Here is a 57,671-nt window from a genome sequence, read left to right on the forward strand (position 1 = left end):
ATTTCCTCTACCATGGTTCCATACATAGTCACCAAAAGATTTTTTACCTAGCATGATAACACCAGGGTCATTTATTGTAAAGTTTGGATTTAAGCCATTTTCTAAAGCTGCCATTGAGGTTACCATCTTAAATGAAGAACCTGGCTGGAATTCCCCTTGTGTAACCAAGTTTAAAAGTGGACTTCCTGCTAGTAAGTCATTTGGATTCTTTGGCTGAAGTGCTTTATAATCTTCTGTAGAAATACCTTTTGCAAATTTATTTGGGTCATAATTAGGATAGCTTGAAGAAGCTAGTACTTCTCCATTTTTTACATCAATAGCTATAAGGGCTGCTGATTGTGCTTTTCCTGCATATGCACTAATTGGTTTATCACCAAATTTACTTTTAAAAGTACCACCTTTAGAAGCAACTTCTATTATCTGTTTTAATGCATTATCTGAGACTTCTTGCAAATCTTTGTCCAAAGTAAGATATACAGTATCTCCTGATTTAGGCTTTTTAGATTCAATTTCTTTACTTATTCTTCCTAATGCATCAACCTTAACCATTTTATAACCATCAGTTCCTCTTAGCCTGCTTTCATTACTTTTCTCTACTCCTGCAAGACCTACCATATCTCCAGTTTCATAACCTTTTTGAAGATATGATTCTATTTGAGTTGATGGCATTTTCCCTACATATCCTAACATATGTGAACCTAAAGTTCCATTAGGATAATATCTTACTGGTTCGACTGCTATTGAAACACCAACAAGGTCCATAGCACGCTCTTCAATTTGTGCAATTGTAGTTTCTCCTACATCTTTTGCAATGGTTACTGGATTATACTGAGAATATCCTTTTGATTTTATCAAATCTCTTACAATCATTATTTTTCTAGCATCTTCATCGCTTAGGCTTTTATCAATATCTAATGCCTCACTATTTCTTACTTTTTCAAACGCTTCTTTAGCATTCAGCTTGGTCTCTTTTATCTTATAACTAGCCAGCCAATCTCTCTTATCTCTTTCTGCTGTAAACATCCATTTACTAACTAAAATAGGTGGATAATATCCATTTTCATTCAGTTTTGCCTGTAATTTTGTTGCATCCAATCTTTTATCTTCTTGAGACAATATTCCAGCTGATATAAGTTTATCTACTAAGTAATAAAAACTTTCTTTAGCATTATAATCGTTTGGAATACCATTTTCTGATTTATACTCTCTAATATCTCTGTCATATGTATAATAGTATTTTCCATTCTCTACGTATATCGGAAACTCATCTACATATTCTTCACCATTTTTTTCAAGCAAATTTATAAGCTTTAATGATATTTCATTTGCTCTTGAACGCTTATTTGCATCTTTTTTATTAATATCGTTACCTGAAACCTGAACAGTAAATAAGTTTTTATTTCCTGCTAACAATCTTCCATATCTATCTTTTATTTCTCCTCTTGGAGCTTCTATTGCCAACTTCTTATATGTTTTATTTTCAGCTAACTCATTGTAATATTCATATTTGAATGTAGTCATGTAGATTATTTTTACTAAAATAGCTAAAAATACCACACTTATGACTATTTTAATTATTTTTAGTCTATCAACTTGTTTATTTTCTTCCATGAACTCACCAACTAATCTTCTTTAAGTTTTAAAACTGCTCTTTTAGATAAGCGATATATTACTAAACCAATTAAACTATTCACTATTGGTGCTACTAGTAGACCTTTTATAAAAAGTGTTGATATGCTATAGCTTTGATAGATTATACTAGATGTACCTATATTGACAATTGAATCAATTAAACTTCCTATAAAAATCAAAACGAAAGTAATAATATAGCTACCTTTATATAGCTGGTCTCTCATGTGTCCGATTGCATATGCAATAACAAACAAAACTAACGCATTTACACCAAAAATTCCACCAACGGTTATGTCTTTAATAAGCCCTATTATAGCCGCTATAATTCCACCCTCTAGTTCATCTAAATAAAGAGAGATTATAGTAACATATATAAGAACTAGATTAAAGCTTATGCCAAAAATATCTATATAATTTGTTATACTATTTTCTATAGTCATAAGCACAATCCCCAACAGACAAAGTAAAACTTTTTTCATTGTTTTTATCCCCTTTATCCTATATTTCTTGGTTCTATGACTACAACGTCATCTATATTCTTAAAATCAACATAAGGTTTTACAACTACATATTTTAGTGACTTATCTTTATCATCAACTACTTTTTCAACTTCACCGATTGGTATCCCCTCTGGGAAGAATCCAAGACCTGATGTTGTTATTATGTCTCCTTGAATCACATTGTATGATGAGTCAAACATATAACCTTGTAAATATCCTTTACTATTATAACTATCTTTATTATCTAAAGTAGTATTTTGAGTAATTGTTCCTTTGGCATTAGCATCCTTTGCTAGTTTAAAACTTACAGATGCCTTAGAATCCAATAGTGAAATTGCCTTGCTATAATTGTTTGAAACTTCATAAACTACACCGACTAATCCACTACCATTCATAACTATACTTTCTTTTTTTACACCTGAATTTTTTCCTGCACCTATGACAAAACTCTCATACCAGTTTCCATCATTTTTACTGACAACACTTGTAGAAATACTTGTTGCTTTATATTTTTCCTCTACAAAGTTAAGTGTCTTTTTTAACTCTTCTAACGATTCTGTTTTATCTAATTTGGCATTTAAAGCTATCATATTCTTTTTAAGTTTTTCATTTTCTGCTTCTAAATTTTTTACCTTTTTAGAATTTTCTTTGAAATTTGATATGTCTTTAAATCCATTTTTGATAAAAGAAAATCCATCATTTATTCCTTTTCCTACACTTGTAATAGCATCTGATGCTACTCCTAAATTTACTGGGCTACCACTAGAAAACTTACCAATTGATATACCCACAATTCCAATTAAAGTGATAGCAACTACGCCCGTTGCTATCACTTTAACATTAATCCTTTTTTTCTCATTTTTATTCTTGTCAAATCTCAAGGCCATCACCAACTTCTAATTTTTAGCATTCATCATTAATACTTTTTCAAAGATTTCTTGGTCTTCAACAGATTTTCCTGTTCCAAGTGCAACACAATCAAGAGGTGTTTCTGCTATTTGCACAGACATTCCAGTTTCTTGTGTAATAAGTTTATCAAGACCTCTAAGCAAAGCTCCTCCTCCTGTTAGCATTATTCCGTTTTCCATTATATCTGATGCTAATTCTGGTGGAGTTTTTTCTAGTGTAGATTTTATAGCATCTACTATTGAACTTACAGGTTCTTTTAAAGCTTCTCTAACTTCTGTAGAACAGATTTCTATTGTCTTAGGTAGCCCTGAAATTAAATCTCTACCTCTTATTTGCATGTTTATTTCTTCATCATCTTTAAATGTAGAACCTATGTTAATCTTAACATTTTCAGCAGTTCTCTCACCTATCATAAGATTGTATTCTTTTTTTACATAGGCAACTATAGACTCATCAAACTCGTCTCCACCAATTCTTATAGATTTAGCAGTAACGATTCCTCCTAAAGATATTACAGCTATTTCTGAAGTACCTCCACCAATATCAACTACCATATTACCTTCTGGTTCTTCAACTTTTAATCCTGCTCCTATAGCTGCTGCCATTGGCTCTTCTATAAGGAATGCATCTTTAGCTCCTGCTTGTCTTGCAGCTTCTTCTATAGCTCTCTTTTCTACTTCTGTAACTCCAAAAGGAACACATATAGCTATTCTTGGACTTACAACACCTTTTTTGTCAGCTGCTTTTTGTATGAAATAACTAATCATTGATTGAGTTATATCAAAATCTGCTATTACACCATCTTTCATTGGTCTTATAGCTACTATATTTCCTGGTGTTCTACCTATCATTTTTTTAGCTTCTTCACCTACTGCTAAAACTTCCTTACTGTCATCTCTTATTGCGACAACTGATGGTTCTCTAACAACAATACCTTGTCCTTTTATGTAAACTAATGTATTTGCAGTCCCTAAATCTATTCCCATATCCTTTGTCATCTTATTAAAACTAAAAAAACCTTTTTTCTCTTTCTTTTTTTCCTTAGCCATGATTTTACTCCTTCCTACTATTAAGAATCATGTTAAAAACATTCTCCTACTATTTTATCACATATAAAGTCAAATTATCATATTTTCTTTAAAGCTAAAGTATAATCCATCTCCAATAATTATATGGTCAATTATTTCTATTCCAATTATTTCTCCACATTTAACAAGTCTTGATGTGATATTCTTATCTTCGCTTGATGGTTCCACACTTCCTGAAGGGTGATTATGCATTACTATTATTTTACTTGCACTTCTCCTTATAGCTTCTTTAAAAACCTCTCTAGGATGGACTAATGACGAACTTAAAGTCCCTACAGATATATCTACATCAGATATTATCTCATTTTTTGTGTTTAAAAGAACCGCTTTAAAAACCTCTTTTTTTAAATACCTCAGGCTGTCCATATAATATTTATGTATATCCCAAGGATTTTTTATTTTATACTTCATAGGTTTAAAACTGGCTATTCTAGAGCCTAGTTCTAAAGCTGCTTTAATTTGAGTTGCTTTTGATAACCCAATTCCATCTATATTACACAGCTCCTCTATTGTCATATCTTCTAAATGTCTAATACCCTGAATATCTCTATTTATTATATAGTTGGCTAACTCAATAGCATTTTTGTTTTTATTGCCAGTTCTTAAAAGTATAGCCAACAATTCAGTATTTGATAAGCTCTTTACTCCTTCAGCAAGCATCTTTTCTCTGGGTCTTTCCTCTGGTGCCATTTCTTTTACCTTAATGGTTGAATTAAATGACCTTTTCAGATAAATCACACTCCGTAAAAAAGATTTATATTAAAATGTTTTTTTAATAAGTCACCTAACTTTGAAATCGGAAGACCAACTATATTAAAATAGTCTCCTTTAATTTCTTCAACTAGCAAAGCCCCATAGCCTTGTATGCCATAAGCTCCTGCTTTGTCAAATGACTCTTTAGTTCTCAGATAATCCTCAATATCCTGTTCTGATAACGTTTTAAATTTCACATTGCTGATTACATAATCAATTACTTTCTTATCTTCGCACAAGTTTATTAAGCTAATACCTGTTATGACTTGATGCTCTCTTCCAGATAGTCTTTTTAGCATATTTCTTGCACAAGACTCATCTTTAGGTTTTCCTAAAATAGCATTGTCTAAAACAACAACTGTATCAGCTCCAATAACAACATCTTCATTATGTTCAGATGCTACAGACATGCTTTTTTCAAAAGCCAATCTCATAACTAAATGTTTTGGTGCTTCGCCTTCCAATATAATCTCATCAATTTCACTTTTAATTATATCAAATATTACATTTGTATTCTCTAGAATTTCTTTCCTTCTTGGAGAGGCTGATGCCAAGATTATATTCATTTATTCACCTCGTTTGTACGTAATTTGTACCTATTTAGTCTATCACTATATTGTAAAAAATTCAACAGAAATGTCGAACCTTTTTTGTTACACTATTGTTATATTTATTACCAATAGAATAAATATACATAAAATAGAGGTATGGAAATTATTCCATACCTCTGTTTTATGTACTCATTAGAGATATGGAAATTATTCCATATCCTTATTTTGTCCATATTACAAAATTTTAATAGCTTTCTTTGGACATTTTTCCATACATAAATGGCATCCTACACATTTATCAGCATCTACCTTATGTTTTTCTTTTAATTCTCCTTCTATTGCATCAAACTTACATTGTTTTTTGCATACTGTACATCCAACGCAAAGTTCTTGGTCAATAGTAACTTTCTTTTTCTTAGTTATATCACCTGATATTACTTTTGTAGGGCATTTTGCTACACATTCCATACAGCCTACACACTTGCTAGGGTCTATCTTAGCTATTTTATTTTCAAATACTATAGCATCAAATTTACAAGCTTTCACACACATTCCACAACCAATGCATCCAGCAGTACATTTTTCCTTAACAGCTTTACCAAATTCCTTGCTGTTACATTCTACAACTACTTCTTGGCTTTCTGGCTTTGTGATTATTATACCCTTAGGGCAAACTTCTTTACATTTTCCACAATTTACACATTTCTCTTCATCTATTACTGCTACTCCATCAACTATAGAGATAGCATCAAATTTACAAGCAGCCTTACATGTTCCAAGACCTAAGCATCCAAATTTACACATTTTAGCTCCTGAATTTAAAACATTTGCTGCTCTACAATCTGATATTCCTTCGTACTCATATTTATCTTTTGCACTTGAGCAAGTTCCTTTACAAATAACTTTTGCTACTTGTTTTTCACCTGCTTCAGCACTTACTCCCATTATTTCTCCTACTTTTGCACCAACATCTGCTCCACCTACAGGGCAGCCATTAACTGGTGCTTTTCCTTCAACTATTGCACTTGCAAGACCTCCACAACCTGGAAATCCACAACCACCACAGTTAGCTCCTGGAAGTACTCCTAGTATAGCTTCCACTCTCTCGTCTACTTCTACAGCAAACTTTTTAGATGCGAAATCTAGCACTATCCCGAAGATTAAGCCCATAACTCCTAAAACTAATACAGCTGTAAGTATCACTATTTTCACCCCTCTTTTTTATAGCTTTATAAGTCCTGTAAATCCTAAGAAAGCTATTGACATTAAACTTGCTGATATAAGTGTTATAGGGAAACCTTTAAACGCTTCTGGTATATCAGCTAATTCTAGTCTTTCTCTTATACCTGCGAATATTACTATTGCTAAAGTAAATCCAGCTCCAGCTCCAAATCCGTTTATTATTGTTTCTACTAAGTTATAACTTTTTTGAACATTAACTAGAGCTATACCAAGAACTGCACAGTTTGTAGTTATAAGAGGTAAATAAACTCCTAATGCTTGATATAAAGATGGACTCATCTTTTGAATTACCATTTCAACGAACTGAACTATAGAAGCTATAACTAATATGAAAGCTATTGTTTGTAAAAATTCAGTTCCAGTTTTCACTAATAAAATCTGTATAAAATAAGTTATAATTGAAGCTAAAGTTAAAACGAATGTAACTGCAACTCCCATCCCCACTGCTGTATCAACTTTCTTAGAAACTCCTAAGAAAGGACATATACCTAAGAACTGAGATGTTATAACGTTATTAACAAGAACGATACTTAAAAATAAAAGTATTAAATTCATTTATTACACCTCCACTACGCTTTTTTACTTCTTAATTTATTAAATCCTGCAAATAAGAATCCTAATGTTAAGAATGCACCTGGTGGTAATATAAATATTAATACTGGTTGGAAAGATGCTCCAAATAGAGTCAATCCAAATAAACTACCATTTCCAAGTAATTCTCTTACTGCACCTATTATTGTAAGAGCAACAGTAAATCCAAGACCTTGACCTACACCATCAACAATTGAAGCTAGTGGACCAGTTTTAAAAGCAAAACTTTCTGCACGAGCTAGTATTAAACAGTTAACAACTATTAATGGTATATATATACCAAGAGCCTTATCAAGAGCAGGAACATATGCTTTTAAAACCATTCCTACTATTGTAACAAATGTAGCTATAATTACTACAAATATAGGTATTCTTATCTTATCTGGTGTGATTTTTCTTAGTAATGATATAACTAAATTTGCACATATTAAAACTGCTGCTGTTGAAAGACCCATACCGATTCCATTTATTGCTGAAGTTGTAACGGCTAGTGTTGGACACATACCTATAACTTGCACAAATGTTGGGTTCTCATCTATTAGCCCATTTTTAAATACTTTAGCTAAATTCATAATTAACCCTCCTTATTTATTAAGAGCACTATTGAAAACATCTATAGCCGCATTTACTCCTGTAGTAACTGCTGTAGACGTAATAGTTGCACCTGATATTGCTAGTATTTGATTGTCTGCTGTTGTATTACCTTTTGCTACTTCAAGAGGTTCAGCAGTTTTTCCTTTGTATTGACCTTTAAACGCATCATCTTTAGCTTTTGCTCCAAGTCCTGCTGTCTCTGTCATATTCCCAATATCAACACCTGTAACTTGACCTTCAGATGATATACCTACCATAACTTCAATTTCTCCACCATAACCACTTGGTTTAGCTTTTAAAGTATATCCCACTACTTCAGAACCATCAAGACCTTCATATACCTCAGCTATAAGTCCATCTCCAAGGTTTTTATAAGTACTTTCTTCCATTTCTTTGAACTCTTTTGCTTCTGGAAGTACTGCTTTTCTAAGTTCATTATTTGCTTGTATATTTCTTTGTTCTATTACTGGAGCTGTAACTTGATTTGTAGCTCCAAGTGCTAATGCGGCTATAGCACTTATAGCAAGTAAAGTCCCACCTAGTCTTACAATACTATTCATTATTTAGCCACCTCCCCAAACACTCTATTTCTAACAAACTTATCTATAAGTGGAGCAAGACAGTTTACTAGTAGTATTGAGTAAGATACACCTTCTGGATATCCACCATACATTCTTATAACAGTTGTTATAAGACCAGCTAATACAGCGTATATTATTTGACCTTTCTTAGTCATAGGCGAAGTTGTATAATCCGTAAGCATGAAGAATCCACCTAACATAAGACCTCCAGCAAACAATTGATATATTGCGAAATTTATATTAAATCCACCTAAAAGGAATGTTAATATAAATACAGTTGCTATGTAAAATACTGGTATAACATAATTTATTATGCCTTTATACATTAGGTATACTCCACCTAATAATAATAATATTGCTGATGTTTCACCTATACATCCACCAATATTACCAATCATCATATCAGCGAGACTAATTCCATTGCTAGAAAGGTCTGCTAATCCTGCTGCTCCATTTTTCAAAAAGCTCAATGGAGTTGCTGTACTAACTGCATCTAAGTTTTTACCTATCCAGTTAACACCTGGTTGAGTCCAAGCAGTCATTGCAACTGGGAATGATGCTAATAAAAATGCTCTTGCAGCAAGTGCTGGATTGACAAAGTTACATCCAATTCCACCAAATACCATTTTAACTACTAATATTGCAAATATTCCTCCTACTAGACACATCCACCAAGGAAGTGATGCAGGTACGTTAAATGCCAATAATAATCCTGTTACAACAGCTGAAAAATCTCCTATAGTACTTTTTTGCTTCATAAATTTTTGATATAAAAATTCAGTACCTACTGTACCAAGTATACAAAAAAACATAGCACTCAAAGCATTAAGTCTAAAGAAGTATACTCCTGCTACTGCTGCTGGAAGGAGTGCTATAATAACTTGTTTCATTATATATGAAGTATCTTCATTACTTCTCACATGAGGAGAAGATGATACTATCAACTTATTTTCCATCGTTTTTCCCCCTTAACTTTCTTTATTTCTGAGCAGCTTGCTTTCTTCTCTTTGCTCCTATTTCTCTCTTTGCTGATCTTATAGATTGAAGTAATGGTCTTCTTGCTGGACAAATAAATGAACAAGACCCACATTCTATACAATCCATTGCTCTATGATATTCAGCTGTGTCATAATCATCTTTTAAAGAATATGCACTTATATAAAGTGGTTGTAAGAATGATGGACATACATCTGTACATCTTCCACATCTTAAACAGTTTTGAATATCTGGAGTACGTGATTCTTCCTCATCCAAACATAAAATTCCTGAAGAACCTTTATTAGTTGCTATTTCAGTAGTATATTGAGCTATACCCATCATAGGTCCACCCATTATAACTTTACCAACCTTCTTATCGTCTTTAAATCCACCACATTGTTCTATTATTTCTGAAACCAATGTCCCAACTTTTGTTATTAGGTTTTTAGGTTCTTTGATACAACTACCTGTTATTGTAGTAATTCTTTCTACCAAAGGCATACCTGTTTTAATAGATTTAGCTATTTGAGCTGCTGTGGCAACGTTGTCAACAACTGCCCCTGCTGCTATTGGTAATCCACCAGATGGAACTTCTTTACCTGTACACGCATAAATAAGTTGTTTTTCTGCTCCTTGTGGATATTTCACTTGAAGACCAACAACTTCGATTTCACTATAATCTTTAGCTACATTTTGAATTGCTTCTATAGCATCTGGTTTATTTGTTTCAATTCCTATAAATCCTTTTTTAACATCTAATACCTTCATTAGCGCTCTTAAACCAAACACAACATCTTCTGGATTTTCAAGCATTAATCTGTGGTCTGCAGTTAAATATGGTTCACACTCTGCTCCATTTAATATAACTACTTCTGCTTTACTATCTGGTGGAGGAGATACTTTTACATGGTTAGGGAATGTAGCTCCACCCATACCTACTATTCCTGCCTCTTTTATAATACCTACTATATCTTCTTTACTCAAATCCTCTAACTGACCTTTTGGTTGAACACTTTCATGTAATTCTTCCTTAAAGTCGTTTTCGATAACTACACATTGAGCTGAACCACCTGGTACTTCATGTTGTTCAATAGCAATAACTTTTCCTGATACTGAAGAATGAACGTTACATGAAACGAAACCTTGTTGCTCACCTATTTTTTGCCCAAACTTTACTTCATCACCAACTTCAACGATAGGTTTAGCTGGTGCCCCTATATGTTGTTGAAGAGGAATGTAAACTATCTTTGGAGCTTGAGCTTTTTCAAGTGCCTTTGTGTTAGAGTACTCTTTTCTATATGGAGGATGTATCCCTCCCTTAAAAGTTAAGAGTTTCATTGTTTTACCCCCTTATCTATAAAAAAACATTTTTTCTGCCTTCTATAAGTATACTATATATATTAAAAAATCTTAACAATTGTTAAAAAAATATCCCTATTTTTATAATTTATTTTATAAATCAATACCTTTATATTAAGTCAAAATGAGGAAAAGGATTGCTTAATTAAACAATCCTTTTCATATAGCTTTCTAAAGTCTAAATTTTCTGTATTTTATTTTATAGAATTTATAAACAGAGAGTACTCTTGCATAGATGATAAAAGTAGACTTTTACTCACACTATATTTTTCTTCATTTGCAGCTTTTGAAGCTGTATCAATTTTTTCGTTTACATTCTTTACATAATCAATCAAATTATCTTTAAATAAACGCATTTCAGAATAGTCAATCTTTTCAGCTTCTTTTGATATATTTTGTGATATTGCCTTTCTATTTGTCAAAATAGTATTATATTTTTTCATATCCACATTATTTTCATCATTTGACCAAAAACTTGATTCTTCTTTAAAGTTTGTTATTAATTTATTTAATTCATTAGATATACTCTCTATATAAGCGTAATTACTTGTGTATTCTAGAGATAACATAGGTGCATCTAGGTGTGACAAAAATGCATCTGGAAATACCTTTCTTACATTGTTTATGTGCTTTCTGACCTCATTTTCATCAAATGAAGAATATGTCTGTATTTTTTTTACACCATCCTTCTCCATAACTGAAAAAGGTATATCACTGCTGACTAATGATGTCTGTATTTTTTTCAAGTCATCATTATTATCTATTGCTGCAACTTGAATAGTATACATGTCCCATCCCTCTATAGTAGCTAATTTTACTTCTTCTGCTTCTTTAGTATTATTTACTGTTTTTTCTGGATTAGTTTCTTCTTTACCTTCTGAATTGGTTTGTGATTTAGATTTCTTTCCGTTTTTTATTGAATTTAATTCATCAGATATATCTTTATAAGTTATATCTGATGAATGATTTAGAAATGGTATTTTAGCTGATACATATTCAAGTACCTTGCTATCTTTTATTTTTGTATAAGAATAATAACCAATCAGACACAAGCAAGCAATAGTTATAACATACTTACGTAAATCAATTTTATGTCTATTATTATTAAATCCTCTGTATATCGTTTTTCTTCTATTCATTAGTTTGTCCCCCCCAAAATTATATTATTAATAAAGTATATTTTTAAGAGTCACAATTTATGAATAGAAATAATTATTTATTCTAATTTTTTAATAAGAAATTATATTCGTTAAGTAAGTCTTCTTGCTCCAAGTAATACTTTGGACCAATATGAACTAGTTAAATTATCCACTTTTACCTTATTAGGATTGGTCTGAGTACCACTACAATGGATAAACTTACTATTACCTACATATATACCTACATGATTAGTTGCTCCATCTCCATCAGTATCAAAGTAAACTAAATCTCCTGGAGCATAATTTCCCATAGAAACTGCGCTTCCAGACTTAGCTTGCTCTCTAGAAACCCTTGGAATAGAAACACCTACAGAATTTTTGAAAACATACTGTGTAAATCCAGAGCAGTCAAATTTATCAGGGCCTGATGCTCCCCATTGATATGGAATTCCAATAAGAGTATATGCAAAGTCTACTATTGTTGAACCTTTTGCTGTAGATTTATCTGAATTTCCATTAAATGACGAATTAGAATTACTGTTAGACTGAGAATTCTGATTAGGTGATGAACTAGGATTTTCTTTTGCACCTTCACTAGTCTCAGAAATATAACTAGCACTTACCCATCCAGTTGTCCCATTTGATAACTTTACTTTATACCATCCACTACTCTTAGCTTTTAATTCAACAATATCTCCAGCATTTAATTTTCCTATTATAGAATAGCTTGTCCCAGGTCCACTTCTTACATTTAAACTTACAGTAGATGTAACTTTACCATTTTTACCTTCTATTGATTCTTCACTAGATGGCTTTTTATCAGAATTATTAGTACTATTTGAATTAGAACTGTTTGAATTAGAATTATTTGTCCCAACATCTTCTGACGTTTTTGAGATATATTGGCTACTAGCCCATCCAGTAACTCCATTTGATAATTTTATTTTATACCATCCATTACTTTGTTCTAATAATTTTACTACATCTCCATTATTTGCCTTACCAACTAATGAATAGTTAGTGCCTGCGCCACTTCTTATATTCAATCTCGAACTTACATTAACCTTACCATTGCCACTTATAGTTGTACCACTTGAAGTTGAATTGCTTTGGTTTGATGTACTTTCAGATGAACCACTAGTCGATATGTATTTTGCACTTCCCCATCCAACAACAGAATTTGATACCCTTACCTTATACCATCCATTAGATTTTTCTAAAATCTCTACAGCCTTTCCTTTGTATAATTTTGCTACTTTGTCACAGTCAGCACTTGGCCCACTTCTTATATTCAAAGCGCTTGCCGTTACTACTCCTTTTTCAAGAGCACTTGCATTTATGGAACTAACTGATACTGCTACTGCTCCAATTCCTAAAGCTGCTATAGCTTTCTTCACTACTATCACTCCCCCCAACAAATTTTTATAAACATAAAGTCATAACATTATTATCCATTTTTAGTACCTATAATTTAATGATAACTTATAATATAATTAATTGTAAAGAAATTATAAATATTTCCTTAAAATTAATAATTTTTAGGAAGTATTTCAATCCAATAATTATCTGGGTCTGCTATAAAATAAATTCCCATATTTTCATTTTCGAAACATATACAGTCCAAATCTTTATGAAGTTTTTTTGCCTTATCAAATTCATCAACTTCTAAAGCCAAATGGAATTCATTATCTCCTAAATTATATACTCCATCCCAATCTCTAAGCCAAGTTAATTCTAATGTATGGCTAGTAATACCATCCCCTAAATAAACTAATATAAAACTACCATCTTCTGCCTCTTTACGCTTTACTTCTTTCAACCCTAAAGCTTTATTATAAAAATTCAGACTTTTTTCTAAGTCAGTAACATTGAAATTGTTATGGCAAAAATTAAACTTCATTTTGAAATCACCCTCCAATTTTTATTTTTTTTATATTATATCATTATTATAAATTTATTTAAATCACATTAAGTTAAAAATTTGAATAATGCTGTGTAATTCATAAATAGTAGTAAATTATTTAAGATAATATGTCAAAAAAAGAATAAGTTCTATCGAATCTACAGAAGAATTATAATCAAGTTATACTTAATCATGTAAATTGATAGAACTTACTATTTAAAATTTTTATAATAATTACCTTACCTCATTCAATTCTAACTAAACAGATTAAAATCTTAATTCTTAATCTTTTCTTTAATAATATAGTTTATCACTTTTTTTCTAATGTCTTCAGCATTATAATCATCTTCTACTTGTATATCCAAAAGTTTTGCTATAGACTTCATATCTTCCCTAGTTTTTGACCTATAACTTGCTATTAATTCATCTTTTATCTTTTCAGGTTCTAAAAGATATTCTTCATCTCCTCTTTTAAAAGCAACATACTTTTGAGCATATGAACTTCTATTATAGTATATATATCTTGATATTTTTCTTAAAATCTGATTATATGAAAGTCTCTTGTTAATATCAAGCTTTAAGTACTCTGAAAAAGCAAATAGCTCTTTTTTTGATTTAAATAAAGTTTCCTTCTTTATAGTTCTTGATATCGAATTTACACTTTCTTGATATGCACACTTTTTCAACATTTTTAAATATACTCTATTAAGACCAATACTTTGATTAAATTTTTTTATGTTATTATTGATAATCTTATCTAAATTGCCCTCAAAGTATTTTTTTGCTCCTTTTTGTGATACATAACTCTCAAGTTCTTTGTGGGCCATATCAAGTATCATTTTTTTTAAATCCTCTTTATATCCCCTAGATTCCATGATACTCCCTCCCTTAACTATTTATAGTATATTCAAAATAATTAAGAAATGTGAGTAATCACGAAAATTTTTTATTTTTTATGTATATATTAATTTAAAAGGGGAGATAATAGTAATGTAAAATCAAACATACTCAATCTCCCCCATTTTTAGACCTCTATTACTCCCCCAATAGAGGTCTTTTTTTAGTTTATTATTTTCTATTCAATTCCTTTTAGTTCAAATCCTAATTCTGCAATTACTTCTTTTAATTTTTCAGTTGATACATCATCTTTCATATCTACAGATGCACATTTGTTTTCTAAATCTACATCTAAAACTTCAACACCATCTATATCTTCTGTTAATGCAGTTTTAAGATGATTTACACAATGACCACAACTCATACCTTCTACTAATAGTTTCTTTTTCATTTAATTACCTCCTTATACCCTATAAGGGTATTTTATCATATAGTTTTGACTTTTTAAATACTAATTAATCATTTAATTTGATTCACTAGATTTTATATCTAGATTAGATATTCCCTCATATACATCAAAATCATTTGGAGTAATTTTACCTTTTAATCTACTATTACTTACAATATAGTTATTTCTGATAGCCAAACTTATAAATGTTGCGTTATTTTTTACATATGTCTGTACATCTTTGTATGCTTTCTTTGTTTCAATTTCAGATGTAGAACTTGTAAGTGTAGACATATATCCATTTAAGCTATCATCAGTATATCCACTACTTGCTATAATGCTACTTGCATCTGGTATACTTGATAGTTTCCATCCAACCAATGCTAAATCGTAGTTTTTAGAATTAAGAGCATTTTCCATGTCTTTATCTGATAACTGATTTATTGTATTGTTTATTCCTATAGCTTTTAAGTTCTCACTTATTATGTTTGCAGTTTTTAATCTTTCACTATTATCTCTATTTACTATAATTTTTAAATTCATTTCAGAAAGTCTTTTCTTTACTTCTTCTTTTTCTCTATTTTTTTTATCTTCAGCTTCCTTTTTAACTCTTTCTTCTTCCTCTTTTTTAGCTTTTGCTTCTTCTTCAGGAGTAAGTTTCTTTGTATTCTTTTTAGTTACTTTTTTTTGTTTTTTATCTACTTTATTATCATTTTGATTTACTGAATTTATATTTGCATATTCTACTTTATTAAGATACTCTATTGCTTTATCTTTATTAAATTCTAAAGCTTTCATTTCACTATCATAGTATTTTGATTTTGAATTAAGTGGAAAATTAACTGGAGTAGCATCATCCATATATCCTTCACTAATAATTCTATCTTTATTTATAGAATGTGCAATTGCTTTTCTGAAATTAACATCTTTGAAAAAAGGATTATTATAATTAAATACTATACATTCATAATCTCTACCTTGATATTTTGTTATATTAAATTCTTTCTCTTGAAACTTACTCAAATCATTCAATGTAACATTAGTTATATCACTATCAAGAGCCATAACCATAGATGTTCTTGCATCTTCATTAGGAACCATACCTACTTTTATATTCTTCATTGTCTTTGGAACTTCTTCATAATACTCTTTATTTACAGATAAAATCATTCCTTCTCTTTCTGTATATGATTCTATTTTATATTTCCCATTTCCTATCATATTATTATTTTTGTCATTTGCATCTTTTGAATCTAAATGACTTTGAGATACTATTGGAAAAATTAAACTATCAATAGAGAAAGCATATCTAGCTTTAAATTTTATCGTAAAATCTTTGTCGGATTTAATATTCACTGAAGCTATGTTTTTAGTAAATTCATTGTATGGACTATCTGCACTTTTTTGAATTAAGCCAATAGTATAATTTACATCATTTGAGGTAACAGCTTTTCCATCATGCCACTTTGCATCTTTTAACTTTATATCTATACTCATTCCATCTTGAGCTATATTATACTCTTTAACTAGTTGAGGAGTTACATTATAGTTCTCATCTATAGTAAATAAACCATCATAAACTAAATTCATTATATAACCAACAGACTTATCAGTATTCGTTATAGGATTTATAGTTTTGGGAGTTACCATTGTTAAGTTTATATACTTAGCATCTATAGAACTTTGACTTTTTAAACTTGAATCACTACTACTTTGTTTTGTTTTAGTATTACTACACCCAGCTACCATAAGAGTTATAGCTAAAACAACTGTTAAGACTTTTATTCTCTTCATTAGTTTTTTCCTTTCTTGCCATATATCTTATTATAATGTTTATAATTATTTTTCACTTTTTCTACATACTTTGAAGTTTGTTCAAAAGGTATGTCATGTAGATTTTCTCCATCTTTACTATATTCATTATTTTCTAACCACTTTTTCACATTACCTGAACCACCATTATATGCAGCTATTACTAAGTCTAATTTACCAAATTCCTTGTATAATTTATTTAAGTACCAACAACCAAGTCTTATATTAGTCTCTGGGTCAAAGATATCAACATTTTTCAACTTTAGTTCATCTGCTCCCCAATCCCTAGTTATGTCTAATAGTTGCATTAAACCCTTTGCTTCTTTTTTTGAAACAGCAGAACTATTAAACTTACTTTCAGCTTTTATAACACTGTAAACTATATTTTCATCTAAATTAAATTCCTTAGAATATTTTTCTACATATTCTGAATATTTTTTTGGATATAAAAATTTATGTATTACTTTGCTTTCCATTAATAGTGTTCCAAATAAGATTATAAAAATAGATAGAATCAATACTTTCTTACTATTCACGCCAATTCTCCTTCATGTACTCAATAAATTTGTGTGCTTTACTTTCTAATTCAGTTATTGTTCCCGAATTATCTATTATATAATCACCATATTTGGATTTTTCTTCCTGACTCATTTGTGAATTTATCCTACTAATTGCTTCTTGTTCACTACAATTATCTCTATTCTTTATTCTGTTAATTTGCACTTCTTGTTTACAAGTAACTACTAATAGCTTGTCAACCATCTCTAGAAATCCACTCTCTACCAATATAGCCGCATCCAAAATCACTATACTTTCGCCTTTTTTTCTTACTTCATCTATTTCACTCATTATTTTTTCTCTTATTCGTGGATGAGTCAAATTATTTAGCTCTCTAAGTTTTTCTTCATCGTTAAAAACGATTCTTCCAAGAGCTTTTCTATTTAATGTTTCATCATCATTTTTTACATTTTGCCCAAAACAATCAAATACTTTTTTTAATAGTATCTTATCTTCAAATATTTTTCTAGATATAATATCTGCATCCACTATAGAAATATTAAGGTTTCTGAATATATTTGATAGGCTGCTTTTTCCACAGCCTATTCCTCCTGTAAGTCCTAATATCAACATAAAATCACCTACTTTGTCTCATACCAAGAACTACCGACATTTAAATCTACATCTAAGTGAACATCCATACTTACAGCATTTTCCATTTCCTCTTTTACTATCTTCTTAACTATCTCTATTTCATCATCAATTGCTTCAACTATCAATTCATCGTGAACTTGTAGTATAAGTTTTGATTTTAAATTATTATCTTCCAATTTTTTATGAACATTTATCATTGCAATTTTTATTATATCTGCTGCACTTCCTTGTATTGGTGCATTCATCGCAAATCTTTTTCCTCTGTTTCTCTCCATAAAATTACTTGATTTTATTTCTGGTATATATCTTCTTCTGTTTAAAATTGTTACAGCATATCCATCTTCACTAGCCTTTTCTATTGTCATATCCATAAATTCTTTTATTTTATGGTATTTAGCAAAATAACTTTCAATGTACTCTTTTGCTTTTGGCACAGGTATATTTAAATCATCAGCCAATCCAAAATCACTTTTACCATATATAATCCCAAAGTTTACTGCTTTAGCTGCACCTCTCAGTTCACTAGTGACATTTTCCATAGGAACATTGAAAACTTGTGAAGCTGTCTTAGTATGAATGTCTTCATTGTGTTTAAATGCTTCTATCATATTTTCATCTTGGCTCATATGTGCAAGAACTCTAAGTTCTACCTGTGAATAATCGGCATCAACCAACTTACAATTATCATCCGCAATGAACACTTTTCTTATTTTTCTACCCATTTCCATTTTTATAGGTATATTTTGAAGATTTGGTTCTGTAGATGAAATTCTTCCTGTAGTTGTTATTGTTTGATTAAATGATGAATGAATCCTATTACTCTCTGGATTTATTATATTTAAAAGTCCTTCAACATAAGTAGAGTTTAGCTTTACTATTTGTCTATACTCAGTTATCTTATCTATTATTGGATGTTTATCCCTTAATTTTTCTAAAACATCTGCATTAGTAGAGTATCCAGTCTTAGTTTTTTTGATTATTGGAAGCTCTAATTTTTCAAATAATATGACACCTAGTTGTTTTGGTGAATTTATATTGAATGGCTCTCCAGATAATTCATAGATTTCCTTTTCTAATGTAGCTATTATTTCTTTAAACTCAACGCTCAATTCATCCAGGATACTTTTATCTACTTTTATGCCTTCATACTCCATATGCCCTAAAACTTCTACTAAAGGCATCTCTACATGATAAAAAAGACCATCCATACTCATATCTATTAGACTTCTTTCCATCATAGGCACTGTTTCTTTTACTGTGCATATTATTTGACCCATGTACTCAGCTAAATCCTCAAATTCTAAATCCTCATAGTTTTTAGATTTAACTCCTTTGCCTAATAACTCTTCTTTTGATTTAACCTTTTTTGATAAGTACTTCATAGCTATTGCACCACAATCATATGAAGTAGATGAAGTTGAATCTATTAAATACTCAGCTATTGTTATATCAAAATACATATTTTCCAAGTTTATATTATATGGTTTTAGAGATATATAATCATCTTTTAAATTATATCCATATTTTTTAATTTCGTTATTTGAAAGTATACTATCTAATTTTGTTATTTCATCTGAATCTATATAATATATTTTTTCTCCATCTACACTTATAAAAATATATATTATATTTTTTTCAAGTATATTACCTTGTCCTCTAACAGTTTTTAAAATAACTTGTCCTTTTTCCTTCACTTCATCTATAAATTTGTCTATCTCTTTCAATTTTAATATTTCTATTTTTTCTTCTACTTGCTCTGTATCATTTGAATCAACTAAATCAACCAATCTTGATAAGAGACTTGTAAATCCAAAATATCTAAATTTATCTAAAAGCTCATCTTTATCGTAATCACCAAAAATCATACTGTCTAAATTTACTTCTATTGGTACATCTCTTATAATAGTTGCTAGTCTTTTACTTTGAATAGCAAGTTCTTTATTTTCTTCTATTTTCTTTTTTACACTACCTTTAAGCTTCTCTGTATTATCTATTAAGTTCTCTATACTAGAGAACTCCTTTATAAGTTTTATACCTGTTTTTTCACCTATTCCAGGTACTCCAGGTATATTATCTGACTTATCTCCCATAAGACCTTTTAAATCTATAAACTGTGTTGGAGTCATCTCGTACTTTTCAATCACAGAATTAAAGTTGTATTCTTCTACTTCTCCAACTCCTTTTTTTGTTATAAGAGTAGTTGTATTATCTGAAGCAAGCTGAATAGCATCTTTATCTCCAGTTACTATGTATACCTTATATCCATTTTCTTCTGCCTTTTTAGAAACAGTCCCTATAATATCATCTGCTTCATAACCATCTATTTCTAATCTATTTATTTTAAATTTATCTAAAAGATCTTTTAATGGCTGTAATTGCTCTGCCAATTCATCTGGCATTCCCTTTCTTCCAGCCTTATATTCTTTATATTCTAGATGTCTAAATGTAGGTGCTTTCCTGTCAAAAGCTACACTTATATGTGTTGGTTTATATATATCAATCATTTTAAATAGCATTGTTGTAAAACCATATATAGCATTGGTCTTTAGACCTTCTTTATTATTCATTTCTGGAAGAGCATAAAAAGCCCTATTTATTATTGAATTTCCATCTATTATAATTAATTTTTTTTCCAAATTATATCACTCCTAAAAATTATCTATTTTTCTAACATATATATTATATACCAATATACTGTTATTTAATATTCCCATAATAATAATAGTATATTAAAATTAAATATGTTGCAAACAATATATTTTTTTGCTATAATAATATACATGACATGCCCGAGTGGTGGAATTGGTAGACGCAGTGGACTCAAAATCCACCGGACTAATACTCCGTGCCGGTTCGAGTCCGGCCTCGGGCACCATTAAGAACTCCTAAAGCTATTTATTCAATAGATTAGGGGCTTTTTTATTTTTTGACATCATAATTTTATATTGATACTTATTGAATTTTAAATTACTTTATTAACCAAAATACATTAATATATTAAATAGTTTTAAAATAATCTAGTATGTTTCTTTAACTATAGAAATAAAATCACAAAGATTCTTAGAAAGCCACTTATCTTTATGGTAGATTAATTGTGAATAAATATTATAGTTGGTATTAAATGGAACCTTAATCAACTCATGTTTTTCTAATTCCTTCTCCACTGCAAGCTCTGGAAGAAGACACAATCCAAGTCCACTAAGTACTGTTTGTTTAATTACCTGAATGCTTCCAGTTTCAAGAACTATTTTAGGTACTATAGATAATTCAGACAGCTCTTTTTCAAACAAACTTCTATAACAACAACTCTTTCCTGTCAAAATGAATGGAATATTTTGAAAGTCCTGAATATACACCTTTTCTTTTAAGGCTACATCACTTTCTGGAACTGATAATACACAAATAGGCTCCTCATTTTTTAATACAGAAATAGCAGATTTATCATTTATAGGTAAATCAAGTATAAATGCTATATCAATAGTATTATCTGCAAGTAAAGGAACAAAATCAGAAGAATCTAGAGTTTTTATAAAAAGGTCAACATCTGGATATTTCTCTTTATATATTTTTATAATCTCAGGTAACTTAAAAATACAAATAGATTCTGATGCTCCAATAACAATACGCCCATAATTATCTTTCTCTTTATACATTTTTTCTATATCTGATGATAATAAAAGCATCTTTTCAGCATATGGAAGCAACTTCTCACCTTCTCTAGTCAATGCTACACTTTTTCCTATACGCTCAAAGAGACGTACATCCAATTCTTTTTCTAATTGTTGTATATGAGCTGTAATATTTGATTGTGCATAGTTCAAATATTCAGCAGTTTTAGTAAAATTTTTAATTTTACTAAGTATTAAAAATGTATTCAAATGTTTTAATTCCATATCTATTCCTCCATATTATCTAAATATGAGATTGATACAATCAAATCAATCTATTTCACAAATAATAAGTTTGATGTTAACATACAGGTATAGTAAAAGTCAAACAAAATAAAATTTAAAGGAGACTCTAATGTTATCAAAAACTAATATAATTGAAGAAGTAAATAATATTGAACAACTGTATGTATACAAAAAATTAGGAAAGGTAAATAATAACATATTAAGTGTTGTACAAGTAGCAAACAGAAGTCTAGATTTTCATGTTCATGAAAAATCAGACGAATTGTTTTATGTAATAGAAGGAAAATTTAATTTAGAAACTTTAGAGGGGTTGACAGAAGTTAAAGAAGGAGAATTTATCATTGTTCCTCAAAATACAATACATAGACCAGTAGTTAAAAAACTTACAAAATTTCTAATGATTGAATTAGAAGGAACTCTTAATAAAGAAAATAGTGGTGATTTATACGAAGATTAATCTATTTTATAATATCTAAAAGTCATTCATAAGTAAGTATACTATAGTAATTATCTTTAAAACATATAGAGTTCCATATAAAAAAGCCACAATACATAATACTTGTGGCTTTAAGAATTTATACAATTATATAAATTCATCTCCTAATATAAACTTTAAAGCTAATTTACTTTTATATAATTTTATACTTAGTATTATAACCTTTTATCTAATTTATTATATACAACAACCCCACAAATAAATTGAAATAAAATAAGCAATCCAAGAACAATTAAAACCCACTTACTTATTATCATTACAGAGAATACTCTCAATACAGAAACAATAACTATAAGAATTACGAAAATATAAGACATGATTTGGTTAGTAATTCGTCCAGATTTATCACGTAACATAATTCTTCTTTCATCATTCATCTCTATTCTTTGATTCTCTAGCCTTTCTTCATATTCTACAGATTTTTCTGGCTTACTCCAATATATATATTGAAAAATCATACATACCCCAGGCCCTAAAGCAGCTCCAGATAATCCCCAAATTAAAGCCTCAAATGAAAACTCTGTAAATATAGCCAATAAAACAAGTAGAATTCCACAAACAAAATATCCAATTCCAATGTATAATCTGCTCTTTTTCATTTTTACTCCTCCTCATAAATAAATATTTCTTCAATATTCATATCAAAATATCTTGCTATCTTAAAAGCTAATATGATAGAAGGATTATATCTACCATTTTCTAATGAACCTATAGTTTGTCTTGATACTTGCAAGGCAGATGCTAGTTCTTCTTGTCTTATACCTCTCTTTTTTCTTATTTCTTCTAATCTATTTTTCACCTTTTTCTCCTTTAATATCTCATTAATGTAAAGTCTACTTTCCATAATTATACAACTATTTTTCTCTTATGTAAAGTTTACTTTCCATTTATTCAAAAAAATTAACAGACCTTTTTAAGTCTGCAATTTTAAAATATTATGTTATTAATTAACTTTAATGTTGTTTCCTAATTGGAATCCAAACTTCTGTAGTATAATTAGGAGCATTGACATTACCATTAGGATAAAGTTCAATATCTGGCAAATTAGCATATGCATATCCAGAGCTTGGTAACCATTCAGTAATAATTCTTTTTTGTAATTCTTGTATTGCCAAAGCATTTGGCATTGGAGATACACATTCAAATACTGCCCATGTACCTGATGGTATATAGTATTCATATGTATTTTCTAATACAGACTTATCTGTTGGAGCAGCAATATAGTAATCTAAATTTTTACCATTAGTACATACACTAACTCCTAGCAATCCTTGAGGCTCGTTATTTATCAATTCTGAAAGTTTATCAATTGTTCCATTTTTTATGGATTTAGCCCACAACTTAGGAACTTTATCAAAACACTCTTCTACAATCATATTCATACTTTCTTTTATACCAACAATACGAAATCCTTTCTTTTCTACAATACGATATTGCATTTCTACATTCCCTTTTACATAAATACTCAGTGTCATCTTAGGATATGCTTTTAAAACAACTCCCTTTGCCCTAGCTGCCGACGGAGAAATGCCATGTATATTTTGAAAAGCTCTATTAAAAGATGTTGGTGAATCATAACCATATTTCTCTGATAGTTCTAAAATTTTAATGTTACTATTCTGTAGTTCAAATGCCGCTTTAGTCATACGTCTTCGTCTAATATATTCAGATAATGGTACATCTGCAATATATGAAAACATTCGTTGAAAATGAAAGGTTGAACAACATGCGATTTTTGCTGCTTCTGCATAATCTACTCCCCTTTCAAGATTATCTTCAATATAAGTAATAGCTTGATTTAATTTATTTATCCATTCCATTTGATATTACCTCCAAGCAAATTATACAATCTAATAAAATAATATACCTCTCTATTCATGCACAAAATTGTAAGCATTTAAATTCACAGGTATTTTTTTATTCATAGCTATAATGAATAAAAAAGTTGTATTACACAATAAAAAAGTTCAATAACATTATATTATAGAATGTTATTGAACTTTTTATAAAAATTAATTTAAGTGTAGTTAAATTAAGTATTAAATTATCTTATATATTACAGTATCCAACTATTTTATAATCTTCTGGTACTTTGTAATCTTTGTCTGGAGTACCTAAATTCCACTTCAATTCAAACATAGTTGCACTTATTATTGTTGCAAAGTAAAGCATAACAATACCCACATCTATTTTTTCTTCATATAGACTAGTATGACCATCTTTTCTAACAGCTAAAACTACAACTCCTCCATCAACTATAAATCTCCATGGCTGTCTGTTTAGTGTAGATGGTGCTAATCTTGCATAGTGGAATGCCTCAAGAAGTGCTCTTTCTTCTAATACTTCTATACTTGCATCATTTCCCCATTCATCCATGTAAACTACATCTTCTACACCAAGTCTAGAAGAACCATTGTCTAATACAACTTGCATATCAGATTTTGAATAATTTTCGCCAGTCTTTGTAGCGTTTAGTACTTTAGTATTACTTACATTTTCGCCATATCCAATTGCTATAATTCCTGTTACTTCTTTATCTGAATCAATTCCAAGTTTCTCTCTTACTTTTTTGCCATCTTCAAAAGTAACCCAACAAGAGCCTATTCCAAGTTCTGTCACTTTAAAGATTATACTTTCTCCTATGTATCCTGAATTTTCAATATAGTTATCTTTTACATCAGATAATATGATAATATAACTTGGAGCATCTATCATATTTCCCTTATATCCTGCCACTTTATCTAAATTGTCAAAAACTTCATTTCTATTCATAATTCTTATGTCAACATCTATTTCTGGAACTAGTTTCTTGCAAGATTCTGAGTATTTCTTAATGTCACTAAGATATTCCTCTTTAATATCTGTGTTCTTGTACTCTCTAACAGACTTTCTATTTAATATGATTGTTTTATAATTCATAATTTTATCCTCCCCAAACTAGTATATTATTAATTATATACCCATTAATATGATATTTTACTCATTTACTTAACAAATAATAATTACAATTTTGTAATCATTATTTATTAATAATATTCCACTTTTACATTAATAATGACCAGTTGCGCAAAATCCATTGCCAACCTTCAAATAAACACATATTATAAAGGTAATATAAAATAAACAAACAAATCTTAACAAAAAATTAAACTTTTTTTACACGAAAGAAGGCTTCCCGTTGCCTTCTTTATTTTTGCAAAAAATAAGCTGTTCCTAAAATGATTTCACATTTTGAAACAGCCAAGTTATTTTATAATGACAACTATAATTTGAGGATGTGAGGGAGAGTTGTCATTATAAATTTAGGGTAATTATATTATGTTTTAAGCTAGTTCTTTCTATATTTATATAATACATTTTATATGTGAATTTTATATGAGATTTGTATAAATGATATATGAAATTACGTATATTTATTATATTAAATCTTATTATTGCATTTTCCACAACAATACTCATATGTCTCCACATTATTTGGAATATTTACAAATACAAATTCTTTACAGTTCTCACAATACTTCAATATAGATATAGTTCCACAAGTGTAACATTCAAATGTCACACAATCCTCATTTTCCTCTACTATCTCAAACTTTTTACTGTGTTCACCACACTCTGGGCACTTGTGATTATTTACATTCATAAATACTCCTCCTTATTAATATAGTTAAAAACATGTCAGAAACTTAATTATTGTGTTCTATATTACTTAGTATATATTCTATAATAAATCATATTCTAATATAATAAAACAAATTAAATAAAAAAAAACCATAAATTTAAAATTTATGGATTAATTCTTGTAATGATAACTCTATTTGAGGATGTGAGGGAGGGTTATCATTACAATAGGGTATTATATTATGGTTTTTAAGCTAGTCTTTCTATACTCTATATAATACATATGCTATATGAATTTTATATGATTTTTACATAAATATTTTATGAAATTTAAATTTTTTAGTCATTTTAAAATTTGTAAAAAGTTCTCTAAAAATCCATAACATCATAAATAACCAGCATTTAAGTAAAAAATCATAAAAAAATTTATCCAATAATTTTAACAAGTTATATCACCTCATTATAATTATTGACATAAAATTAAATAAACAGTCTATAAAACTCTTATAAAATATACTTTTAGTACTTATTGATACACAATCTCTAATTTATCAATCTTATCTTGCATCTCTAAGAAAATCTCTTCAACCGAATTGTTAAATATATTACCTAAATAGATTCTTTTATCTTTTTGAAGTGAATAAGATTTTACACTACCATCAGAAGAAATGTACAAATGACTCCATTCTGCACCATATTTTGAAAATCTTTCTTTTGTATCTTTAAATCTCATATCTTCTATCTTTATTGCTTTTCCCCTATCCTCTCTTACTACTGTATGCCCTCTTTTTATCAGACTAGTTATTTTTATATCTTCTTTTAATCTAACATGTGCATTATCATTCTTTGAATATACTTTCCAGATTACTTTATGACGATAATCATCTAATTCTTTTATCAATCCTCTATCAATAGTAAAGCTCTCCTTAGTTACCACAATCAAATCAAAATAGTCTAGCATATATTGAAATATTTCTCTCATATTTTTATTTTTTAAAATATCTTCCCCAATAACTTCTATAAATCTACAACCCTTTTCATGCATACACTTTAATAAACTTATGATTTCAGAAAAATATTTACTTGTACTATTGTCACCATCCATCTCTATCGTAAAATATAAAGGAGTAAGATATACTTTATTTCCTGTTATCTCAAAAACACTTGATAATGGTTGTACTTCATCTTCAAAAGTTAAATATACGTTCTCATAAAACCTAAAGAATTCTATAACATTTTCTTTCATATTAAGTATATTTCTATATCTGTTGGATAATATATTTATTACATCTTCAGTGGTGTTTTTCCCATCACATTCTGCCAATACGACAATTTGATTCCAAGTTAAGCTATCCACATTTCCTATGCTTTTTTCATATCCATTTTCTTCATCATAAATTGGTCCAATTATAAGGTTCTCCTTTGGCCACATATGAACCCTGGTTCCATCTTTTAGTTTTGGATATTTATTTCTTACAGATTCATAAAATCTACTTATATCACACATGATTCTTCTATCCCCCCATATTTTAAACATTCTATGCTAAAAATAGCACTTTATTTTTATTAATTCAACATTTATTCAAAATTGGTCATCGTACATGTTTAACTGGATTTAACATCAACTTTATCTATATGTTATTGATGCTTATATACAAATTCTTATTCATTAGATTTCAACATAATTTTGACTATTTCTGGTTTACAATTAAGTCTAATTAGAACTTTTGAGCCTCCCAAGCCTTTATTTAAAATCATAGTACTATTATCTTTTTCATATTTGCCCCAGTCATACTTAGGAAAAAATTCTCTATTTGGAGATAATACACCTCCAATAAAAGGTATCCTTATTATGCCACCATGAACATGTCCAGCTAAAATTAAATCTGCTCCCCATTTTGCATATTTTTCAAAGAAAAATGGTGTATGAGCTAAAAGTATATTATACTCATTTTCATTTATCTTACCTAAATTATCCTCTATAAAATTGTCACTTAATTCTAACTTTTTATTATTGCCAAAAAAATATGGATAGCACTCTAATGGTATAATTAAACCATATAAATTAAGATGACTATCTCCTCTATCGATTCTTACAGACTCATTTTCCATGTTTATTATTTTTTTTGAATATAACTTTTTAAAATAGTCTTTATATAAATGCTTGTACTTTTTTATCAAAGATTTTTGTTCATGATTTCCAATTATATGATATACTTCATATTTTTCTACTAGATTGTCTATTAAATCTAGTGCAACTTGAAAATTTTTATTTTCTCCATCAACTAAATCTCCTGTTATAAACACAGCATCTGGATTTAAGGAATCAATTTTATCTATCAATACCTTATTATTTTTTTTATCAAACACCTTATTATGTAAATCACTTACTTGAACTATTTTAAAATCATCAAACTCTTTTGGAATTTTTTCATTAAAAATAGTATATTCTGTCGTTTCTATATGCTGAGTTTCATATTTATACAGAATATACAATACCACTAATACTAATACTGTCAATAAAACCTTTATAATCATATTATCTTCCTCTTTATTCTATTTTGTTAATATTATTATAATGCTTTTATGTTTTTTTTTAAACAGTAACATTAATACATATATATTTTTTCCAATATTATAAAAACAAGTCATCCTTTTCTAAAATTATAATTTATTTTAGAAAAGGATAACTATAAAATTATCTATAAACTTCTATATTATGAAATATAGTTTTTCCTTTATTTAAATTTTTATATATATGCTCTAAGGTTCCATCAAATCTAATAGAATGTCCAGACTCCAAAATATAAGTTTTTCCATCAACATTAAGGTCAAGTTTTCCTTCTATTACAAGTACATACTCTTCTAAAACATGACTGTGTGTAGACGAAACATGAGTACAATTCTCTTCAAGTTCAATTATGAAGAGTTCAAACCTCCTCTGAGGGCTGAAAGGATATATTGGATATAACTTCATATTCCCTTTCTGTTCAATAATAGGTTCTACCTCTTCTTTTTTTATGACTTCATAAGTATTTGTGTTTTCACTTAATAGTGTTGTAAAATTTATTTTAAATCCAGATGAAATTTTCCATAAGGTAGATACTGTTGGGCTAGATTCCCCTCTCTCAATTTGACCAAGCATTGCTTTACTGACACCTGTCATCTTTGAAGCTTTATCTAAACTTATGCCCATTTCTTGTCTTAATAACCTTAAATTTTCTCCCACATTAGGAAATTTATTATCCATGTTAAAATCCTCCTGATAGCTTATTTGTATTCTATGATTTTTACTCCTGTAAGTTCTACTATCTCTTTTAATTTTAACATATGATTATTACAAATTTCATCAAATTCATATATATAATCCTCAAGACCTAATGCCTTATATTTATCAATTCCAAATTTATGATATGGAAGTAATTCCATCTTTCCTTTTGGAACATTTTGTTTTACAAATAATGCAGTATTTCTTATATTTTCTTCACTATCATTAACTCCACAAATAATTGGAACTCTTATAACCATAGATTTATTTAGCTTTGAAAGCTTACATATATTCTCCAATATAATTTTATTACTTACTCCTGTGTATTCCTTGTGAACATTGTCATCCATCGATTTTATATCTACAAAAATATGGTCTATTTTCTCAAATACATCATTCACTTTATTCCAATCAAAGTATCCACAAGTTTCAATTGCTATGTTTATACCTTTATTATAAAATACATCCACTAATTCTCTTAAAAAATCAATTTGAAGTGTTGGCTCTCCTCCAGAAAAAGTTACTCCTCCATTAGACTCAAAGAAAAATATAAAATCTTTTTCAACTTCCTTTATAATTTCTTCAACTGTCATTTCTTCAGTCATTATACAGATAGCATCTTTAAGGCATACCTTGACACATTCTCCACATAAATTACACTTACTATTTATTTGAGCTCTATCAAATAGTGAGCTTATATTTTGAGGACAAACATCTATACATCTATTACAAGATATACATTTATCTTTCATGACGCCTAACTTGACTATATTACTCCAAGAGTCTGGATTAGAACACCACTTACACTTTAATTTACATCCTTCTAAAAATATAGTAGTTCTTATACCATCTCCATCATTTACTGAAAAATGTTGCACTTTTACAACTCTGCCTTTTTTACTCATAATATACCTCGTAATTAAAATTTACTATGTGCATTTCTAGCTATTATAGCATCTTGCATTTCTCTTGATAAATTAACAAATTGAGTGCTATATCCAGCAACTCTCACTAGTAAATCTTTATATTCTTCTGGATTTTCTTGAGCCTTTAATAGAATATCGTTTGATATTGTATTAAATTGTACATGGAATCCTCCTAGAGCAAAGTATGATTTTACCATAGATGATAGATTTCTAAGTCCTCTTTCTGTTTCCACTAAATCTTGATTCAGTCTTAAGTTTAAAAGAGTTCCACCAGTATGAACATCATGATTTATTTTTGATGCAGATTTCATAGCTGCTAGAGGACTTGTTGTGTCAGTCCCAACGAATGGAGAAACACCTTCTGTCAAAGGTTTTGTTGCTTTTCTTCCACATGGAGTTGCACCTACAATTTTTCCAGTTGGCACATAGTTTGATATTCCCATAAATGCACTATTAAATTTTGAACCAAATATATCTTTATATTTTCTAGTTTCTGTATAATAAAAATCAGAAACTTCAATTGCTAATGAATCTACATAATCATTATCATTTCCATACTTAGGAACATCAAGTGCAAGTTTTCTTAAATCTTCATAACCTTCCCAATCATTGTTTAGTGCTTTTGTTAACTCTTCTAGTGTAGTAACTTTATCTTCAAATACTAATTTTTTTATGGCTGCTAGTGAGTTTGAAACCACTCCTAGCCCTATACCAGTTAATACAGGCCCTATATTATATTTTGCTCCACCTTTACTTAAATCAGTACCTTTATCTAAACAGCCATCTACACAAGTAGACAAAAATGGTCTTGGTACCATTTCTTTATGAATTTGTTGTGCAACAGTAGTTCCTATAACAGAATTTTTGATAAGGTATGCTAATTGCTTTAAAAACTCATCTTTAAGTTCTTCAAAAGAAGTAAATTCTGTGATACTCTTTGCATCTAACCCCATTGTTTCTCCAGTTAATCTACTTTTACCTTCATTCATGGCATATTCTAAAGCTGCTGCAAAGTTTATATTTACTGCTGAAGTCCATTGCCCTGTTTTTCTAAAATGAGGAACTACACAACCACAATTACTCCAGTCTCTTGCATCTTCTGCATCATATCCATCTTGTAATAACATTTGTGCTCCTGCACTATCACTGTGTATAGCAGGGAAACCAGTCCCTTGTTTTACTAGTTTTGCAACTGCCATAACGAAATCATCTGGTGCTCCTTGGCTTATTCTAACACTTAAACCTGGCTGATGAGTTTTTACACTTTCTGTAGCCTTTAAACACATATATGAAATAGCATTTGTTCCATCAGTACCATTTCTCTTTTTGCCACCAACAGTAAGATTTTGGAATTGATTATATCCTGCAAAATAATTGGCTGTATTTGCTGATATAGTCCATACCCATTCTGACAACTTAATCCAAAGAGCTTCTATTAACTCCTGAGCTTCTGATTCAGTTATCTTACCTTCTTTAGCATCATTTTCATAATGTGGATACATATATTGGTCAAATCTACCTAAATTTAATGCTAGAGGATTTTCTGATAAAACACCACCTAGTTGTACAAACCATACAAATTGTATTGCTTCATAAAAACTAGTTGGAGGATTTGCTGGTACATTCATACATATTTCTGCTATTTTTAAAAGTTCTGCTTTTCTTTTTTCATCTGTTTCAGATTCACTCATTTCTTTTGCAAGATTTGAATATCTATTTGCCAGTGTCATAATAGCCTCTGCTACTATAGAAACAGATTTGTAGAAATCTATTTTTTCAATATTTTCTGAAATTGATATATCTAATTCTGCTATTTTTTTATCTGCATCTTCTTTAATTCCTTTGTATCCTTTTACAAATAGTATATCTTGATAATCTGGTGTTACCTCACCAACTGCCTGTCTCCACTTAGAGTCATTGTCTATTATACCTGTATCTACCAATATCTTAGCTGTATCTTCTGGGATTCTTGCTAAAAAAACTTCTTCCAAAGATTTTCCCTTCCAATATGGGAATATTTCTTTTCTTATAAATTCTATTTGTTCTTTTGATATTACATATGGGTCTTGAGTTCTTTCGTCAAAAGTATCCATTTCTTTATCTACCCATTGCCAAGAAAATTCTGGTGTCAATATACCTGTTCTTCTAAACTTACCTGCTGTCCCAACAATTAATTCATTTTCAAATATTTTTATAGGAAGTCCTTTACATGTCTCTAAAAAAGCTTTAGCTCTTCTTATACATATAGCTTCTCCCTCAGTTTTTTTATGTGATTCTGTAAAAATTCTAGCCCTTTCACAACATATCATAGGCTTAGAATTAATGTATTCTTGTCTAAATTCTTCTATTCTATTAGTTTGACTCATTTAAAATCCCCCTTTAGATAAATATCTATTATCTTTTTGTATGTTATAACATACTTTAATTATATTATACTGTCCTTTTACATAAAATGGAAGCACAAATAATTTATATATAATCTATTTCTATCTTGTTATGAATTTTTATAGTAAAATAATATGCTAATGATTTGAAATATAAAATTTGTATAGTCCAACTAGTAACTTAATCGTCCCAACTGTCAGTATCTTGATTTAATGGTATGTATATATTCAGCATGAACTTATCCTTATTATTTTCAAATAATAGTTCTCCATTATATTTTTGCAAAGACGATTTAATACTCTGAATTCCTATTCCATGCATAAATTTATCCATTTTATCTGTCAATAATATACTTCTATTTATAGTAATAGAATTTATCTTACTATTTTCACATTTAAGTACAAAAAATGACTTCGTTATAGTTCCTTTAATTTTGATATATTTATTACTATTTTCATCCATGATTTTATCACATGCTTCTATAGCATTATCTAAAATATTAGAAAAAATGCTTGAGACATCTATAGGCTTCATAAAATTTATTTTTGAAAAATTTATGCAACAATTAAATTTAATTCCCTTTTTTGCACATATTTCGCTCTTTTCGTTAATTATAATGTCTAGTATCATATTTCCTGTATTATAAATATATTTAAATGATTTAATTTCATCTTTTAAATTACTCACATATTCATCTATTTCTTCACTATTATTTTTGAGATTCTCTACACAATAAATATGATTATTTATATCATGGTAAAGCTTCCTAACCTTCATATGGGATTCTTGAATGGCCAAATAATATGCATATTGCATCTCTAACTTATTTTTTATTAATTCATTTTGAGATTTTAATCTATTTTCTTTTATTATTTCTTTAAATACTAGTATAAGAAGTATACTACTAGCTCCTATTAACTTTGGATTCACAAAATTATCAAAATAGTATCCTTCCGAATGTAATGACCCAAACCGTTCTAACTTTTTTAATATATAATTTGTAAATACATTAGTTGTATTAGCTAATAAAGCAAATAATAAATATACATAATTTCTCTTATCCTGAGTAATTGATTTTATATACTTTCTAAAAAAATAAAATACCATGTGTATAAGAATCATTATTAAGTTACTATATATATGAATTTTTATATAATCTAGTTGAGATGCTAATAAATATTCCTTAGACGATATGAGATTACCTGTAATCACAAAAAATAGTACCCTATACACAACATCGTTTAAACATTCATAATATACACTAAATAAATAAAAGAAAACAGTATACTTAATAATACTTATCTTGTAAAAATAATTATAATATACTCCCCATACAACAAATGCTACAATAGGAAATAAATAGTTTATATTATTAGAATATTTTCCTTCATTCAATAATCTAGTTACTTGGAGCATAGTATAAATTAAGAACAACAGAATACAGAATATTATTTTTTCATTTTTTTTATGCTCTTCTTTGTAAGTTAATACATCTTTCATTATAGTAAATCTTATAAATATAGATAAAATTAATAATAGCTCAGTCATGAAATTTAACATATTGTATCACCAAGAAATCTCAAAAACGTCTCCTTAACCTCTTTATACCTATATCTACTAATAGGTACTTCCTCACCACTTTCCAATATTGCAATATTATACTTTATATTTTCAACATGGCTTAAATTTACTATAAAACTTTTATGGCATCTTATAAATCTAGATAGATTTAATTCTTTTTCTATTTTGTTTAAGCTATATCTTATATAAAAATTTTTATTTATAGTGTGTATTAGCATCTCTTTTTTTTGAACTTCTATATATTTAATTTCATTTAAATAAATCTTATATGTGTTTGACTTATCTTTTATTATGATATAACTATCCTTGTTTGTTTCTATATCTTTAATACAGATCAACATATGTTTTTTTAATTCTTCAAATTCTATAGGCTTTAGCAAATATCTATAAGCTCTTACCTCATATCCTTCTTGTACATAGTCTATCAAGGAGGTTATAAATATTATTTCCATTTCACTACCCATTTTTCTAATCATTCTTGCAGTATCCATTCCATTTAGTTTTTCCATCTTTATATCAAGAAATAGTATATCTATGTCTTTTAAGTTGTTTTCAAGTAACTCTTCTCCAGATAAATATTTTTTTATTTCATATTCTATACTTATATTTTTTAATATATTCTCAATATAATCTACTATTAAAAGTTGAGCTTCTTTTTCATCTTCACAAACTGCTATATTAATCATAAAATTCCTCCTTGCACGATTTTTAATTAATACAGTTAAAATATTTGAATTAATTTACTCAGATGTGATTTTACACATCTGATACTTTAGAATAACATTTTCAAATTATTTATATCAATACTCAATTTTATGCAATTGTTATTTTGATATATCAATTTCACAATAAAAATCAACAGTATTAAAAAACAGTATTCATGAACAAAAGAAAGTACCTTAAAAGTTTTTTTAAAATCATTTCAAGGTACCCTCTTCTATTTATTTAAACTTTTTAAGCCTTAGATAATACATTAGTCTCTTATATAACTGTACTATATATAAAACTAATAACATAATCTGTAGTACAATAGCAGTTATTGATACGCCATAACCACTAGATAGATTACTTACTTCAACATATAATAAATATATAAAGATTACCACTAACAAAAATAATATAAATACGTTCATAAACAAAATTGATTTTACTTTATTTAGTTTATCAAAATCGCTATATAATTTAGGAGGTATATCTTTATATTCTTTAGACCATACATACCATGAAGATGTCCCCATAAAACTGCCAATACTCCTAAAAACAAGATTCCAACCTTTTGATTTATGTTCATTAAAATAATTATTTTCTGCATCATAGTAGTAATCAACAGTGTATTTTATTTTTCTTGGACTTCCTTTATAAAAGTAAAATATTCCACCAAGTTTATTTATCTTATATAAATTATATCCTTTAATTTCCATATCCTCTAACCATTTTTCTATCTTATCAGGTGAGCTATACCAGTCAAATTTAAACCTTATTTTCTTTTTCATAATACTCACTCTCCAAAATGATATTTTTAAATATCTTAAAAAATCTATTTAAATAATTATATCATTTTGATATTAATTTTAGGTTACAATCAGACATCTAAAAGCTTATTTAAATAACAGTAAGCTAATAGCCATAACACCCATCCCTGCAATTAGACCATAAATGGATAAATGATGCTCACCATACTCTCTAGCTGATGGCAATAGTTCATCAAGCGATATAAATACCATGATTCCCCCTACAATTGCAAATACAATTCCAAGAGTTATATCATTTAAGAAATTTCTAAGAAGTGCATATCCAATAATTGCTCCTAATGGTTCAGACATACCAGATAAAAAAGAATAATAAAAAGCTTTCTTCTTATCTCCTGTAGCATAATAAACTGGTACAGATACGGATATACCTTCTGGTATATTGTGTATAGCAATTGCAATAGCTATTGGTATAGCTATCGTAACATCGTCAAGAGCTGATATAAATGTCGCTAAACCTTCTGGAAAATTATGAATTGCTATAGCCATTGCTGTAAATATACCTGTTCTCAAAAGAGATTTATTTCTTTTGATATTTTGTTCCTCTATATTTTCCATCTTCTTTATATCATGTGGATTTTCTTCTTGAGGGATTAACTTATCAATAATTGCAATGATAGCCATCCCTGCAAAAAAAGCTATTACAGTTGACCAGCTTCCCATTTTCTCTCCCATAGACTTTGTCAAAGCATCTTGTGCTTTAGGAAAAATTTCTATCATAGACACATAAATCATAACACCAGCAGAAAATCCTAAACTTATAGAAAGAAACTTCGTGTTAGTTTTTTTAGCAAAAAAGGCTATACAACTACCTATACCTGTAGACAAACCTGCCAATAATGTTATCAAAAATGCAAACACTACATTATTCAAATAAATCACCTTCTTTTTATTTGATATTGATTATCATTTTCTTTTATCCTATCATATATATTTTATATAGTCAATCCTTATAAAAATTATAGACAATAAAAAAGCAGAGATATAAACTTAGTCTCTGCTTTTTCCTTATAGTATATTAAATTTATTTATTTAAAAAGTCCACTGCATATTGAACATATAAAGCAGTTCCAATCTCTAACGCATCCTCATCTATATTAAAACATCCATGATGGTGAGGGTAACAAGCACCTTTTGACTCATTTCTAGCTCCTACAAAGGCTAGCGCACCAGGTGCAATATTCATAAATTCAGCCAAATCTTCTGCTCCTGTTACTTTTTCAAACATTGTTATACATTCTTCTCCAAATAGCTTAATTGCTGCATCAGTTGCTATCTTTGAGCATTCTTTGTCATTTATAACTGCTGGAGTTAGATATCCATATTCTAATTCAGCTTCTGCCCTATATGCTCCTGCTGTAGATTTTGCTATACGTTCTAGAATTGAAGGAATTTGTTTTCTAAGTTCTGGATTAAATAGTCTTATTGTACCTTCTAAGATAGCTTCACTTGCTATTACATTAAATCTAGTTCCAGAATTTAAAACTCCAACACTTACAACTAATGGTTCTAAAGGACTTACTTCTCTACTAACCATAGATTGTAAATTCATAACTATTGCTGAACTTGCAAGTACTGCATCAACACCTTGATGAGGAAGTGAGCCATGACCACCCTTACCTTTTACAGTGATTTTAAAGAAGTCAGCAGAAGCCATTCTTGGTCCTTCTTCTACTGATATAGTTCCAGATTCCACATCAGTCCAAAGATGTATCCCAAATACGCTATCTACACCTTCCATCGCACCATCTTTAATCATAGCTCTTGCACCTTTACCAACTTCTTCTCCTGGTTGAAAAAATAATTTTACAGTTCCATTAATACTATCTTTAATATCATTTAGTACTTTCGCTGCTCCTAAAAGCATTGATGTATGACCATCATGACCACAAGCATGCATAAGCCCTTCATTTTTCGATTTATATTCTACATCAGTACATTCGACAACTTGTAGAGCATCCATATCACCTCTAAGTGCTACAGTCTTTCCTGGCTTAGTTCCTTTTATAGTTGCAATTACACCTGTGCCTCCAGCTGATACATATGGCACTCCAATTTTATCAAGTTCTTCTTTGATTCTCTTTGATGTTCTAACTTCTTCCATACTCTTCTCAGGATTTTCATGAAATTCCCTTCTAAGCTTAATCACATAGTCTTTATAACTCTTTGTTATTTCTTTAATATCCATTCCAGACCTCCAGGTAGTACATATTCTTCTTTAAAATATTTTTTATCATTATCAGTTAAATATTAGATTAGATTTACAAATATACCTGCTATTACTACAGAAGCTATTGTAACTGTAGTGAATCCTCCAACAAGCATCTTTGGAAGCATCTTATCCATTAAAAATTCTTTTTCTTCTGGTGTTTCAGCTAAAGCTTTTACTGCTTCTTCAGTTAATATATAGTTAGGTGGGAAACCATAAAGTGCTGTAAGTGAAACTGAAAAAGCCATTTCTTTACTTTCGCCTAAAAGCTTACCTGCTATAATAGAGAATATCCCCATACCTATTACACCAAATATTATAATTCCTACAAGAGGAACTGCCATTTCAGCAAGCATTGCTGGTGTAGCCTTTGCTAAACCTGCAAATATAAAAGCCATCAATGATGTCATTAACCATCCAAATGAACCAGATTTGTTAAGAGGTTTTCTATCAACTATTCCAAGTTCTGATGCTATTACACCAAATATTAAACATATAACATATCTAGATACAACTTCATGTGTAAGATTTGTAAATTGTACTGCTAACCATGCTACCAATCCTAATCTAAGTATTATCATATATGTTGTATCATACTTTTCAGGTAAATCTGGAATTATCTTAAATCTACTTTTTTGTTCAGGTACATTCTCAGTTTTTTCTTCAACTTTACTTGCAGTTACTTTTCCACTTCTAAAATCTGATAAAAGTCTTTTTCCTTCTTTTTTAAGCATCAATGCTGTAATCGGATAACCTGCAAATCCTTGTGCAACATACATTAAAATTGCAAGTACTGCCAAACTTGCAAGACCTTTTGCTGTAGCAGCATCTGCCATCATTATAGATGCAACTAGTCCTCCAGTAAGAGGAGGTGTAGCTATTACTGCTGTATCCCATCCAAATACTACTGTACCTAATGCTAAAGCGCCTACACATATGCCTACTATTCCTGCTAAAGCTATTACGATTGTTTTCCATTGACCTGCTAATTCCTTAATACTCATCATAGTTCCCATATGTGTTATTAATAAAAGCATTCCCAATTGGGCTAATGGTGTTCCTAAAGCAGCTAAATCTACTATATTTTCTGGGAAAAAAGTCCAAAATCCTACTATAAATATAATTGCTGATACAAAAACTGATGGAACAAAAGCTTTAGTTTTTGCTGAAACTACATCTCCTATCGTCAGTGACACTAAAACCAGACAAAAAGCTGTTATTGCCTCCATACAAAATCCCCCCTCATAATAAATATATTTGTATACAATGTATGTATAGTTATCCATTATTTTACTACTTTTGAAAAACATTTCAAGTCAAAATTCGATTTTTTTCATAAAATTCTATAAATTCTATAAATTAAAGTTAGCTTTCTAAATTATTCTTTTTAGAAAAACGTTATCCCAACTAATGGCTATTTATCACTATTCTTATAAATAGAATTAATTGTAATTTGCAAAAAATAAAACATAGAATACATTTTTTCATAAAACAAGTCATTAATATAAGATGAATTTGATTTATGAACCTTAATATATTCTATGTTTATAAATTTAGTGTATATGTTAGTTATGGTATAAAATTTATACACTAGTTATTGTGTAATCTACTATATACTCCATTTTTGTTTACTAACTCTTCATGAGTACCTCTTTCTTCAATTCCTTTATCTGTCAATACTATGATTTCATCAGCATTTTTTATAGTAGTTAATCTATGTGCGACAACTAAATTTGTTCTATCTTTGCTTAATTCTTCTAAAGACTCTTGAATTTCCCTTTCTGTTACATTGTCTAACGCAGATGTAGCCTCATCCAATATTATTATTGGAGGATTCTTTAAAAAGATTCTCGAGATTGATATTCTTTGTTTTTGTCCACCTGATAATTTTACTCCTCTTTCACCTATATAAGTATCATATCCATCTGGTAAAGTCTCTACAAAGTCATGTATTCTCGCCTTTTTAGCTGCTGCTATCATTTCTTCATCTGTAGCATTAGGATTTCCACAAAGAATATTATCTCTTATAGTTCCTGTAAATAAAAATACATCTTGTTGAACTATACCTATATTTTTTCTCAATGATTTTAAACTAACATCTTTTATACTCTTTCCATCAATTTTTATATCACCCTCATCAAATTCATAAAACCTTGGTAATAGATTGCATAATGTAGTCTTCCCTCCTCCAGAAGGTCCAACCAATGCTATCGTCTTGCCAGCTTTTATAGATAAACTCAAATTATTTAATACTTGAGTCTTATCTTCGTATGTGAAAGATATATTTTCTATCTCAATATTACCTTTTACATTTTCAAGCTCAACAGGATTTTTAGCTTCTTTTTGATGGTCTTGTTCCATTATTTCTATGAATCGTTTAAAACCTGTCATACCATTTTGATATTGCTCTGTAAAGTTTATCAATTTTTTCATAGGCTGTATAAACATTTTTACATATAATATATAGGCAGCAAAATCACCCAATGTAATTTTTCCAAGATAAGTAAAGTAACCACCAGCTATGACAACTACCCACTCTAAAATATCCATGTATAAGTTCATCCCAGAATAATATTCTGCCATTACTTTATAAGAATCTTGTCTTGCTCTTCTAAATAACTTATTACTTCTTACAAACTTATTTAATTCTTCTTTTTCAGTACAAAAAGACTTAGTTACTTTCATACCTGCTATACTATTTTCTAAGGTAGCATTCACATCACCTATAGTAACTCTACTCTTCATAAAAGCAACATTCATCTTATCTTTTTTAGCTATTGCAAACCAAATTATAAATGGTAATATAGCAAATATTATGAGAGTAAGAGGAATATTTATATCTATAAGTATAAAGAATGAACCCACTAACATTACTATAGAAATGAATAAATCTTCAGGCCCATGATGTGCAAGTTCTGTTATATCCATTAGGTCATTTACTATTCTAGACATAGTTACCCCAGATTTGTTATTATCAAAATACGTATTTGGAAGTCTCTGCAAATGTGTAAATACTTCATTTCTCATATCAGCTTGCATATCTACACCTATAACATGCCCCCAATACTGCATAAAATAGTTAAGCCCTGCTTTTGCTATAAATATAAGTATAAGTACTACTGCAAAAACTACTAACATTCTTAAATTTTTATTTGGAACAATATCATCCATTATATTTCTAGTTATCATAGGATAAACTAAATCACATAAGGAAAATAAAAAAGCTGCTATAAGGTCTAGTGTGAAAATTTTCTTATATGGCTTATAATATTTTATAAATTGTTTTATCATAAGTATTAAATCCCTCCTCCATTGATACTTCTAAAAAATACCCATAAATTAGTATAACATAACAACAATTTTAAATCTTTTATAAATTTACAATATAAATCAATATTTTTCATAAAATTGAATACTTATATTATTAACTCTACCTTTAAAACAATATAAAAGAGCTATATCTCTATAAATAAATTCTTACAAAGACACAACTCTATATTTAATACTAAATATTTTTTTATAAATACAAAACTATTTCAGAGCATCCAATATTTTCTTATCTAAGGCAGCTGTATTTATACCTGTTATGTACGCTGTTGCTTTTATCGCAGGTATATTATAAGTTGTTGGCAATATAGTAGTAGATACTATTAAGTCAGCTCCTTCTTGTTTTGTTGCACATTCAGCAATTTTACATTGTATAACTTCTGCTTGTATGTTATTTTCTTTAATTAATCTTTCTACTCTATCACAAACTACTGTTGATGTCGCAATTCCTGCCCCACATGCTACTAATATCTTTTTCATATTTTTTCCTCCTAAGATTTCTTTGATATTTTATAATTCAAAATACGATTGATAAATTTCTCATATCTTTATTTATATAAATAATTATACCATTTTATATCAAAAGAGTATCTTAAAATTATTCTTTTAATATGTTTTTTATTTCAGTATCATTTATACTTAAAATCTCATTTTTTATACAATACTCTATGTAATTTGATATATTTTTATAGTCATTTAAATCAAATTGTTTAATATTTAAATCATATTCTATATCACTAACAATTCCTATTAAATCAGACCTATTTGATAAAATATCCTTATATTTATTCTCTCTAGTTATCTCCAATCTTCTAAACCTATAATTTTTATATCCTTCTATAATAATTAAGTCCATATCTCTATACAACTGAATCATTTCATATAATGGATTATTATCTTTTAGTTCTTCAATATATGCCACTCGTTTATCTGATATTATACATACCTTTTTAGCACCAGATTTTCTATGTTTGTAAGTATCTTTACCCTCTTCATCCATATCAAAATCATGACATGTATGCTTAATAACCCCAACATTATACCCTTCTTTATTTAATTCTTTTATTATACCTTCAATTAATGTAGTTTTGCCTACTCCAGAATAGGATACAACTGACAATATATTATACATAAAATTTACTTCCTTTCATAAAACTATCTAATAACAACATCTACTAACTGATTTTCTTTTATAGTTTCTTCCTTTTTTATTTTTATCATACAATTACTTCTCAATGTTGCTGACAATCTAGCTTTAGCATCCTTCTTATCATTTAACCTTACATATAATTTACCTTCACTTGTATATAATTTACCACTTACAAATCTATCCTTATTTGAAAGTTTATTAAATTCCCCCTTAAATATAGCTTTTATATAATGCTCCCTTTTCTTATATGTCAAATACTCAATCACAGGAACTACCACATTATCAAATACCACAATTGCTGCATGTGGATTTCCAGAAAGTCCAAATAGTAGTTTTTCTCCCAATGTAGCTACATAACAAGCTCCTCCAGGTTTAATGTTTATTTTCCAAAATAACTCTTGTGCACCTATTTTTCTAAATACATCTGGAATTAAATCCTTATCTCCAACAGACACACCACCTGTTGTAATTAAAAAATCTACCTTTTTCAACATATTCTTTACTATTTTTTCTAACTCTAATATATCATCAGAACAATTACATATTGTATCTGCCTGTATACCAAGCTTTATGAGTTTCGAATATAATGTATATCTATTACTATCGTATATCTTACCATCCTCTAAAGGCTCGTTTATATCTTGTAACTCTGTTCCTGTATTCAAGATTCCGACTTTTAAATCATCATACACTGTTACTGTAGATATTCCAAGACTTGCTAGCACTCCTAAGCCATCATACCCTATATTCTGATTTTTATTAATAATCAATTGCCCCTTTTTTATATCCTCACCCTTGAATATGTAATTATCATATTCCTTTAACTTTACATTTAAAATTATCATATCATCTACAACAGTTACATCTTCTTTTTTTACTACACAGTTTGCACCCCTTGGTATTTTACCACCAGTCATTATCTTCACTGCTTCATTTTTATTTAATACACTATCAAATACTTCTCCTGCATATAAAGTCCCTATAACCTTTAAGTTTCTATTTTCAGAATTTGCATTATATGCATAACCATCGTATGGTGACCTATCAAATGGAGGGCTATCAATTGTTGAATATATATCTTCTGCAACTACCTTATTTACTGCATCTATAAGATTTACTCTCTTCACCCTACTTATTGGTACAACATTTTCTTCAATAATTTTTATGGCATCTGCTAATTCTATCATTTTAAATACTCCCCAATATATTTTTTATTTAAAACATTTCAATGTAGTATGTTATAGATTGAAAAATTTAGAAATAATTTTATCTTATATTTAATTATAACCAATTGTTATCTATAAGTGCAGTTCAAATTTAATAAAGCTTATAAAATCATTTCTAACTAAGATTCAATAAATTTTATAAATCTTATAAAAAAACTGTTTCCAGCTAGAAATTTACTTCTATCTTGAAACAGCCTTGTATGCTTTAGAATCCATTATTCTATTAAAGCTCCTTTTATTATTTTTACAATTTTATCACTTTCAATAGTTTTTATAGATTTTATTTTGTTATCCACAATACTTATTGTAAGCACTTCATTTTTTAATAATTTATTGTCTTCTTTTAATCTATAACTTTTAACTACTTTGTTACCTTCATGATTATATGCTGTTAGCTCATAATTTGCCTCTCCAACAACTTCATTTATTCTAGACTCATCAACTCCAATATACTCTCCTAAGTCAATCTTTCTAAAATTTTCTAGTGACACAGCTGATTTTTCATGGTCGCTTTTTTCAATCATAATACTGGCATTAGCATCAATATCAATAGTACTTTGTGATGAAAACGAGTTTGTTTCAACATTGACAACTTTATTTTTATTAATATCAATGTATAAAGCACTTCCATCTAATTCATTATTTCCAGTATATTTAGGGTAAACTAATGTCATATAACTTGATGTATTTATATCTTGCATTGTATCTGATTCTTTTAAATCTTTAGGTTTTATATAATAAATTGTGTTATAAGGTATTCCCATATTTTTTATAACAAACTTATAATCCTTACTCATAATTTCATTAACATCATTTTGAACTTTTGTCATAGTTTTTTGTTGTGTTGCTTTATTTGCTACTTGGTTTTTCTCTTTAGTGGTTTCTTTATGACATCCAACAAGTACAATACCTAAAATAGTTACACAAACTAATGACTTTTTTAACTTCATAAATCAATCCTCCTTTCTCAAATTTTATAATATTTATCTATATCTCGATGTACGATTATCTCTTTTTTCAATAATTATATTTATTGTATTATAAAATAATTATATAATATTTATTTGAATTTAATAAGATTAAGAAGCTCTTTGTAATTTTTCTGTAATAAAATATATTTTAAAGTTGAATTTTGAAAATTCAATTTACGATATTTTAAAGGTAAATATCCTTATAACATTATACCAAATTATTCCTAAACAATCAAAAACTCCATGAATATTTTAAGGTTTTCTATTTTAAAAATCACCTTTGACTATTAATTTATCAAATATGTTATAATAGTTTTAGATAATTTAAGGAGGATTAAATAATGGATTTTAAACAACTTGAAGTATTTGTTGCTGTTGCAAAACATCAAAGTTTTTCAAAAGCTGCAAGAGAACTTTTTTTAACTCAACCTACGGTAAGTGCACATATACAAAATTTAGAGAGAGAGTTAGAAACTGTACTTATAAATAGAAGTAACAAAGTGATTACACTCACAAAATCTGGTGAAATTCTTTATGAACATGCTATATATATATTAAACAACTGTAAACGTGCAATTTATGATATAAAAGAATATTCAGGAAAAATAGAAGGTATTATAGATATTGCATGTAGTTCTATACCTGAAACCTATATTTTGCCTGATTTTATGAAGAGTTTTTCCATGAGTTACCCAGACGTAAAATTTTCCATAAGCCATTATGATTCTCAATATGCTATATCAGAAATTTTAAATGAAAGAATAAGCTTTGGATTGGTTGGTTCTAAAGTTAACAATCCTCAAATAGAATACCTAGACTTATTAGATGATGAGCTTGTTCTTATCACTCCTTCAGATTTTAAAATTGATAATAAAGATAATAAAATTGATATAGAAGAATTGGCTTACTTAAATTTTATTATGAGAAAAGAAGGCTCTGGTACTAGAAATTTAATACTAAACACACTTAGCAAAAATAACTTTCCTGTAAATAAATTAAATATAATAGCACATGTGGAATCAAATGAAGCTATTAAAGAAATGGTTAGACTGGGTCTTGGTGTCTCTTTTATATCTTATATATCAGCTATTGATTATCTAAATGCAGGTAAAATTAAATGTTATAAAATAAAAAATGTTGATTTTACTAGAAAATTTTTCTTTATTTATTCTAAAAAGAAAACTTTTTCTCCATTGGAAGATAAATTCTTAAACAGATTATGTGAGTACTTTGAAATCATAATATAATAATTATAATATAAGATACTTAATTCTATACTATATAACTAATGAATAAAATAACTGTAATTGTCACATGAATAGTCATAAATTACTATATAAAAATTTTCTTTCTAGTTAATTTAGTAAAAAAAAGCCCTCGTTCAAATGAACTTGGGATTTTTTTAATACTTTAGAAATCATATCCTTAATTCTGCTTATACTATTCCAATAGCAGCTAGCACTATACAAATAATTATAACAGAAATTAATATTGTAGTTGTCTTGACTTTTTTTCCTAATAACCAATACATAATACCAAATATCATAGCTGGAAGCATACATGGCATTATTTGGTCTAAATAAGTTTGAATGGGCTCTGCCCACTCTCCACTACCTACATTAACACTGAGCTTTAACATTACATTAGAGGCAGTCATTCCTCCAATTACCATAAGCCCTAACATTGAAGCTGCTTCCATAACTTTTGAAACTATATTTGAACCACTTACATCTTTAAAAAATTGAGTTCCATACTTAAATCCTTTATCTAAACATATATAACGAATGATAAAATGAGGAATGTTTATTATTAAAAGAAATAGAATTGGTCCCATTATATTTCCCTGTGAAGCTAAAGCTATACCAACTCCAGCTGCTATAAGCTTCAATGTCCCCCAGAAAAATGAATCTCCTATTCCAGAAATTGGTCCCATTAAACTTGACTTAACAGCATTTATACTATTTGCATCAAACTCTTCATTTTTTGCATTTTCTTCTTCCATAGCTCCAGATATACCTACCAAAAGAGTACTTATATGAGGAGTAACTGACATGAATTCAAGGTGTCTTTTTAAAGCCTTCGATTTTTTTTCTTTATCATCTTTATATACTCTACGAATTATTGGTGCCATCATATATGCATATGCTATATTTTGCATACGTTCATAGTTCCAAGATGAATCTAATGTTAAAGACCTTCTAAAACATTTCCAAAAGTCTTTCCTCGTTATTTTACTGTCTGGTGAAATTGTCTCCAATTTCTTAGAATTCGTTGTCATCTACTACTACCTCCTTCTCTCCTACAAAGTTAACATATATTAAAGCTATTGCTAATCCAAATAATGCAACTCCTGTTACTGTTATATTTAGATAAGCAACCAATATAAATCCTAATAATAAAAATGCTACTGTTTTCTTATTAAGCATCATTCTAGCTAACATAGCAAAACCTATTGCTGGTATAACACCTGCTGCAACATCCATTCCATGAGTTACATATGATGGTATAAATGAAAGTATTTTTTCTATTACTGGAACACCTAATGAGAATCCTATACCTACTATTATTGCTAATATTAATTTATTTCCTATACCAAATAATAATTGCACACGCTCTACACCTTCAATATTACCCTCTTCTGCATAACGGTCAGCAATATGAGCTCCCCATGTAAGTACTACTGTCATTAAGAAGTTGTCTATAAGCAATACTAAAGTCGCTATAGGAACTGCAAGTACAACTGCTGCTGACACATCCTGACCAGTTAATATTACAAATGCTGTGGCAATAATAGAACCAGATACAAAGTCAGGAGGGTTACTTGCTCCAACTGGAAATGCACCCATAAATACTAGCTCTAATGTTGAACCTATTACTATACCTGTATGTAGATTACCTAGTGCTAAACCAACAAGTGGCGCAACAACTATCGGTCTATTATGCATTGTAGAACCTACAAAACAATGCATATATGCAAAGAATGCAATTAGAGTTATCAGAATAACTTGTGTAAATTCCATTTTCATCCCCCTAAAATTATATTAATTTCATTACATTTGTAGCATCATCATCAGGAACCAATTGTACAAATACATTTACGCCTTCTGAATCTAATTCTTTAATCATATTTATATCCTCTTTTGATACATGCACTGCTTTAGATATATTTTCACGATTATCATCTGATTTTGTTCCACCAAGGTTTATAGATTTAATGGCTTTTACTTCTTTGGCTAGCTTATAAACATCTTCTACAGATTCACAAAGTATCAATAAATTGTATTTATCAGTAACTCCTGAATTGAGTGCTTTTATAGAATCTTCTATATTCTTCATTACAAGTTTAACATTAGATGGTTTTGCCATTCTAAGTCCTGCCATTCTTAATTCATCCTTTAATAGCTCATCACTTGCTATCAATATGCAATCTGTACTTAAAAATTTTGTCCATGTAAATGCTACTTGCCCATGTATAAGTCTATGGTCTACTCTTACTAATTTAATCATTATATTTCCTCCCTAATTTTTTTTATTTCATCCATGAATGTTTTCACGTGTTCTACACTAACATCTCCAAAATCCTTGTAATTATCTTTAAAGTAACTTCCTATTATTGCCATATCTCCTAATTCAAGTTGTTTTTTTGCATTTTCTAAAGTAACTCCAGCAGCTATAACTAATGGGAAATCCCCTAAGTTTTTACGGAATAACTCTATCTTTTCCATTGATGTTTCTTGTCCTGTAGCATTCTCTGTAACTGCTATGGCATCACATCTTGTCATACCTATTTTTAAATCTTCTTCAACTGTTTTTTCCGATAATACTGGTTGATATTTAAATCGAACTCCCCCAATTAAATAAGCTGGACACTTTGAACGTTGTAATTTAAAAAATTCTTCTAATGTTGCCTCGTCTCTAGGTTTAACATGGCCTACTACAGAATCAACTTGTATGTAATTTGCATTGTATTTTGTTGCCAGTTCAAATCCCATAGTATCAACATTTAAGCAGTTTACTCCATATGGGATTGACAAATCAGCGTTTGATACATACTCAAGTATTCTTTCTAAATCATAGTAATTGCCATAGTAGTTTTCTAACATTATTCCATCTACACCATTTTCCTCTAAGATTGTGATTTCTTTTTTAGCTCTTTCAAAGATATCTTCTGGAGTATCTCCTTTTAAATGTATCATTGCTATAATCGGCTTCTTATTTTTAAATACTGATAATATTCCCTTTTTTTCCATAAACTAAAATACCTCTTCTTCTTCTTTAATTTGTAATGTCACACTTTGTATTCCCATTCTAGATTCTTTCACTAATTCTTCTACATCTTTAGCTGTCAATTTATCAGAAAATCTTGTAAGAAGTTCTAATACCATATTCAAGTTCATTCCAGAGAATAAATTAACATTATGTAAGTTAGTTAATCTCAACATTGCAGTGCATACACTCGCACCATATAAATCAGATAAAATTATGTATTCACATTCTTTATCTTCTAATATTATTTTTTCTAATTCTAAGGCAAAATCTGAAGCACTTTGGCCAGGATACAAACTATATGAACTAACACAATTTGCTAAATCTCCTACTATCATTTTTACTGAATCTAAAAGACCCTTTGAAAATTCTCCATGAGATGCTAATATTATTTTTCTCATATCTGTCCTCCTACTAAATATAGACTATATTTCTGCTGATACTGCATATTTATACTTGTCACTTCTTATAAATTGTTCATTATAATATAAAACATCATTATTCTCTGTATACACTGATTGTCTTACTTTCAATAATGGCATATTACTTGCACACTTAAGATGGTTGGAATATTCTTTGTTTGAATGTTTTACTTCAAATATATTTTCTACACGCTTAGGTAATGTACTTATATTATTAGATATAACTTCCATTAAAGATTTATCTTCTAATTCTTCTTTTAATAAAAACATATAATCTATCCTAAAATAATCAACTTCAAAGATAACAGGTACTTCATCTATTAATCGAAGTCTTTTAATACATATTACCTTCTCTTCTAACTCAATACTTAAAGCCTCAGCAACTTGTTTATCAGCTTTTTTTATTAAAACAGATATTATTTGTGTACTTGGTTTTGCATTAATACGATGACAAGAATTAGTAAAACTATTTCCTGCACATGTAGCTTCTATTCTCTCTGGTATCGTTACATACGTTCCTTTACCACGTTTTTTACACAGTATATCTTCTTTCACAAGTTCATTCAGTGCATTTCTCACAGTTATACGACTTATATTAAATTCTTTGCATAAGTCTCCTTCAGATGGAAGTTTATCTCCTGGCTTATATATACCAGATGCTATTTGTTTTTTTATGTTGTCATACAGCTGTTGATATAAAGGAACAAATGAATTTACTTCTAAATCCATCTCTTTTCTTTGTTTCTTTTCATCCATTTTGTTCACCTCCCTATGTAACATTTTTATAACATTATATAACAAGTTCTTTATTACATATTATAACAAGATGAAATCGTTGTCAATTTATTTTATTATTTTACAAAAAAATAAGACCATTGTATAACAATTTAAAATTGTTTATACAACAGCCTTTATTCACTTATTATTCTTATATTTATTTACAAATTGATATTAAAAAATGCCTTATATCCCTTATACATCTCATATATATCTACCTTAGAAACAATCTCATATGGTGCATGCATGTTTAGAACTCCAACACCACAATCTATAACCTCTGCACCTTGATTGGCCAATATATAGGCTATAGTTCCACCGCCTCCCTGGTCAACTTTTCCAAGTTCAGCAGTTTGCCATACTACATTTCCTTCATTAAAAATTCTTCTTACTTCTGACATAAATTCTGCATTTGCATCATTGCATCCGCCTTTACCTCTTGAACCAGTATACTTATTTAAAACTATCCCATTTCCCATATATGCGGAATTTCTCTTTTCATACGCTTCTCTAAAATTTGGGTCATATCCAGCAGCGACATCAGCTGATAAAACCTTACTGTTTGCTAGAGCTCTTCTTACTTTAATATCACAGTAATCGCCTTCCAAAGCAATTAATTCAGCCACAGTATTTTCAAAAAACTTTGAGTGCATACCTGTATTTCCTTGAGAACCAACTTCTTCTTTATCCACACATAATGTAACTGATGTAAATTCTGGTTGTTCAGTTTCTAATATAGCCTTCACAGCAGCATATGAACATACCCTATCATCATGACCATACCCTAATACCATTGACCTATCAAAACCTAAATCTCTAGCTTTCCCAGCTGGGACTACTTCAATTTCAGCACTTAATAAGTCTTCTTCAACTATACTATACTTCTCATTTAAAAGCTTTAGTATATTTGCTGTTATAGGCTCTTTTTCTTCATCATTTAAAGGCATATTACCAATTAATATATTTAAAGCTTCACCACTAATTCCTTCAGATAATTTCTTTTGCATTTGGTCTCCAGCTAAATGAACTAATAAATCAGTTACACAAAATACTGGGTCACTTTCTTCTTCTCCAACAGATATGTCAACTTTCGTTCCATCATTTAATATAACTATACCATGTAAAGCAAGAGGAATAGCTGTCCATTGATATTTTTTTATTCCTCCATAATAATGAGTTTTAAAAAAACCTAGATTTCCTTCTTGATATAGTGGATTTGGTTTTAAATCCAATCTTGGAGCATCTATATGACTTCCTATAATTTTCATACCTTTTTCTATATAATTTTTACCTATTACAAAAAGTGCTACTGCCTTGTCTTTATTTATAACATAAATTTTGTCACCACTACCTATACTTCCTTTTTCCATAGCTTCATCTATTGAAATGTAATTATTTTCTTTAGCTAATTTTATAATTTCTTTTACTGAAATTCTTTCAGTTTTTGATTTACTTAAAAAATCCATATAATTGCGAGAATATTGCATAACTTGTTCAATAGCATTTTCTTTTCTTTCAACATCCCATGCATTCTTAAATTCATGCTTTAAGTTCATGTTTTCCTCCTATTAAGTTTTAATTTTTATTATTTTTCATATATTGTTCATATTCCTCTGGTGAAACCACCTTGACACTGTCAAGTCTTGATTTAAAGTGTGCCCTAAAATTTTCTAAGTATTCCTTTCTTAAAAGTTCTCTTTCTTTGATTTCATCATCTGAAAGAACTCCCTCTTTATTTTTTTTTGCTAATTCATTAATCCTATCTAATTTCTTTTTGTCAAACATGTTTTCCTCCTAAAGACTTCTATTTATTTAATAAAATAATTTATTGCTTTTTATATCTAACTTGTTTTTATATTCACAAAAAAATTCATCTATATTATCACTGATTATGGTTATTCCTTTTTCTAACTCTTCCATGCTTGGACGAGCTATGTTTATCCTAAAAAATCTATCATCTACTAAATTGTCAAAAAAATAAGTTCCTGGAAGCATAGACACTCCCTTGTTCAACATAAAGCTTGTAAATGCTTGGGATGTATATCCTCTTGGTAATTCTAAAAAAAAGTTTATTCCTCCACAAGATTTTCTAACTTTTAATTTACCACTCAATTTATTATTAATCAAGCTTTTTGCCAATTTGTACTTATCAGTATATATCTTCTCTATATGGCTTAAATAAATTTTCCAATCAAAATTCTCCATATAGTAATACATTGATTTTTGAATAAGACCTGGTGTTGATATATCTGAAGAGTATTTAGCCCATAAAACTTTTTTTAGCAGTTCATTTGGCATTTCTACAATTCCTATCCTAAGACCCGGCATAAGTATTTTTGAAAAACTCTTTATATACACCACTCTATTTTTGTCATCATAACTTCTAACAGTCCTATTGTCTTTTGATTCAAATGTAAAATCACTTATAAAATCATCTTCAATTATATAAAAATCATGTTCTTCTGCCAGTTCTATTAACTTCTTTTTTTTATATGTTGAATAAGATATTCCTGTTGGATTTTGGAAATTAGGCATAATATATATAAGTCTTGGTTTTATTTTTTCCAATTTTAATTTTAAAATACCTATATCAATTCCATCATCTAACATAGGTATAGATATTATTTTTGCACCTCTACTTTTGAACACTTCAATCGCTCCATTATAAGAAGGTTCCTCCATAAAGACAACATCTGAATAACTTATAAGCCCTTTACAAACTATGTCTATACCCTGTTGAGCACCTGATATTATTTGAATATTTTCTTTAGTCGTTTTTATACTTCCATCACTTAGATACTCTACCATCTTTTCTCTTAATTCTTCAGAGCCAAGACCTTCATCATAATCAAATATCGAACTACCATCTTTAGATAATGCCATATTTACAGCATTTTTAAATGAATCAATAGGAAACATATCATTAGATGGATTTCCATTGTCAAAATGAATTAAATCATCTCTTTGTACAATATTTTTATTTTTTCTGTTGTCTACACCACTTTTATAAGAATTTGAACTTGACACGAATGTTCCACTACCTACAATCTTATATACATACCCTTCATTCTCTAAAAGCTCATATACTTTAACTATAGTAGTATTATTTACTTGTAGAAATTCTGATAGTTTTCTTATTGGAGGCAGTTTTTCATGTTCAACTAACTCTTTATCTATTATCAATTCTTTTATATGATTAAATATCTGTATATATTTAGTTAACTTCTTTTCACTTAAATCTATTCTGTATTTTTCCACATTTATCACCGCTCATTGTATTTATATTTTATTGATGCTTTCCCATATATTTGATATTATTTAGTATGTATATATAATACCAAAATTTTTATAAAAAGGGGAAATATTTATGTTTTACGACTATCACATGCACTCAAGTTTCTCTACTGATGGAAAATCTACAATGGAAGAAATGATAAAAAAATCTATTGAACTTGGTTTAAATGAAATTTGTTTCACAGACCATGTTGATTATGATGTTTATGCTGATGATTCTTTCTCAATTGTCTATGAAGATTATTTTAAAAGTCTAGAAACTCTTCAAAATAAATATAAGGATAAAATATCAATAAAAAAGGGAATTGAGTTTGGAGTTCAGACTCAATTAATAGATACCTATAGAAAAGAAGCTAATCAATATCCATTAGACTTTATAATATGTTCTATCCATGCTATAGATACAATGGACTTATATCTTGGTAGCTATTTTAAAGATAAAACTCAGCATGAAGTTTATGAAAATTACTACCTTTACTTATATAATATTGTTAAAAATTACAAAGATTACTCTATTTTAGGTCACTTAGATTTAATTAAAAGATATGCTCCTTATGATACTATTTTAGATGATAGATTGTTTTCTGATATAATTGAGGAAATTCTTAAACAAGCTATTTATGATGGTAAAGGTATTGAAATAAATACATCTTGCTACAGATACAACCTTCCAGATTTGACTCCATCTAGATATATCCTTCAAATGTATAAAGACTTAGGAGGAGAAATCATAACTACAGGTTCAGATTCACATCATGTAAGTCAAATTGCCTATGAATTCGATTACATATATACACTGCTAAAAAATATGGGCTTTAAATATGTATCTAAATTTAATAAATTGAAACCAGAATTTATAAAATTATAAATTTTTACGCCTCCTTGTGAATATATTTAAAAGATAAGGAGGTGATTTTTTTGAAAGTACCTTATTTAGTACTATCAACAGTTATTCTATTTATATCTAATTTTATTGTAAGGATATTTGGCTTTTTATATAAAATATTCTTATCAAGGGCTTTAGGCGAAACAGGTCTAGGTATTTACCATATGATTTTTAACTTTTTAATGATTTGCTTAGCTGTTACAACAACAGGCATACCTACTGCACTTAGTTGTTTAGTCGCAAAGAGAAAAGCTTTAAACGATAGACACAACACTAATGCTTTATTTATATCAACTTTATATATATCATTTTTCGTAGCGCTAGTTATATCTATAGTTGCATCCTTTAATAGTTCTTTTTTATCACTTAAGTTTTTAAAAGATGCCAAATTAAATCTATTTATACTAGCAGTTTGTCCTGCGATAGTTATAATAACTCTTTCAAATGTACTAAGAGGATATTATTATGGCATAAAGAATGTAAAAATCCCTGCTATTGGACAAATTATTGAACAAATTGGTAAAATTCTATTCGTTTTTTTACTGGTTATGTACATAAATAATAAATCTATGAATTGTTATATTGCCCTATTAGGTATATCGATTGGTGAATTGAGTAATATTATATTCATGCTTATTTGCTTATGGAGAGATTCATCATTTGACAATAGGTATATTATAAGTATTAAAGATTTTTATAATTCTTCAATGGAAACATTAAAAATGTCCATTCCCATAACTTGCAATAGAATGTCAAACATACTTTTACAGTCTATCAGCTCTATGATGATACCATCAAGATTAGCATTATCAGGAATGACTTATCAGCAGTCATTAAGTATGTATGGTGTTGTCAGTGGAATGGTAATGCCTTTTATATTTTTGCCTTTTACTGTTGGTTCAGCACTTATTGTAAACTTGATACCTACTATATCTCAAGAAATGGCTTTAAGAAAACGTAAGAGTGTATTGAAAAAAATCAAATACTCTGTACTTCTAACTTTGTTTGTAGGTATACTATCATCAATATTTTTTTATTTCTTTGGAAAAGATTTGTGTATACTAGTATTTAAAAATAAACTTGCTGGAGAATATTTAAAAGCTATGTTTTTAGTTCCACTATTTATGTCATTAAACCAAACTCTGTCTGGCATTTTACATTCAATAAGAAAAGAGTTGGCTTCAAGTATAAATACTATCACTGGTATGTTAATTCAACTTGTGGCTCTATACGTATTTCTTCCTATACCTGGACTTAATATCTATGCATACATATACACAATGACAATAGTATCAATATTTACTTGTCTATTACATACTATAGTACTTTTTAAATCACTAAAATCTATACACTAGTTATAAAAACGTGAAGGCTACCAAAGTAAATAATTTACATTGGTAGCCTTCCTTAAGATGATTTTTATTTATAATTTAAACTGTCTATATATCTACCTATCTATCTGTGGCAACTAGGCTTTCCACTTCCATGATGAGGTCCACATTGCGAAAAATCACATACTTTAGAGAAAGTATCAACAAGTCTTGGTTGGATTGGATTTGGTGATGCTAAAACTACTATTTGTTCACTTATTAATGTGCTAACTGTTTCTTGTAAGCAAAGTACTAAATCTATATCATTTGGTATTATTAATTCATAGAAAGGTTCACAACATTCATTACATTCTAATTTTAATATAGATTTTCCTATACAATCTACAGTTAAGTTAGTTTGATATTCTTGTCTTAGAGTAACAGCTCTTCCGTCAGCTGGTAAGCATATTGGTGCTGAAAGTGTGTTAAAAGTAAATTCTACATAATCAACTCTTCTCTTACATCCACCTCCTGCTCTGACTGCTGGGAAAGCTAATGCAACGAATTCTGTACATCCACATCTACCTCTTAGCTCTAATACTAAATTACGAACTGCTACAGTTAATCCTCTTTGTTTATAAGCTACTGATTTGCCTTTTCCTTGTCTACAACATTCAGCGTTTCTTTCACCACATACTGCAAATTCAAAAGTTGTTTCACAATTTCTTCCTACTATATCTCCTAATGGGTCTAAATCGAAATCTTCTAAAGTTGTCATTCCTGTGTCTATAACTATTCCATCATTACTTAAGCATATTTTTTCTATAGTTACACTTGCTTGACCTGCACTTGGAACTGAACCAAATACTTCTACTACTTCTGTTTCAAAAGTTAATGGCTCTCCATTTGGTCCAGTTGCATCTGTAAATGTTTGGAATTGCATAGTATCAAATATTCTACTAGCCTCTATTGCAAATGGCACTGCATTTGATACAGAGAAGTTTTTTGGTGATATAGGATTACAGCAATCTGGTCCACATTTGTTTTCAAAACATTCATCAGAATCCATTTGGCATGGTTCACAATCACATTTACAATGGTCATGGCATTCACAATGGTCATCACATGGATTAGGTTTGCATGGATTGCATGGGTTAGGTTTGCATGGATTGCATGGATTAGGTTTGCAATCATCATGACATTCACACTTATTATCATTATTACATCCATTATTGTGATGATGAGATTTTTTAAATCCTCTCATATCTTCTGAACTCATTTCCTCTGTATACACTTCTTCCTCACTAATTGTAGGCATTGGCTGATTTATCATTCTTCTTTTATTTTTTTTATAATCTTGCATTTTTCATTGCCCTCCCTGTAAGCTATTGTAATTAAGTCTTCGGCTTTTTGAAGCCTAATTAATACTATGCTCTTATAAACTTAATTGTTACTTAGCTTTTTAAATTTATCAATAATTAGATATATTTAGTAGAAAAATGCATTTTAATAAAAAAAGTACTACTATTTGAAATAGTAGCACTTTTTTTGTCCCGAAACACCGGTGGCTAAGTAAATTCACACCCTAGGCACTCCCAGGTGGGTGACTTGCCAGTAACTTTTAACGTCCAAACTAAACAGGCATGTTATAATTTACTAGACACGGTCTCCCGTATTTCATTTGTAGGTTGAATTTAAAAAAGCCTTATCGTATGTTTCAGGATTTCATACTATTATTATATAATAAATTTCGAATTTTTTAAAGTGGTTTTATATAGTAATTAAGATAAACTTATTCTAGTCTTACTTTTTCTTCCTTTTCTCTTTATGTAGTTAGTTAAATTATCTCTTTCTCTTAGTTCTATTCTTAGTATTTTTTTCATTATAATTACGCTCAGATTTTTGCTCATTTACATTATATAATTCTTCATCATGCACTATATCTTCATCATTTTCGACATCTTCAGAGTATGTTTCCTCACCTTCAATTAATTCTTCATCATATATTTCATTTTCGTCTATTAGCTCTTCATCATAGTTTGAT

The 57,671-nt window shown here is 28.9% G+C and carries 58 protein-coding genes, 1 tRNA gene and 1 other RNA gene (2 of these 60 cut by a window edge); 5 read left to right on the top strand and 55 right to left on the bottom strand.

Translation table 11 applies throughout. The annotated features are described in order from the left end of the window. From Q3304_RS01380 to polA, 21 genes are all read right to left on the bottom strand, one after another. A protein-coding gene (locus Q3304_RS01380; protein WP_407813316.1) for a penicillin-binding transpeptidase domain-containing protein crosses the window boundary here: on the bottom strand, positions 1-1,611 show its 5' portion. It extends 1,368 nt beyond the left edge of the window; 1,611 of the gene's 2,979 nt are visible here — the first part of the coding sequence; the start codon lies at positions 1,609-1,611; the stop codon falls past the left edge of the window. An 11-nt stretch (positions 1,612-1,622) separates the two neighbouring features. Continuing rightward, positions 1,623-2,111: a rod shape-determining protein MreD gene (gene mreD / locus Q3304_RS01385; RefSeq protein ID WP_054269667.1), complete on the bottom strand. Its 489-nt coding sequence runs from the start codon at positions 2,109-2,111 to the stop codon at positions 1,623-1,625. Between the two features lie 14 nt (positions 2,112-2,125). Continuing rightward, positions 2,126-3,019 carry a rod shape-determining protein MreC gene (gene mreC, locus Q3304_RS01390; RefSeq protein ID WP_054269666.1) on the bottom strand — a complete coding sequence of 298 codons (894 nt, stop codon included), beginning with the start codon at positions 3,017-3,019 and terminating at the stop codon, positions 2,126-2,128. Between the two features lie 9 nt (positions 3,020-3,028). Next, a complete protein-coding gene (locus tag Q3304_RS01395; protein ID WP_054269665.1) occupies positions 3,029-4,090 on the bottom strand; it encodes a rod shape-determining protein in 1,062 nt (353 codons plus the stop codon). A gap of 69 nt (positions 4,091-4,159) precedes the next feature. Then, positions 4,160-4,819 (bottom strand): DNA repair protein RadC, encoded by a 660-nt coding sequence (gene radC / locus Q3304_RS01400; protein ID WP_407813357.1) that lies wholly within the window; start codon positions 4,817-4,819, stop codon positions 4,160-4,162. 44 nt (positions 4,820-4,863) lie between these two features. Beyond that, complete coding sequence (locus Q3304_RS01405; protein WP_407813315.1) at positions 4,864-5,448, bottom strand: Maf family protein; 585 nt, start codon at positions 5,446-5,448, stop codon at positions 4,864-4,866. 219 nt (positions 5,449-5,667) lie between these two features. Then, positions 5,668-6,639: an RnfABCDGE type electron transport complex subunit B gene (locus Q3304_RS01410; RefSeq protein ID WP_054269959.1), complete on the bottom strand. Its 972-nt coding sequence runs from the start codon at positions 6,637-6,639 to the stop codon at positions 5,668-5,670. Positions 6,640-6,654: 15 nt separating this feature from the next. Further along, complete coding sequence (gene rsxA, locus Q3304_RS01415; protein ID WP_054269663.1) at positions 6,655-7,230, bottom strand: electron transport complex subunit RsxA; 576 nt, start codon at positions 7,228-7,230, stop codon at positions 6,655-6,657. A 14-nt stretch (positions 7,231-7,244) separates the two neighbouring features. After that, positions 7,245-7,838: an electron transport complex subunit RsxE gene (gene rsxE, locus Q3304_RS01420; RefSeq protein ID WP_021383804.1), complete on the bottom strand. Its 594-nt coding sequence runs from the start codon at positions 7,836-7,838 to the stop codon at positions 7,245-7,247. Positions 7,839-7,850: 12 nt separating this feature from the next. Next, positions 7,851-8,420 (bottom strand): RnfABCDGE type electron transport complex subunit G, encoded by a 570-nt coding sequence (locus tag Q3304_RS01425; RefSeq protein ID WP_243192772.1) that lies wholly within the window; start codon positions 8,418-8,420, stop codon positions 7,851-7,853. Continuing rightward, positions 8,420-9,397, bottom strand: a complete 978-nt coding sequence (locus Q3304_RS01430) for an RnfABCDGE type electron transport complex subunit D (RefSeq protein ID WP_054269661.1) — start codon at positions 9,395-9,397, stop codon at positions 8,420-8,422. Before Q3304_RS01430 ends, Q3304_RS01425 begins: the two co-directional genes overlap by 1 nt. A gap of 22 nt (positions 9,398-9,419) precedes the next feature. Beyond that, positions 9,420-10,757, bottom strand: coding sequence for an electron transport complex subunit RsxC (gene rsxC / locus Q3304_RS01435; protein ID WP_054269660.1), 1,338 nt, complete (start codon positions 10,755-10,757; stop codon positions 9,420-9,422). A 215-nt stretch (positions 10,758-10,972) separates the two neighbouring features. After that, positions 10,973-11,917 (bottom strand): hypothetical protein, encoded by a 945-nt coding sequence (locus Q3304_RS01440; protein ID WP_054269659.1) that lies wholly within the window; start codon positions 11,915-11,917, stop codon positions 10,973-10,975. A 110-nt stretch (positions 11,918-12,027) separates the two neighbouring features. Further along, a complete protein-coding gene (locus Q3304_RS01445; RefSeq protein WP_407813314.1) occupies positions 12,028-13,314 on the bottom strand; it encodes an SH3 domain-containing protein in 1,287 nt (428 codons plus the stop codon). A 131-nt stretch (positions 13,315-13,445) separates the two neighbouring features. Further along, positions 13,446-13,817, bottom strand: a complete 372-nt coding sequence (locus Q3304_RS01450) for a VOC family protein (RefSeq protein WP_054269657.1) — start codon at positions 13,815-13,817, stop codon at positions 13,446-13,448. A gap of 278 nt (positions 13,818-14,095) precedes the next feature. Beyond that, a complete protein-coding gene (locus Q3304_RS01455) occupies positions 14,096-14,695 on the bottom strand; it encodes a hypothetical protein (RefSeq protein WP_054269656.1) in 600 nt (199 codons plus the stop codon). Positions 14,696-14,895: 200 nt separating this feature from the next. Beyond that, the gene (locus Q3304_RS01460; RefSeq protein WP_054269655.1) at positions 14,896-15,108 is read right to left on the bottom strand and encodes a heavy-metal-associated domain-containing protein; all 213 of its coding nucleotides are present in this window, start codon (positions 15,106-15,108) and stop codon (positions 14,896-14,898) included. A 72-nt stretch (positions 15,109-15,180) separates the two neighbouring features. Next, complete coding sequence (locus tag Q3304_RS01465; protein WP_407813313.1) at positions 15,181-16,899, bottom strand: ABC transporter substrate-binding protein; 1,719 nt, start codon at positions 16,897-16,899, stop codon at positions 15,181-15,183. After that, on the bottom strand, positions 16,899-17,453 hold the full coding sequence (locus Q3304_RS01470; protein ID WP_054269653.1) for a lytic transglycosylase domain-containing protein: 555 nt from the start codon (positions 17,451-17,453) through the stop codon (positions 16,899-16,901). The genes Q3304_RS01465 and Q3304_RS01470 overlap by 1 nt, the downstream gene beginning before the upstream one ends. Next, positions 17,446-18,048: a dephospho-CoA kinase gene (coaE, locus tag Q3304_RS01475; RefSeq protein ID WP_407813312.1), complete on the bottom strand. Its 603-nt coding sequence runs from the start codon at positions 18,046-18,048 to the stop codon at positions 17,446-17,448. Before coaE ends, Q3304_RS01470 begins: the two co-directional genes overlap by 8 nt. Before the next feature lie 8 nt (positions 18,049-18,056). Beyond that, positions 18,057-20,705, bottom strand: a complete 2,649-nt coding sequence (gene polA / locus Q3304_RS01480) for a DNA polymerase I (RefSeq protein ID WP_407813311.1) — start codon at positions 20,703-20,705, stop codon at positions 18,057-18,059. A gap of 151 nt (positions 20,706-20,856) precedes the next feature. Between polA and Q3304_RS01485 the strand changes: the two genes are divergently transcribed. Next, a tRNA-Leu gene (locus Q3304_RS01485) sits at positions 20,857-20,944 on the top strand. Positions 20,945-21,086: 142 nt separating this feature from the next. On the opposite strand, the gene Q3304_RS01490 is transcribed toward Q3304_RS01485, so the two are convergent. Then, entirely contained in the window at positions 21,087-21,962 is an 876-nt protein-coding gene (locus tag Q3304_RS01490; protein ID WP_407813310.1) for a LysR substrate-binding domain-containing protein, read from the bottom strand. Between the two features lie 130 nt (positions 21,963-22,092). On the opposite strand from Q3304_RS01490, the gene Q3304_RS01495 reads away from it, so the two are divergent. Beyond that, positions 22,093-22,440, top strand: a complete 348-nt coding sequence (locus Q3304_RS01495; RefSeq protein WP_407813309.1) for a cupin domain-containing protein — start codon at positions 22,093-22,095, stop codon at positions 22,438-22,440. A gap of 194 nt (positions 22,441-22,634) precedes the next feature. Here Q3304_RS01495 and Q3304_RS01500 read toward each other — a convergent pair whose 3' ends face one another. From Q3304_RS01500 to Q3304_RS01600, 21 genes are all read right to left on the bottom strand, one after another. Further along, the gene (locus Q3304_RS01500; protein WP_407813308.1) at positions 22,635-23,078 is read right to left on the bottom strand and encodes a hypothetical protein; all 444 of its coding nucleotides are present in this window, start codon (positions 23,076-23,078) and stop codon (positions 22,635-22,637) included. Between the two features lie 2 nt (positions 23,079-23,080). Then, on the bottom strand, positions 23,081-23,278 hold the full coding sequence (locus tag Q3304_RS01505; RefSeq protein WP_054269647.1) for a helix-turn-helix transcriptional regulator: 198 nt from the start codon (positions 23,276-23,278) through the stop codon (positions 23,081-23,083). Between the two features lie 154 nt (positions 23,279-23,432). Beyond that, the gene (locus Q3304_RS01510) at positions 23,433-24,299 is read right to left on the bottom strand and encodes a GyrI-like domain-containing protein (protein WP_407813307.1); all 867 of its coding nucleotides are present in this window, start codon (positions 24,297-24,299) and stop codon (positions 23,433-23,435) included. 229 nt (positions 24,300-24,528) lie between these two features. Next, positions 24,529-25,398, bottom strand: coding sequence for a nitroreductase family protein (locus Q3304_RS01515; protein WP_054269645.1), 870 nt, complete (start codon positions 25,396-25,398; stop codon positions 24,529-24,531). Positions 25,399-25,900: 502 nt separating this feature from the next. Beyond that, positions 25,901-26,122, bottom strand: coding sequence for a hypothetical protein (locus Q3304_RS01520; protein WP_054269644.1), 222 nt, complete (start codon positions 26,120-26,122; stop codon positions 25,901-25,903). A 504-nt stretch (positions 26,123-26,626) separates the two neighbouring features. After that, a complete protein-coding gene (locus Q3304_RS01525; protein ID WP_407813306.1) occupies positions 26,627-27,607 on the bottom strand; it encodes an SPASM domain-containing protein in 981 nt (326 codons plus the stop codon). Between the two features lie 155 nt (positions 27,608-27,762). After that, the gene (locus Q3304_RS01530) at positions 27,763-28,638 is read right to left on the bottom strand and encodes a metallophosphoesterase (protein WP_407813305.1); all 876 of its coding nucleotides are present in this window, start codon (positions 28,636-28,638) and stop codon (positions 27,763-27,765) included. A 160-nt stretch (positions 28,639-28,798) separates the two neighbouring features. Beyond that, on the bottom strand, positions 28,799-29,350 hold the full coding sequence (locus Q3304_RS01535; protein WP_054269641.1) for a helix-turn-helix domain-containing protein: 552 nt from the start codon (positions 29,348-29,350) through the stop codon (positions 28,799-28,801). A 20-nt stretch (positions 29,351-29,370) separates the two neighbouring features. Next, positions 29,371-30,273, bottom strand: coding sequence for a glycyl-radical enzyme activating protein (locus Q3304_RS01540; protein ID WP_407813304.1), 903 nt, complete (start codon positions 30,271-30,273; stop codon positions 29,371-29,373). 14 nt (positions 30,274-30,287) lie between these two features. Beyond that, positions 30,288-32,660 (bottom strand): glycyl radical protein, encoded by a 2,373-nt coding sequence (locus Q3304_RS01545; RefSeq protein WP_407813303.1) that lies wholly within the window; start codon positions 32,658-32,660, stop codon positions 30,288-30,290. Positions 32,661-32,859: 199 nt separating this feature from the next. After that, the gene (locus tag Q3304_RS01550; RefSeq protein ID WP_407813302.1) at positions 32,860-34,239 is read right to left on the bottom strand and encodes a GHKL domain-containing protein; all 1,380 of its coding nucleotides are present in this window, start codon (positions 34,237-34,239) and stop codon (positions 32,860-32,862) included. Then, entirely contained in the window at positions 34,233-34,946 is a 714-nt protein-coding gene (locus tag Q3304_RS01555) for a LytR/AlgR family response regulator transcription factor (protein WP_407813301.1), read from the bottom strand. The genes Q3304_RS01550 and Q3304_RS01555 overlap by 7 nt, the downstream gene beginning before the upstream one ends. A 255-nt stretch (positions 34,947-35,201) precedes the next feature. Beyond that, entirely contained in the window at positions 35,202-35,753 is a 552-nt protein-coding gene (locus tag Q3304_RS01560; protein WP_407813300.1) for a DUF2812 domain-containing protein, read from the bottom strand. A 105-nt stretch (positions 35,754-35,858) separates the two neighbouring features. Next, entirely contained in the window at positions 35,859-36,662 is an 804-nt protein-coding gene (gene zupT, locus Q3304_RS01565) for a zinc transporter ZupT (RefSeq protein ID WP_407813299.1), read from the bottom strand. A gap of 151 nt (positions 36,663-36,813) precedes the next feature. Next, on the bottom strand, positions 36,814-37,977 hold the full coding sequence (locus Q3304_RS01570; RefSeq protein WP_407813298.1) for a M20 family metallopeptidase: 1,164 nt from the start codon (positions 37,975-37,977) through the stop codon (positions 36,814-36,816). Between the two features lie 62 nt (positions 37,978-38,039). Continuing rightward, the gene (locus Q3304_RS01575; RefSeq protein WP_054269633.1) at positions 38,040-39,227 is read right to left on the bottom strand and encodes a hypothetical protein; all 1,188 of its coding nucleotides are present in this window, start codon (positions 39,225-39,227) and stop codon (positions 38,040-38,042) included. 361 nt (positions 39,228-39,588) lie between these two features. Continuing rightward, complete coding sequence (locus Q3304_RS01580; protein ID WP_054269632.1) at positions 39,589-41,289, bottom strand: ABC transporter ATP-binding protein; 1,701 nt, start codon at positions 41,287-41,289, stop codon at positions 39,589-39,591. 240 nt (positions 41,290-41,529) lie between these two features. Further along, the gene (locus Q3304_RS01585; protein ID WP_407813297.1) at positions 41,530-41,805 is read right to left on the bottom strand and encodes a PTS sugar transporter subunit IIB; all 276 of its coding nucleotides are present in this window, start codon (positions 41,803-41,805) and stop codon (positions 41,530-41,532) included. Between the two features lie 118 nt (positions 41,806-41,923). Beyond that, positions 41,924-42,457, bottom strand: coding sequence for a molybdopterin-guanine dinucleotide biosynthesis protein B (mobB, locus tag Q3304_RS01590; RefSeq protein WP_219673560.1), 534 nt, complete (start codon positions 42,455-42,457; stop codon positions 41,924-41,926). 23 nt (positions 42,458-42,480) lie between these two features. Continuing rightward, complete coding sequence (locus Q3304_RS01595) at positions 42,481-43,662, bottom strand: molybdopterin molybdotransferase MoeA (RefSeq protein ID WP_219673559.1); 1,182 nt, start codon at positions 43,660-43,662, stop codon at positions 42,481-42,483. A 254-nt stretch (positions 43,663-43,916) separates the two neighbouring features. Next, positions 43,917-44,651 carry a hypothetical protein gene (locus Q3304_RS01600; RefSeq protein ID WP_054269629.1) on the bottom strand — a complete coding sequence of 245 codons (735 nt, stop codon included), beginning with the start codon at positions 44,649-44,651 and terminating at the stop codon, positions 43,917-43,919. Positions 44,652-45,013: 362 nt separating this feature from the next. Between Q3304_RS01600 and Q3304_RS01605 the strand changes: the two genes are divergently transcribed. Further along, positions 45,014-45,919, top strand: coding sequence for a selenium metabolism-associated LysR family transcriptional regulator (locus Q3304_RS01605; RefSeq protein WP_054269628.1), 906 nt, complete (start codon positions 45,014-45,016; stop codon positions 45,917-45,919). 188 nt (positions 45,920-46,107) lie between these two features. On the opposite strand, the gene Q3304_RS01610 is transcribed toward Q3304_RS01605, so the two are convergent. From Q3304_RS01610 to Q3304_RS01650, 9 genes are all read right to left on the bottom strand, one after another. Further along, entirely contained in the window at positions 46,108-46,950 is an 843-nt protein-coding gene (locus Q3304_RS01610) for a PTS system mannose/fructose/sorbose family transporter subunit IID (protein WP_054269627.1), read from the bottom strand. Next, positions 46,934-47,692 (bottom strand): PTS sugar transporter subunit IIC, encoded by a 759-nt coding sequence (locus tag Q3304_RS01615; RefSeq protein ID WP_054269626.1) that lies wholly within the window; start codon positions 47,690-47,692, stop codon positions 46,934-46,936. Before Q3304_RS01615 ends, Q3304_RS01610 begins: the two co-directional genes overlap by 17 nt. Positions 47,693-47,708: 16 nt before the next feature. After that, positions 47,709-48,179, bottom strand: coding sequence for a PTS sugar transporter subunit IIB (locus tag Q3304_RS01620; RefSeq protein WP_054269625.1), 471 nt, complete (start codon positions 48,177-48,179; stop codon positions 47,709-47,711). Further along, on the bottom strand, positions 48,179-48,922 hold the full coding sequence (locus Q3304_RS01625; protein WP_054269624.1) for a BtpA/SgcQ family protein: 744 nt from the start codon (positions 48,920-48,922) through the stop codon (positions 48,179-48,181). The genes Q3304_RS01620 and Q3304_RS01625 overlap by 1 nt, the downstream gene beginning before the upstream one ends. A gap of 3 nt (positions 48,923-48,925) precedes the next feature. After that, on the bottom strand, positions 48,926-49,339 hold the full coding sequence (locus Q3304_RS01630) for a PTS sugar transporter subunit IIA (protein ID WP_054276207.1): 414 nt from the start codon (positions 49,337-49,339) through the stop codon (positions 48,926-48,928). A 24-nt stretch (positions 49,340-49,363) separates the two neighbouring features. Then, positions 49,364-50,116: a GntR family transcriptional regulator gene (locus Q3304_RS01635; RefSeq protein ID WP_054269622.1), complete on the bottom strand. Its 753-nt coding sequence runs from the start codon at positions 50,114-50,116 to the stop codon at positions 49,364-49,366. A gap of 182 nt (positions 50,117-50,298) precedes the next feature. Next, a complete protein-coding gene (locus tag Q3304_RS01640; protein WP_054276205.1) occupies positions 50,299-51,693 on the bottom strand; it encodes an aminopeptidase in 1,395 nt (464 codons plus the stop codon). Between the two features lie 19 nt (positions 51,694-51,712). Further along, the gene (locus Q3304_RS01645; RefSeq protein ID WP_054269620.1) at positions 51,713-51,922 is read right to left on the bottom strand and encodes a DUF896 domain-containing protein; all 210 of its coding nucleotides are present in this window, start codon (positions 51,920-51,922) and stop codon (positions 51,713-51,715) included. 27 nt (positions 51,923-51,949) lie between these two features. Further along, positions 51,950-53,395 carry a PLP-dependent aminotransferase family protein gene (locus Q3304_RS01650; RefSeq protein WP_407813296.1) on the bottom strand — a complete coding sequence of 482 codons (1,446 nt, stop codon included), beginning with the start codon at positions 53,393-53,395 and terminating at the stop codon, positions 51,950-51,952. 109 nt (positions 53,396-53,504) lie between these two features. Between Q3304_RS01650 and Q3304_RS01655 the strand changes: the two genes are divergently transcribed. Beyond that, a complete protein-coding gene (locus tag Q3304_RS01655; protein WP_054269619.1) occupies positions 53,505-54,299 on the top strand; it encodes a histidinol-phosphatase HisJ family protein in 795 nt (264 codons plus the stop codon). 50 nt (positions 54,300-54,349) lie between these two features. After that, entirely contained in the window at positions 54,350-55,672 is a 1,323-nt protein-coding gene (locus tag Q3304_RS01660; RefSeq protein ID WP_054269618.1) for a polysaccharide biosynthesis protein, read from the top strand. Between the two features lie 100 nt (positions 55,673-55,772). Here Q3304_RS01660 and cdeC read toward each other — a convergent pair whose 3' ends face one another. From cdeC to Q3304_RS01675, 3 genes are all read right to left on the bottom strand, one after another. Continuing rightward, entirely contained in the window at positions 55,773-56,990 is a 1,218-nt protein-coding gene (gene cdeC, locus Q3304_RS01665) for an exosporium morphogenetic protein CdeC (RefSeq protein WP_054269617.1), read from the bottom strand. Positions 56,991-57,173: 183 nt separating this feature from the next. Continuing rightward, positions 57,174-57,354, bottom strand: a non-coding RNA gene (gene ssrS / locus Q3304_RS01670) — 6S RNA. A 115-nt stretch (positions 57,355-57,469) separates the two neighbouring features. Beyond that, positions 57,470-57,671, bottom strand: the end of a protein-coding gene (locus tag Q3304_RS01675; RefSeq protein ID WP_407813295.1) for a hypothetical protein. It continues 716 nt past the right edge of the window; the window shows 202 of its 918 coding nt (coding positions 717-918); the start codon falls outside the window, past its right edge; its stop codon occupies positions 57,470-57,472.

It is taken from the genome of Clostridioides sp. GD02377, from assembly GCF_045899875.1.
In the GTDB taxonomy this organism is placed as follows: domain Bacteria; phylum Bacillota; class Clostridia; order Peptostreptococcales; family Peptostreptococcaceae; genus Clostridioides; species Clostridioides difficile_A.

Bases quoted from the DNA above. Each gene is read 5' to 3' on its own strand.
- Q3304_RS01525 (WP_407813306.1), bottom strand. From the start codon at position 27,607: ATGTGTGATATAAGTAGATTTTATGAATCTGTAAGAAATAAATATCCA.
- Q3304_RS01600 (WP_054269629.1), bottom strand. From the start codon at position 44,651: ATGAAGTTAAAAAAGTCATTAGTTTGTGTAACTATTTTAGGTATTGTA.
- Q3304_RS01560 (WP_407813300.1), bottom strand. From the start codon at position 35,753: ATGAAAAAGAAAATAAGGTTTAAATTTGACTGGTATAGCTCACCTGAT.
- Q3304_RS01430 (WP_054269661.1), bottom strand. From the start codon at position 9,397: ATGGAAAATAAGTTGATAGTATCATCTTCTCCTCATGTGAGAAGTAAT.
- Q3304_RS01450 (WP_054269657.1), bottom strand. From the start codon at position 13,817: ATGAAGTTTAATTTTTGCCATAACAATTTCAATGTTACTGACTTAGAA.
- Q3304_RS01495 (WP_407813309.1), top strand. From the start codon at position 22,093: ATGTTATCAAAAACTAATATAATTGAAGAAGTAAATAATATTGAACAA.
- Q3304_RS01550 (WP_407813302.1), bottom strand. From the start codon at position 34,239: ATGTTAAATTTCATGACTGAGCTATTATTAATTTTATCTATATTTATA.
- Q3304_RS01575 (WP_054269633.1), bottom strand. From the start codon at position 39,227: ATGGAGGCAATAACAGCTTTTTGTCTGGTTTTAGTGTCACTGACGATA.
- Q3304_RS01635 (WP_054269622.1), bottom strand. From the start codon at position 50,116: ATGGATGAAAAGAAACAAAGAAAAGAGATGGATTTAGAAGTAAATTCA.
- mreD (WP_054269667.1), bottom strand. From the start codon at position 2,111: ATGAAAAAAGTTTTACTTTGTCTGTTGGGGATTGTGCTTATGACTATA.
- Q3304_RS01605 (WP_054269628.1), top strand. From the start codon at position 45,014: ATGGATTTTAAACAACTTGAAGTATTTGTTGCTGTTGCAAAACATCAA.
- Q3304_RS01655 (WP_054269619.1), top strand. From the start codon at position 53,505: ATGTTTTACGACTATCACATGCACTCAAGTTTCTCTACTGATGGAAAA.
- Q3304_RS01395 (WP_054269665.1), bottom strand. From the start codon at position 4,090: ATGGCTAAGGAAAAAAAGAAAGAGAAAAAAGGTTTTTTTAGTTTTAAT.
- Q3304_RS01585 (WP_407813297.1), bottom strand. From the start codon at position 41,805: ATGAAAAAGATATTAGTAGCATGTGGGGCAGGAATTGCGACATCAACA.
- cdeC (WP_054269617.1), bottom strand. From the start codon at position 56,990: ATGCAAGATTATAAAAAAAATAAAAGAAGAATGATAAATCAGCCAATG.
- Q3304_RS01595 (WP_219673559.1), bottom strand. From the start codon at position 43,662: ATGATAGAATTAGCAGATGCCATAAAAATTATTGAAGAAAATGTTGTA.
- Q3304_RS01425 (WP_243192772.1), bottom strand. From the start codon at position 8,420: ATGAATAGTATTGTAAGACTAGGTGGGACTTTACTTGCTATAAGTGCT.
- coaE (WP_407813312.1), bottom strand. From the start codon at position 18,048: ATGTTGATATTAGGACTTACAGGAGGAATAGGCTGTGGAAAAAGCAGC.
- Q3304_RS01500 (WP_407813308.1), bottom strand. From the start codon at position 23,078: ATGAAAAAGAGCAGATTATACATTGGAATTGGATATTTTGTTTGTGGA.
- Q3304_RS01540 (WP_407813304.1), bottom strand. From the start codon at position 30,273: ATGAGTAAAAAAGGCAGAGTTGTAAAAGTGCAACATTTTTCAGTAAAT.
- Q3304_RS01630 (WP_054276207.1), bottom strand. From the start codon at position 49,339: ATGAGAAAAATAATATTAGCATCTCATGGAGAATTTTCAAAGGGTCTT.
- rsxC (WP_054269660.1), bottom strand. From the start codon at position 10,757: ATGAAACTCTTAACTTTTAAGGGAGGGATACATCCTCCATATAGAAAA.
- Q3304_RS01490 (WP_407813310.1), bottom strand. From the start codon at position 21,962: ATGGAATTAAAACATTTGAATACATTTTTAATACTTAGTAAAATTAAA.
- Q3304_RS01440 (WP_054269659.1), bottom strand. From the start codon at position 11,917: ATGAATAGAAGAAAAACGATATACAGAGGATTTAATAATAATAGACAT.
- Q3304_RS01460 (WP_054269655.1), bottom strand. From the start codon at position 15,108: ATGAAAAAGAAACTATTAGTAGAAGGTATGAGTTGTGGTCATTGTGTA.
- Q3304_RS01625 (WP_054269624.1), bottom strand. From the start codon at position 48,922: ATGGAAAAAAAGGGAATATTATCAGTATTTAAAAATAAGAAGCCGATT.
- Q3304_RS01610 (WP_054269627.1), bottom strand. From the start codon at position 46,950: ATGACAACGAATTCTAAGAAATTGGAGACAATTTCACCAGACAGTAAA.
- Q3304_RS01510 (WP_407813307.1), bottom strand. From the start codon at position 24,299: ATGGAATGGATAAATAAATTAAATCAAGCTATTACTTATATTGAAGAT.
- Q3304_RS01455 (WP_054269656.1), bottom strand. From the start codon at position 14,695: ATGGAATCTAGGGGATATAAAGAGGATTTAAAAAAAATGATACTTGAT.
- Q3304_RS01405 (WP_407813315.1), bottom strand. From the start codon at position 5,448: ATGAATATAATCTTGGCATCAGCCTCTCCAAGAAGGAAAGAAATTCTA.
- Q3304_RS01615 (WP_054269626.1), bottom strand. From the start codon at position 47,692: ATGGAATTTACACAAGTTATTCTGATAACTCTAATTGCATTCTTTGCA.
- Q3304_RS01620 (WP_054269625.1), bottom strand. From the start codon at position 48,179: ATGATTAAATTAGTAAGAGTAGACCATAGACTTATACATGGGCAAGTA.
- Q3304_RS01535 (WP_054269641.1), bottom strand. From the start codon at position 29,350: ATGGATAATAAATTTCCTAATGTGGGAGAAAATTTAAGGTTATTAAGA.
- Q3304_RS01520 (WP_054269644.1), bottom strand. From the start codon at position 26,122: ATGAATGTAAATAATCACAAGTGCCCAGAGTGTGGTGAACACAGTAAA.
- Q3304_RS01640 (WP_054276205.1), bottom strand. From the start codon at position 51,693: ATGAACTTAAAGCATGAATTTAAGAATGCATGGGATGTTGAAAGAAAA.
- mobB (WP_219673560.1), bottom strand. From the start codon at position 42,457: ATGTATAATATATTGTCAGTTGTATCCTATTCTGGAGTAGGCAAAACT.
- radC (WP_407813357.1), bottom strand. From the start codon at position 4,819: ATGGCACCAGAGGAAAGACCCAGAGAAAAGATGCTTGCTGAAGGAGTA.
- Q3304_RS01555 (WP_407813301.1), bottom strand. From the start codon at position 34,946: ATGATTAATATAGCAGTTTGTGAAGATGAAAAAGAAGCTCAACTTTTA.
- Q3304_RS01465 (WP_407813313.1), bottom strand. From the start codon at position 16,899: ATGAAGAGAATAAAAGTCTTAACAGTTGTTTTAGCTATAACTCTTATG.
- Q3304_RS01545 (WP_407813303.1), bottom strand. From the start codon at position 32,660: ATGAGTCAAACTAATAGAATAGAAGAATTTAGACAAGAATACATTAAT.
- rsxE (WP_021383804.1), bottom strand. From the start codon at position 7,838: ATGAATTTAGCTAAAGTATTTAAAAATGGGCTAATAGATGAGAACCCA.
- rsxA (WP_054269663.1), bottom strand. From the start codon at position 7,230: ATGAATTTAATACTTTTATTTTTAAGTATCGTTCTTGTTAATAACGTT.
- Q3304_RS01515 (WP_054269645.1), bottom strand. From the start codon at position 25,398: ATGAATTATAAAACAATCATATTAAATAGAAAGTCTGTTAGAGAGTAC.
- Q3304_RS01570 (WP_407813298.1), bottom strand. From the start codon at position 37,977: ATGGATATTAAAGAAATAACAAAGAGTTATAAAGACTATGTGATTAAG.
- mreC (WP_054269666.1), bottom strand. From the start codon at position 3,019: ATGGCCTTGAGATTTGACAAGAATAAAAATGAGAAAAAAAGGATTAAT.
- Q3304_RS01645 (WP_054269620.1), bottom strand. From the start codon at position 51,922: ATGTTTGACAAAAAGAAATTAGATAGGATTAATGAATTAGCAAAAAAA.
- Q3304_RS01580 (WP_054269632.1), bottom strand. From the start codon at position 41,289: ATGATAAAACAATTTATAAAATATTATAAGCCATATAAGAAAATTTTC.
- Q3304_RS01530 (WP_407813305.1), bottom strand. From the start codon at position 28,638: ATGATTATAAAGGTTTTATTGACAGTATTAGTATTAGTGGTATTGTAT.